The organism is Mesorhizobium sp. P170090 (assembly GCF_057786115.1).
The window spans coordinates 118091-174165 of the sequence record NZ_JBYNWH010000001.1 but is presented as its reverse complement, the minus strand read 5'-3'; the positions used below and the strand labels follow the sequence as shown (position 1 = coordinate 174165).

At 62.6% G+C, this 56075-nt stretch carries 53 protein-coding genes and 1 tRNA gene (2 of these 54 running past the window's edge); 29 read left to right on the top strand and 25 right to left on the bottom strand.

The window, feature by feature from the left end; all coding sequences use genetic code 11:
- From AC3EML_RS00845 to AC3EML_RS00835, 3 genes are all read left to right on the top strand, one after another.
- A protein-coding gene (locus tag AC3EML_RS00845) for an alpha/beta hydrolase (protein WP_023727286.1) crosses the window boundary here: on the top strand, nt 1-317 show its 3' portion. Its footprint begins 316 nt before the window's first position; 317 of the gene's 633 nt are visible here — the last part of the coding sequence; its start codon lies off the left edge, out of view; the stop codon is at nt 315-317.
- Nucleotides 310-609, top strand: coding sequence for a GNAT family N-acetyltransferase (locus AC3EML_RS00840; protein ID WP_023683956.1), 300 nt, complete (start codon nt 310-312; stop codon nt 607-609). Before AC3EML_RS00845 ends, AC3EML_RS00840 begins: the two co-directional genes overlap by 8 nt.
- Before the next feature lie 249 nt (nt 610-858).
- A complete protein-coding gene (locus AC3EML_RS00835; RefSeq protein ID WP_023715013.1) occupies nt 859-1917 on the top strand; it encodes a dipeptidase in 1059 nt (352 codons plus the stop codon).
- Between the two features lie 3 nt (nt 1918-1920).
- Here AC3EML_RS00835 and AC3EML_RS00830 read toward each other — a convergent pair whose 3' ends face one another.
- Genes AC3EML_RS00830 through AC3EML_RS00815 form a run of 4 tightly spaced genes read right to left on the bottom strand, consistent with a single transcriptional unit; the run spans nt 1921 to nt 6618 of the window.
- Complete coding sequence (locus AC3EML_RS00830; RefSeq protein WP_352521771.1) at nt 1921-2166, bottom strand: hypothetical protein; 246 nt, start codon at nt 2164-2166, stop codon at nt 1921-1923.
- A gap of 2 nt (nt 2167-2168) precedes the next feature.
- The gene (locus AC3EML_RS00825) at nt 2169-3395 is read right to left on the bottom strand and encodes an aminomethyl transferase family protein (protein ID WP_352521772.1); all 1227 of its coding nucleotides are present in this window, start codon (nt 3393-3395) and stop codon (nt 2169-2171) included.
- A 51-nt stretch (nt 3396-3446) separates the two neighbouring features.
- Nucleotides 3447-5012: a phytoene desaturase family protein gene (locus AC3EML_RS00820; RefSeq protein WP_352521773.1), complete on the bottom strand. Its 1566-nt coding sequence runs from the start codon at nt 5010-5012 to the stop codon at nt 3447-3449.
- A complete protein-coding gene (locus tag AC3EML_RS00815; RefSeq protein ID WP_352498125.1) occupies nt 4999-6618 on the bottom strand; it encodes a phytoene desaturase family protein in 1620 nt (539 codons plus the stop codon). The genes AC3EML_RS00820 and AC3EML_RS00815 overlap by 14 nt, the downstream gene beginning before the upstream one ends.
- Nucleotides 6619-6819: 201 nt before the next feature.
- Here AC3EML_RS00815 and AC3EML_RS00810 point away from each other — a divergent pair, with 201 nt between their 5' ends.
- The 5 genes from AC3EML_RS00810 to AC3EML_RS00790 all read left to right on the top strand — a co-directional run bounded on the left by AC3EML_RS00810 (nt 6820) and on the right by AC3EML_RS00790 (nt 11953).
- Nucleotides 6820-7638 carry a class I SAM-dependent methyltransferase gene (locus AC3EML_RS00810; RefSeq protein ID WP_352498126.1) on the top strand — a complete coding sequence of 273 codons (819 nt, stop codon included), beginning with the start codon at nt 6820-6822 and terminating at the stop codon, nt 7636-7638.
- A gap of 8 nt (nt 7639-7646) precedes the next feature.
- Nucleotides 7647-8327 carry a transcriptional regulator BetI gene (gene betI / locus AC3EML_RS00805; protein WP_023690120.1) on the top strand — a complete coding sequence of 227 codons (681 nt, stop codon included), beginning with the start codon at nt 7647-7649 and terminating at the stop codon, nt 8325-8327.
- A 58-nt stretch (nt 8328-8385) separates the two neighbouring features.
- A complete protein-coding gene (locus AC3EML_RS00800) occupies nt 8386-9468 on the top strand; it encodes an ABC transporter substrate-binding protein (RefSeq protein ID WP_352521774.1) in 1083 nt (360 codons plus the stop codon).
- A 116-nt stretch (nt 9469-9584) separates the two neighbouring features.
- Entirely contained in the window at nt 9585-10661 is a 1077-nt protein-coding gene (locus AC3EML_RS00795; protein WP_023690122.1) for an extracellular solute-binding protein, read from the top strand.
- Nucleotides 10658-11953 (top strand): flavin monoamine oxidase family protein, encoded by a 1296-nt coding sequence (locus AC3EML_RS00790; protein WP_352521775.1) that lies wholly within the window; start codon nt 10658-10660, stop codon nt 11951-11953. Before AC3EML_RS00795 ends, AC3EML_RS00790 begins: the two co-directional genes overlap by 4 nt.
- A gap of 40 nt (nt 11954-11993) precedes the next feature.
- Here the strand turns inward: AC3EML_RS00790 and AC3EML_RS00785 are convergent, their stop codons facing one another.
- The 3 genes from AC3EML_RS00785 to AC3EML_RS00775 form a co-directional block, all read right to left on the bottom strand.
- Entirely contained in the window at nt 11994-13067 is a 1074-nt protein-coding gene (locus tag AC3EML_RS00785) for an ABC transporter ATP-binding protein (protein WP_023690124.1), read from the bottom strand.
- Between the two features lie 91 nt (nt 13068-13158).
- Nucleotides 13159-13983, bottom strand: coding sequence for an ABC transporter permease (locus tag AC3EML_RS00780; protein ID WP_023690125.1), 825 nt, complete (start codon nt 13981-13983; stop codon nt 13159-13161).
- The gene (locus AC3EML_RS00775) at nt 13980-14897 is read right to left on the bottom strand and encodes an ABC transporter permease (RefSeq protein WP_352521776.1); all 918 of its coding nucleotides are present in this window, start codon (nt 14895-14897) and stop codon (nt 13980-13982) included. The genes AC3EML_RS00780 and AC3EML_RS00775 overlap by 4 nt, the downstream gene beginning before the upstream one ends.
- Nucleotides 14898-15188: 291 nt before the next feature.
- Here AC3EML_RS00775 and AC3EML_RS00770 point away from each other — a divergent pair, with 291 nt between their 5' ends.
- Complete coding sequence (locus tag AC3EML_RS00770) at nt 15189-16601, top strand: aminotransferase (RefSeq protein ID WP_023745794.1); 1413 nt, start codon at nt 15189-15191, stop codon at nt 16599-16601.
- A 15-nt stretch (nt 16602-16616) separates the two neighbouring features.
- Here the strand turns inward: AC3EML_RS00770 and AC3EML_RS00765 are convergent, their stop codons facing one another.
- On the bottom strand, nt 16617-17819 hold the full coding sequence (locus AC3EML_RS00765; protein WP_023696407.1) for an aromatic ring-hydroxylating oxygenase subunit alpha: 1203 nt from the start codon (nt 17817-17819) through the stop codon (nt 16617-16619).
- A 503-nt stretch (nt 17820-18322) separates the two neighbouring features.
- On the opposite strand from AC3EML_RS00765, the gene AC3EML_RS00760 reads away from it, so the two are divergent.
- The gene (locus AC3EML_RS00760; protein WP_023670066.1) at nt 18323-18703 is read left to right on the top strand and encodes a hypothetical protein; all 381 of its coding nucleotides are present in this window, start codon (nt 18323-18325) and stop codon (nt 18701-18703) included.
- A 235-nt stretch (nt 18704-18938) separates the two neighbouring features.
- On the opposite strand, the gene AC3EML_RS00755 is transcribed toward AC3EML_RS00760, so the two are convergent.
- Both AC3EML_RS00755 and AC3EML_RS00750 read right to left on the bottom strand, forming a co-directional pair.
- Entirely contained in the window at nt 18939-21029 is a 2091-nt protein-coding gene (locus AC3EML_RS00755) for a hybrid sensor histidine kinase/response regulator (protein ID WP_023670065.1), read from the bottom strand.
- Between the two features lie 221 nt (nt 21030-21250).
- Nucleotides 21251-21979: a response regulator gene (locus AC3EML_RS00750; protein WP_023670064.1), complete on the bottom strand. Its 729-nt coding sequence runs from the start codon at nt 21977-21979 to the stop codon at nt 21251-21253.
- A 94-nt stretch (nt 21980-22073) separates the two neighbouring features.
- Here AC3EML_RS00750 and AC3EML_RS00745 point away from each other — a divergent pair, with 94 nt between their 5' ends.
- Nucleotides 22074-22778: a response regulator transcription factor gene (locus AC3EML_RS00745; RefSeq protein ID WP_023670063.1), complete on the top strand. Its 705-nt coding sequence runs from the start codon at nt 22074-22076 to the stop codon at nt 22776-22778.
- Between the two features lie 71 nt (nt 22779-22849).
- Here AC3EML_RS00745 and AC3EML_RS00740 read toward each other — a convergent pair whose 3' ends face one another.
- Nucleotides 22850-23020 (bottom strand): hypothetical protein, encoded by a 171-nt coding sequence (locus AC3EML_RS00740; RefSeq protein WP_023670062.1) that lies wholly within the window; start codon nt 23018-23020, stop codon nt 22850-22852.
- 33 nt (nt 23021-23053) lie between these two features.
- Nucleotides 23054-23386 carry a hypothetical protein gene (locus tag AC3EML_RS00735; protein ID WP_023670061.1) on the bottom strand — a complete coding sequence of 111 codons (333 nt, stop codon included), beginning with the start codon at nt 23384-23386 and terminating at the stop codon, nt 23054-23056.
- 331 nt (nt 23387-23717) lie between these two features.
- On the opposite strand from AC3EML_RS00735, the gene AC3EML_RS00730 reads away from it, so the two are divergent.
- Entirely contained in the window at nt 23718-24179 is a 462-nt protein-coding gene (locus AC3EML_RS00730; protein ID WP_352498130.1) for a L,D-transpeptidase, read from the top strand.
- Between the two features lie 164 nt (nt 24180-24343).
- Here AC3EML_RS00730 and AC3EML_RS00725 read toward each other — a convergent pair whose 3' ends face one another.
- Together AC3EML_RS00725 and AC3EML_RS00720 are read right to left on the bottom strand one after the other, a co-directional pair.
- A complete protein-coding gene (locus AC3EML_RS00725; protein ID WP_023696405.1) occupies nt 24344-27427 on the bottom strand; it encodes an efflux RND transporter permease subunit in 3084 nt (1027 codons plus the stop codon).
- On the bottom strand, nt 27424-28695 hold the full coding sequence (locus tag AC3EML_RS00720) for an efflux RND transporter periplasmic adaptor subunit (protein WP_352521777.1): 1272 nt from the start codon (nt 28693-28695) through the stop codon (nt 27424-27426). Before AC3EML_RS00720 ends, AC3EML_RS00725 begins: the two co-directional genes overlap by 4 nt.
- A 149-nt stretch (nt 28696-28844) precedes the next feature.
- On the opposite strand from AC3EML_RS00720, the gene AC3EML_RS00715 reads away from it, so the two are divergent.
- The 8 genes from AC3EML_RS00715 (at nt 28845) to AC3EML_RS00680 (ending at nt 36508) form a co-directional block, all read left to right on the top strand.
- A complete protein-coding gene (locus AC3EML_RS00715; RefSeq protein ID WP_023670057.1) occupies nt 28845-29381 on the top strand; it encodes a TetR/AcrR family transcriptional regulator in 537 nt (178 codons plus the stop codon).
- 348 nt (nt 29382-29729) lie between these two features.
- Nucleotides 29730-30518 carry a 3-hydroxybutyrate dehydrogenase gene (locus tag AC3EML_RS00710; RefSeq protein ID WP_023670056.1) on the top strand — a complete coding sequence of 263 codons (789 nt, stop codon included), beginning with the start codon at nt 29730-29732 and terminating at the stop codon, nt 30516-30518.
- A 140-nt stretch (nt 30519-30658) separates the two neighbouring features.
- Nucleotides 30659-31477: a chromate resistance protein ChrB domain-containing protein gene (locus AC3EML_RS00705; RefSeq protein ID WP_023670055.1), complete on the top strand. Its 819-nt coding sequence runs from the start codon at nt 30659-30661 to the stop codon at nt 31475-31477.
- Entirely contained in the window at nt 31474-32865 is a 1392-nt protein-coding gene (gene chrA / locus AC3EML_RS00700) for a chromate efflux transporter (protein WP_023690134.1), read from the top strand. The genes AC3EML_RS00705 and chrA overlap by 4 nt, the downstream gene beginning before the upstream one ends.
- 235 nt (nt 32866-33100) lie before the next feature.
- A complete protein-coding gene (locus AC3EML_RS00695; protein WP_488505133.1) occupies nt 33101-34087 on the top strand; it encodes a methyltransferase in 987 nt (328 codons plus the stop codon).
- A 379-nt stretch (nt 34088-34466) separates the two neighbouring features.
- Nucleotides 34467-35672 carry a pilus assembly protein TadG-related protein gene (locus AC3EML_RS00690; protein ID WP_348524259.1) on the top strand — a complete coding sequence of 402 codons (1206 nt, stop codon included), beginning with the start codon at nt 34467-34469 and terminating at the stop codon, nt 35670-35672.
- A 4-nt stretch (nt 35673-35676) separates the two neighbouring features.
- Entirely contained in the window at nt 35677-36108 is a 432-nt protein-coding gene (locus tag AC3EML_RS00685) for a TadE/TadG family type IV pilus assembly protein (protein ID WP_023690708.1), read from the top strand.
- Complete coding sequence (locus AC3EML_RS00680; protein WP_023708223.1) at nt 36098-36508, top strand: TadE/TadG family type IV pilus assembly protein; 411 nt, start codon at nt 36098-36100, stop codon at nt 36506-36508. Before AC3EML_RS00685 ends, AC3EML_RS00680 begins: the two co-directional genes overlap by 11 nt.
- A gap of 278 nt (nt 36509-36786) precedes the next feature.
- Here AC3EML_RS00680 and AC3EML_RS00675 read toward each other — a convergent pair.
- Nucleotides 36787-36863 (bottom strand) — tRNA-Arg (locus AC3EML_RS00675).
- Between the two features lie 106 nt (nt 36864-36969).
- Entirely contained in the window at nt 36970-38133 is a 1164-nt protein-coding gene (locus tag AC3EML_RS00670) for a M20 aminoacylase family protein (RefSeq protein WP_352521779.1), read from the bottom strand.
- A gap of 233 nt (nt 38134-38366) precedes the next feature.
- On the opposite strand from AC3EML_RS00670, the gene AC3EML_RS00665 reads away from it, so the two are divergent.
- Complete coding sequence (locus AC3EML_RS00665) at nt 38367-39545, top strand: D-alanyl-D-alanine carboxypeptidase family protein (protein WP_352521809.1); 1179 nt, start codon at nt 38367-38369, stop codon at nt 39543-39545.
- A 3-nt stretch (nt 39546-39548) separates the two neighbouring features.
- Entirely contained in the window at nt 39549-40652 is a 1104-nt protein-coding gene (locus AC3EML_RS00660) for a CobW family GTP-binding protein (RefSeq protein WP_352521780.1), read from the top strand.
- A gap of 12 nt (nt 40653-40664) precedes the next feature.
- Here the strand turns inward: AC3EML_RS00660 and AC3EML_RS00655 are convergent, their stop codons facing one another.
- The 5 genes from AC3EML_RS00655 to AC3EML_RS00635 all read right to left on the bottom strand — a co-directional run bounded on the left by AC3EML_RS00655 (nt 40665) and on the right by AC3EML_RS00635 (nt 44626).
- A complete protein-coding gene (locus AC3EML_RS00655; RefSeq protein WP_031204348.1) occupies nt 40665-40913 on the bottom strand; it encodes a sulfurtransferase TusA family protein in 249 nt (82 codons plus the stop codon).
- Between the two features lie 58 nt (nt 40914-40971).
- Nucleotides 40972-42267: a L,D-transpeptidase family protein gene (locus tag AC3EML_RS00650; RefSeq protein WP_488505132.1), complete on the bottom strand. Its 1296-nt coding sequence runs from the start codon at nt 42265-42267 to the stop codon at nt 40972-40974.
- A 234-nt stretch (nt 42268-42501) separates the two neighbouring features.
- A complete protein-coding gene (locus AC3EML_RS00645; protein ID WP_023685389.1) occupies nt 42502-43452 on the bottom strand; it encodes an acetyl-CoA carboxylase carboxyltransferase subunit alpha in 951 nt (316 codons plus the stop codon).
- An 88-nt stretch (nt 43453-43540) separates the two neighbouring features.
- Nucleotides 43541-44452 (bottom strand): site-specific tyrosine recombinase XerD, encoded by a 912-nt coding sequence (locus AC3EML_RS00640; protein ID WP_286439652.1) that lies wholly within the window; start codon nt 44450-44452, stop codon nt 43541-43543.
- A gap of 21 nt (nt 44453-44473) precedes the next feature.
- Complete coding sequence (locus AC3EML_RS00635; RefSeq protein WP_352521781.1) at nt 44474-44626, bottom strand: histidine kinase; 153 nt, start codon at nt 44624-44626, stop codon at nt 44474-44476.
- A 172-nt stretch (nt 44627-44798) separates the two neighbouring features.
- On the opposite strand from AC3EML_RS00635, the gene AC3EML_RS00630 reads away from it, so the two are divergent.
- From AC3EML_RS00630 to AC3EML_RS00620, 3 genes are read left to right on the top strand one after another with little or no spacing between them, the layout of a single operon-like run.
- Nucleotides 44799-45410, top strand: coding sequence for a shikimate kinase (locus tag AC3EML_RS00630; protein WP_023670667.1), 612 nt, complete (start codon nt 44799-44801; stop codon nt 45408-45410).
- On the top strand, nt 45407-46540 hold the full coding sequence (gene aroB, locus AC3EML_RS00625) for a 3-dehydroquinate synthase (protein ID WP_352521782.1): 1134 nt from the start codon (nt 45407-45409) through the stop codon (nt 46538-46540). The genes AC3EML_RS00630 and aroB overlap by 4 nt, the downstream gene beginning before the upstream one ends.
- Nucleotides 46537-47433: an HlyC/CorC family transporter gene (locus AC3EML_RS00620; protein WP_023670669.1), complete on the top strand. Its 897-nt coding sequence runs from the start codon at nt 46537-46539 to the stop codon at nt 47431-47433. Before aroB ends, AC3EML_RS00620 begins: the two co-directional genes overlap by 4 nt.
- 41 nt (nt 47434-47474) lie before the next feature.
- On the opposite strand, the gene AC3EML_RS00615 is transcribed toward AC3EML_RS00620, so the two are convergent.
- From AC3EML_RS00615 to AC3EML_RS00605, 3 genes are read right to left on the bottom strand one after another with little or no spacing between them, the layout of a single operon-like run.
- A complete protein-coding gene (locus tag AC3EML_RS00615) occupies nt 47475-49025 on the bottom strand; it encodes a SpoVR family protein (RefSeq protein ID WP_023670670.1) in 1551 nt (516 codons plus the stop codon).
- A 9-nt stretch (nt 49026-49034) separates the two neighbouring features.
- Complete coding sequence (locus tag AC3EML_RS00610; protein WP_023685368.1) at nt 49035-50342, bottom strand: YeaH/YhbH family protein; 1308 nt, start codon at nt 50340-50342, stop codon at nt 49035-49037.
- 17 nt (nt 50343-50359) lie between these two features.
- Entirely contained in the window at nt 50360-52309 is a 1950-nt protein-coding gene (locus AC3EML_RS00605) for a PrkA family serine protein kinase (protein ID WP_023685367.1), read from the bottom strand.
- 173 nt (nt 52310-52482) lie between these two features.
- Here AC3EML_RS00605 and AC3EML_RS00600 point away from each other — a divergent pair, with 173 nt between their 5' ends.
- The gene (locus tag AC3EML_RS00600; RefSeq protein ID WP_245260666.1) at nt 52483-52734 is read left to right on the top strand and encodes a hypothetical protein; all 252 of its coding nucleotides are present in this window, start codon (nt 52483-52485) and stop codon (nt 52732-52734) included.
- A 112-nt stretch (nt 52735-52846) separates the two neighbouring features.
- Entirely contained in the window at nt 52847-54400 is a 1554-nt protein-coding gene (locus AC3EML_RS00595; protein ID WP_023699106.1) for an acetolactate synthase large subunit, read from the top strand.
- A gap of 12 nt (nt 54401-54412) precedes the next feature.
- On the opposite strand, the gene AC3EML_RS00590 is transcribed toward AC3EML_RS00595, so the two are convergent.
- Nucleotides 54413-54715, bottom strand: a complete 303-nt coding sequence (locus tag AC3EML_RS00590; RefSeq protein WP_023694052.1) for a BolA family protein — start codon at nt 54713-54715, stop codon at nt 54413-54415.
- 168 nt (nt 54716-54883) lie between these two features.
- Here AC3EML_RS00590 and AC3EML_RS00585 point away from each other — a divergent pair, with 168 nt between their 5' ends.
- Together AC3EML_RS00585 and cobS are read left to right on the top strand one after the other, a co-directional pair.
- The gene (locus AC3EML_RS00585) at nt 54884-55513 is read left to right on the top strand and encodes a J domain-containing protein (protein WP_032887126.1); all 630 of its coding nucleotides are present in this window, start codon (nt 54884-54886) and stop codon (nt 55511-55513) included.
- 123 nt (nt 55514-55636) lie between these two features.
- Nucleotides 55637-56075, top strand: partial view of a cobaltochelatase subunit CobS gene (cobS, locus tag AC3EML_RS00580; RefSeq protein WP_023670677.1) — the beginning only. The gene runs 548 nt beyond the window's last position; the window shows 439 of its 987 coding nt (coding positions 1-439); its start codon is at nt 55637-55639; its stop codon lies beyond the right edge, outside the window.

Below are 56075 nucleotides of genomic sequence, written 5' to 3'. Positions count from 1 at the left end.
GCGCCAACATCCTGGCGTCCGTAATGTTCGCCGCGCCCGAGCTGTTCGATGCGGCGGTGCTGATGCACCCGCTGATCCCGTTCGAACCGCAGGTGCAGGGCAGCCTTGCCGGACGCCGCATCCTGGTCACCGCCGGCAAGCGCGACCCGATCTGCCCGCCCAACCTGACATCCCGGCTGGAGGCCTATTTGCGCGCCGATGGCGCCGATGTCACAGTGGAGTGGCACGATGGCGGCCACGAAATTCGACCAAACGAGATCGAAGCGGCGAGGCGGCTTTTTGCCGATGCGCCGGTTGAAGGAGCAAGCGATGCCTGACGAATTGCCTGAGATCGAACTCGAGGACCGCGGCTCGAAGGGACGTTATGTGCTGCGCGGACCCGGCGGCGCCGAGGCGGAAATGACCTTCACCAAGGTCGGCGAGCACCAGATCATCATCGATCACACCGAAGTGCCGGACGTGTTTCGCGGCCAGGGCGCCGGCCTTCGGCTTGTCACACGCGCCGTCGAGGACGCGCGGGCAGTGGGCAAGAAGATCATCCCGCTCTGCCCCTTCGCCAACGCCCAGTTCCGCCGCCATCCGGAATGGGCGGATGTGCTGAAGCAATAGACCTTTTTCCCTTCTCCCCTTGTGGGGTGAGTTGCCGGTCGCCGAAGGCGAATTCATCGTGCCGGTGGCACGATGAAAGGCCGGCGAACGCCGGGACGCTGCGAAGCAGCGGGGACCCGGCAGGTGGTCGGAGTCGCTCAGCCACAAGAGCGAACGCCTCTCTGGCATTTGCGCAGTTCGGCCTTCTTGCCTAAGTACACAGTTCGCTGCGGTTCGTCCGCTCCTGCCAACTGACCGAATGGCTTCCTGATGACCGAATCCGATCTCGTCCCCGTCTTCGACGGCCACAACGACACGCTGCTGCGACTGTACCAGTCGAAAGACACCGACGTCGAAAAGCTGTTCATCGAGGGGACGCAGGGCGGTCATATAGATCTGCCGCGCGCCAAGAAGGGCGGCTTTGCCGGCGGCATGTTCGCGATCTTCCCGCCGCCGGTCGAGAAGAGCAAACGCTCTGCGGTGCCGCCGGCGCCGAGCGACAATGAGCCATTGCCGCCGGAACTGCCACGCGCTGATGCGCTCAATTCCACCATCGGCATGGCCTCGATCCTGTTTCGGCTGGAGCGAGCGGGGGCGCTGACCGTCTGCCGCAGTGCCGGTGACATTCGCGAGGCGATGGCGAAAGGTTCGATCGCGGCGGTGTTTCACATCGAAGGCGTCGAGGCGATCGATCCCGAACTTACCTTGCTCGACGTGCTCTACGAAGCCGGCCTGCGCTCGCTCGGCATTGTCTGGAGCCGACCCAACGCCTTCGGCCATGGCGTCCCGTTCCGCTTTCCGTCGTCGCCCGATACCGGACCGGGGCTGACCGATGCCGGCAAGGCGCTGGTCAAGGCCTGCAATCAGCTCAAGATCATGGTCGACCTGTCACATCTCAACGAAAAGGGCTTTCGCGATGTCGCCGCGCTCAGCGATGCGCCGCTGGTCGCCACTCATTCCAACGTGCATGCGCTGTGCACCCATTCGCGCAACCTGACGGACTGGCAGCTCGGCGCTATCCGCGAGACCGGCGGCATGGTCGGGCTCAACTTCGCCACCGGCTTCCTGCGCGAAGACGGACGGATGAACTCGGACACCAGCCTCGACATCATGGTGCGCCATGTCGACTCGCTGCTGCAGGCGCTGGGCGAGGACGGCGTCGGTCTCGGCTCCGATTTCGACGGCGCCATGATCCCGGCGGTCATCGGCGACGTTGCCGGTCTGCCGAAGCTGATAGATGCGCTGGCCGCGCGCGGTTTCGGACGCGCGTTGATCGAGAAGATCGCCTATCGCAACTGGCTGAGCGTTCTCGAAAGAACCATAGGCTGAGGCTTAAGCGCCCATGCGCTTCAGCCAATCCTGGCCGGCGCGATCCCTGATCATCGGCAGCGGGTTCTCCCAGTCCAGCCGCGCGCAGATGCGGTAGACTTCGAGCGTCTCGGCGCTCATTTCGCCGCGCTTGTAGAAGTACATGGCGGCGGCATAGCGGGCGCGACCCGACCATTTTTCGCCGAGCGGCGTGTTGACCAGCTGCCACTGTTCGGCGGCTTCCGCCTCATCATCCGGTTCGTTGGCCATGATCAGAAATCCGCCGGCGGATTGGCGGTGCGGCGGTCGAGCTTGATGAAGGGACGGGCCACCACCTTGGCCCGCTTCATCAGCTTCTGGTACTGCAACTCGCGCATTGCGTAGATCTCGACCCAGAGGTCTTCGACCATCCTATCACCATAGGGACGCGTCAGCGAGGCGATGGCGATATTGCGCTTGGCCATCGGCGACCACATGGCGGCGCTGACCAGCCCGACCTCCTGATGCTTCTTGTGATAGACGATGGCGTGTTCGGCCGGGATGTTGCCTTCGATCTCCAGCCCGACCAGCACATGGCGCAGCTTGCGTTTGGCGCGCGCTTCGAGCATGGCGCGGCGGCCATTGAAATGGCCTTTTCCCAGGTCGACCATAAAGCCGAGACCGATCTCGTCCGGCATGCGCAGACGGTCGGCGCGAATGGCATGGTCTGCGGTGGTGAAGTCGGCATTGGCGACGATCAGGCCGGCTTCCAGCCGGGCGCGGTTGAGGGCGGCGTAGCCGATGGCGCGGATGCCGCGCAGTTCGCCTGCCGTCATCAGGCGGTCCCAGAGGCTAAGCGCTTTTTCGGCCGGCACGAACAGTTCGTAGCCGAGATCGCCGGTGAAGCCGGTGCGTGAGACGGTGACGGTGCTACCGTCATGCGGGAACTCGGCGAGATCGAACACTTTGAGTTTTTCAACGCCGGCAAAGCCGGCCTCGTGCAGCACGGCGAAGGAGGTTGGGCCTTGCAGAGCGAGACCAGCGACGCTTTCAGTCTCTTCTTCGACGGTCACTTCGAAACCGATGGCGCTGTCGAGCAGCAAGGGCAGGTGCCGTTCCTGCGAACACAGGCGGAAGCGCGTCGGCGACAGCCGGAACAGCGTGCCGTCATCGAGGACAAAACCTTCGTCGTCGCACCATGCGGTGTAGTGGACGCGGCCCGGTTTGAGCTTGGCGACGTCGCGCAGCGTGACGCGATCGAGGAAGGCTTCGGCATCCGGCCCCTCGATGCGGTATTTGGTCATCGGCGAGATGTCGAACAAAGCCGCCTGGCTGCGGATGGCGAAATATTCGAGTTCCTCGTCCCACAGCGAATGCGGCGCGCGATAGCCGGCCCAATTGTACCAGTCCTGAGTTTTGGCCAGCGCATCGATGCGCGGCTGGAACGGCGTGCCGAGACGCAGTGTGCGGAAATGCGACTGCGCTGTGGTGCGGGCGGCGTTGTTGATCGGACTCGTCATGACGGCATTCCTTTGCCGTAGAGTGCGGCGTTGACTGGCTGAAACATCCGATCATCCCTTCATCGCGATGATGCGCCGCGCCGCATTCAAACCGGGAGCACCCGAAACGCCGCCGCCTGGATGCGAACCGGCGCCGGCCAGGAACAGCCCCTCGATCGGCGTGTCGTAGCCCGACCAGCCGGAGACCGGCCGCGACATCAACATCTGGTCGGCCTGCAATTCGCCGTGGTGCCAGTGGCCGCCCGGCATGCGGCAGTTGGCTTCGATATCGGCTGGCGTCAAAAGCTCGGCATGCAGCACGGACTTGCCGATACCGGGGGCGTAGGCTTCGAGCTGCGCCATAACAGCTCTGAGGAATTTCGGCTTGCCGGCGTCCCAACCCTCTTTCAGCGCATAAGGCGCGTATTGCACGACAGCCGACAGTACACAGGCGCCGCTTGGCGCGAGCGACGGGTCGGAGAGCGACGGCAGTGTGATCTCCATCACTGGTTCGGCTGAGAACTCGCCATATTTCGACGGGTTGAAGGCGCGCTCGACATGGTCGGGCGAGGGCGCGATAACCAGACGGCCCTTCCGATTATCGGTGTCGACGCCGGAAAATTGCGGTGGCCGATCGAGCGCCAGATGGAGCTTCGCCGCGTCGCCCCTCATGCGGATGTTTTTCACCTTGCGCACGAAGCCGGTGCCGATCTCGCGTGACCCGACCAGGCCGAGCATGGTGGTCGCCGGGTTGATGGCGGAGACGATCGTTCTGGCGTGCAGCACCTCGGCGCTGTCGAGGGTCACGCCGACGGCGCGGCCTTTCTCGACGACTATCCTGGCCACGGGCGCTGCCGTGCGGATGGTGACGCCGGCTTTCTCCGCCGCCGCGCGGATCGCGGCGACGACTGCACCCATCCCACCTTTCGGCAGCATCTGCGCGCCGGTTTTGCCGCCGGTCTCGCCGGCCAGCCGATAGTAGAGGCCGAGCAGGGAGGTCGGCGAGCGCGGACCGAGATGGCTACCAAGCGTGGCGTCGAAGGCAAGCAGGCCCTTCAGCCTGATATCGGCAAGCTGCTCGTCGAGCAGGTCGGCGACGTTCATCAGGAGAACGCGCAGGAAGTCGCGCATGTCTTCCTTGCCGAGCTTTTTCAGCGCCGCGGCCGTCTGGCCGAGCGCTGCGGTTTCAAGCAGCGACATGCCACCGAGATCGGGCGGGCGCCGCGACAGGAACGGTTTCAGGATGCCGGCATAGCGCATGAGTTGCGCGCGCAATTCCCTCCAGGCGTACTGCTCGGACGGAGTGGAACCGGTCAGCACCTCGCCGTAGGCGCCGTGCAGGACAAGCGGCGGGCCGTCCTTCGCCAAGGCGACCGACGGCATGAAGTCTGTACGGGTGACCTGCAGCCCGTGTTTCTCCAGCTCCAATGTCTTCACCACGTCGGGGTGCAGGCGGTTCAGCACATGCGCGATCGAGGAGACCCGAAAACCCGGCGCAAACTCTTCGGTGCGCGCCGCGCCGCCGACATCGCCGGCCGCTTCCAGCACCAGCACCTTGCGGCCGGCCTTGGCCAGAGTGGCGGCAGCGACAAGGCCGTTATGGCCGCCGCCTATGATGATGGCATCAAATGACGTCATGGGCCGCGCTCATATGGGAGGTCGATTTGGCGAGGTCGCGCAGGATCTCGGCTGCCGCATTGCGGCCGGGTGCGCCCATGACGCCGCCGCCGGGATGTGTCGAGGAGCCGCACATATAGAGCCCGCCGACCGGCGAGCGGTATTGTGCGTAGCCCGGCACCGGCCGGTTGAACAGCAGCTGGTCGAAGGTCAGCTCGCCCTGGAAAATATTGCCTTCGGTCAGCCCAACCTCGGCCTCGATCTCGCGTGGCGTGCGCACCTCCATATGGACGATGCGGTCGCGGAAGCCTGGCGAGTATTCGGCGATCTGCGCAACTACGCTTTCGGCGAAACCGTCGCGGTCGGCATCGGTCCAGTCCTGGCCCTTCACCTTGGGCGGTGCGTACTGCACGAAGCAGCTCATGAAATGCTTGCCCGGCGGCGCCATGGTCGGGTCGAGCGTCGTTGGGATGACCATGTCGAGGAATGGGTCGGCCGACCAGCGACCGACCTTCCAGTCGTCATAGGCGCGCTCCATGCGCTCCATGGAATCGGTGAAATGCATGTCGCCGCGATAAACGGGTGAATCCTTCGGCAGTGCCGGGAATTCCGGCAGAGAATCCAGCGCGATGTTGACCTTGCCGGAGGAGCCGCGGATCTTGAAGTTCCTGACCCGCCGCAGGAAAATGTCGGGCAGTTCCTTCTCCTCGACCAGTTTCAGGAATGTGCGTTTGACGTCGGCGTTGGAGACGACGAGCTTGCCGTAGACCTCCTCGCCGCCGGCCAGCACCACGCCCTTGGCCTTGCCTCGGCTCACCAGCACATGGTCGACCTCGGCGCCGGTGCGGATAGCGCCGCCGGACGCCTTGAAGGAAGCGGCGAGCGCCTTCGTGACGGCGCCCATGCCGCCGCGCGCATAGCCCCAGGCGCCGACCGAGCCGTCGACCTCACCCATATAATGGTGCAGCAGCACGTAGGCTGTGCCGGGCGACATCGGCCCGAGCGCGGTACCGATAATGCCGGACAAAGCGAAGTTCGCCTTGATGACATCGGTCTCAAAATATTCGTCGAGGAATTCCGAGATCGACATGGTCCAGAAGCGCAGCGTCAGCGCCATTTCTTCTGATGACAGGCCGACGAATTTCTTGCCGAGATAGAGAAGCTCTCCGAGGTCGCGCGGCTTGAGACTGGCCGGGTCCGGTGCGGTGCGCATCAGCAGCGGCTGGATGAAACGGCACTGCCGCGTCACGTCGCGCGAATAGCGGTCATAGGCCTCCGCGTCGCGCCTGGAGAAGCGGGCGAATTCGCGCCGGTGCGCATCGTGGTCACGGTAGTTGGCGAGGTAGTCGCCGTCGCGGGTGAACACGGCGCCGCCTTCATAGGAAATAACCTGCAAGCCGAGACGCGGCAGTTCGAGGTCGCGCATGATCTCGGGGCGAAACAGCGAGCAGACATAGGAGCAGTTGGAGTAGAGGAAGCCCGGCGTCAGCTCGCGGCTGGTGGCGGCGCCGCCGACCCAGTCGTTCTTTTCCACCACCAGCACGTCGAGCCCGGCGCGTTGCAAATAGCAGGCGTTGACCAGGCCGTTGTGTCCGCCGCCGATGACGATCGCATCCCAAGCTTTCATTCGCGCCCAGCCTTCATGGTGCTCGACCCTTCATTTTCGCGTGATTTGTCGCCGAATGCGCGGAATTTGGCACGGCAGCGGCTATTCTGTCCAGCCATTCTGAATGAATGTTCAACAAATGATATTGCGTTTTCCTGTTAATACGCTACGCTTTGCCGGCATTCGAACCTGCGCAATTCGGCTGACGGGACTTAAGGTCTGATGATCGAAACGGCAGATGGCGAGCCGGAATATGACGACGCCGCGATCCGCTTCCTCGAGGCGCTGTGGGGCGAGGGCTATCTGTCGCCGGGCGGACCAGACGAGGTCGACCGGGTGGTCGAAGGGCTGTCGCTCAGGGGCAAGACGATCCTCGACATCGGCTGCGGCTCCGGCGGCATCGCGCTGCATCTGGTGGAGCGCCACGGTGCTGCTCATGCCACCGGCTTCGACATCGAGCGGCCGGTGATCGAGGCGGCCAGAAAGCATGCCGCTGCACGAGGGCTTTCAGACCGCGCCAGCTTCGTCCAGGCGCCGCCGGGGCCGCTGCCTTTTGCCGACGCTTCGTTCGATGTCGTCTTCTCCAAGGATGCGCTGGTGCACGTGTCCGACAAGGACGCGCTGTTTGCGGAAATCTTCCGCGTGCTGAAGCCGGGCGGCGTCCTTGCCGCCTCCGACTGGCTGATCGGCCATGACGGCGAGCCGTCATCTGAGATGAAGGCCTATGTCGCGGCCGAAGGCCTGTCCTTCGCCATGGCCTCGCCGGCACGCTATGCGCAAGCGATGCGCAGCGCCGGCTTTGCCGATGTCACTGTGAAGGACCGCAATTCTTGGTACCGCGAGGTCGCACGCGGCGAGCTGGAAAGGCTGAAGGCCCGCTCTACGAGACGGCGGCAGTCGCGGTCGGAGCGGCCTATGTCGACAAGAACATCAAGACCTGGGAAGCCATGCAGAAGGTGCTTGACAGTGGCGAGCACCGTCCCACTCATCTTCGCGGGTGGAAGCCGGCTGTGGTGGGATAGCCGGCAATGTGGAGCATGACGGCACCGATGAAAGCTGCAGCGCGCGAAGAGCGATCCTCCGACACGTCTGGAAAAACCGAGCCGGAAAAACGCGGCCGCAAGGCGTCGAAGGAGGTCAGGCAACAGCAGCTGATCGAAGCGACCATCGATTCGCTGGCCAAGCGCGGTTATTCGGAAACGACGATGGCCGATGTCGCTGACGGCGCCGGCCTGTCGCGCGGCATCGTCAACTTCCATTTCGAGAGCAAGGAGAAGCTGCTCGTCGCCACGCTGGCCTATATGGCCGACGAATATGCGGCGCATTGGCGCGTCGCGCTGACCAAGGCCGGCGAGGATCCAGCCCGGCAGCTGCGGGCGCTGGTCGCCGCCGATTTCGACCGTTCGATCTGCAACAAGCGCAAGCTCGCGGCGTGGTGCGCGTTCTGGGGCGAGGCCAAGTCGCGGCCGACCTACCAGGCGCTGTGCGGCGCGCGCGACGCGGCCTACCAGAAGATCTTCATCGACCTCTGTGCCACGCTCAAGCAGGGCGGTGGTTATGGCTATGAGCCGCAGGTCATGGCGCTGGCGCTCAGCGCCATGCTGGAGGGCTTGTGGCTGCGGCTGATGATGGGGACCGAGGACGTCACCCGTGAGAGCGCGCTACAGGCGGCAAACGAATTCCTGTCGGCCGCCTTTCCGAAGCACTACCCGCCGGACAGCGGACGTTGACAACAACCGGCGGATCCAAGCCGGAGCGAACAATCAGAAACAAAGAGGATGGAACAGCATGAAAAGAATAGCCCGACGCCTGACACTGACATTGGCGCTGACGGCGACGCTGGCTGGTTCGGCCGCGGCGATTGCGGTCCCCGCCGACAAGGACCTGATCGTGTTCGACTGGTCCGGCTATGAGGACCCGAGCTTCCACCCCAAATATGTCGAGAAGAACGGCGACTCGCCGACCTTCGCCTTCTTCGGCGACGAGGACGAAGCCTTCGAAAAAGTGCGCTCCGGCTTCAAGGCCGATCTTGGTCATCCCTGCTCGCAGAGCGTGACAAAGTGGCGCGAGGCGGGGCTGCTGCAGCCGCTCGACACCTCGAAGATCACCGGCTGGAAGGATCTCAATCCCGGCATCATGGCGATGAAGGATCTGGCCACCACTTCGGACGGCAAGGCCTGGTTCATGCCGTGGGACTGGGGCAACACCCAGCTCACCTACAACTCCGACAAGATCGACGCGAAGGATGTGCAGTCGCTGAAGGCCTTCGCCGATCCCAAGTTCAAGGGGCGGGTCTCGATCGGCGACAATGTCGACGACGCCTATGCGCTGGCCAGCCTTGCCATGGGGCTCAAGGACTGGACCAAGATGACGGACGACCAGTTCAAGCAGGCGTCCGACTTCCTGCGCCAGGTGCACAAGAATGTCCGCTCCTACTGGACCGATACCACGGACGTCGTCCAGTTGCTGAGCGGCGGCGAGGTCGATCTCGCCTGGGCATGGAACGATGCCACGGTACAATCCGTCGCTGCCGGTGTGCCGATCAAGTCCAAGAAGGATACGGACGAAGGCATCTCGACCTGGGTCTGCGGCTACGTGCTGTTCAAGGACGCACCCGGCAATGTCGACAAGGCCTATGACTACCTCAACGCGATCAACGATCCCGAGACCGCCAAGGTGCTGGTCAAGGACTGGGGTTATGGCCAGGTCAACGCCAAGGGCATGGCCGGCGTCGACCCGGCGATCCTGAAAGAAAAGGGCTATGACGATGTGCAGAGATTCGTCGACAAGACCCTGTTCCAATCGCCCGTGCCGTCGTCGCTCAAGCTCAAGATGATCGCCGAATTCGAGAAGATCAAGGCGGGGTACTAAAGCTCTGTCCGGCTTCCTCCGTCTGCCTGTCAGTGCGCCGGGCAGACGGTCTCGCCAAGGCCGCTGAAATTCCGTAACGTCGCCCGGCCGCTTTTCGCGATGAGGAGTTTCGCGCCATGAATTCCATGCTTCGCCGCCTTGCTCTTGCTGCCGCCCTTACGGTCGGCGCAGGCGCCGTGCTTGCTTATGCCGAAGGCGGCGGAGACCTCGTCGTGTTCGACTGGTCGGGTTATGAAGATCCGTTGCTGCACCCCGACTACACCGCCAAATACGGCGCCGAGCCGACCTTTGCTTTCTTCGGCGACGAGGAGGAAGCGTTCCAGAAGATGCGCGCCGGCTTCAAGGCCGACATCGCCCACCCCTGCTCGCAAAGCGTGACCAAGTGGCGCGCGGCCGGCATTCTGCAGCCGCTCGACACCTCCCGGATCGCCGGCTGGCAGGATCTCAATCCCGGCATCATGGCGATGAAGGATCTCGCCGTCACCGCCGACGGCAAGGCCTGGTTCATGCCGTTCGACTGGGGCAACACTTCGCTGCTCTACCGCACCGACAAGGTCACGGCGGAGGAAGCGCAGTCGCTGAAGATTTTCGCCGATCCCAAATTCAAGGGCCGCGTCACCATCGGCGACAATGTCGATGACGCCTATGCGCTGGCCAGCCTGGTCATCGGCCTCAAGGACTGGACCAAGATGACCGACGCGCAGTTCCAGGAGGCGTCCGCCTTCCTGCGTGACGTCCACAAGAACGTCCGCTTTTACTGGACCGACGACACCGACCTCAACCAGGCCTTTACCGGCAATGAGGTCGACCTCGTCTGGGGCTGGAATGAGACCTTCGTGACGCTCAAGGGCCAAGGCATGCCGATCGCCATGAACCGCGACACGAGGGAAGGCATATCCACCTGGGTGTGCGGCTATGTGCTGATGAAGGATGCGCCGGGCAAGCTCGATCAGGCCTATGATTTCCTCAGTGCGGTCAACGCGCATGCCGTGTCCGATTACTTGGTCAAGACCTTCGGCTACGGCCACGGCAACAGCGCCGGGATGGCCGCGATCGACCATCAGGTGCTGAGCGACCGTGGCTTCGACAATCTCGACAAGTTCTTGGACAAGACGCTGTTCCAGCAGCCGGTGCCGCCTGAGCTCAAGCAGCGCATGGTCACGGAATTCGAGAAGATCAAGGCCGGCTATTGAGCGACAGGACTGAAAGAACCGATGTCGTCATCGTCGGCGCCGGTTTCACGGGCCTGTCGGCTGCGCTTGAGCTGAGAAAGGCCGGCATCGATGTCGTGCTGCTCGAAGCACGCGACCGCGTCGGCGGCAGGGTCGAGGCTATTCGCAACGGGCTTGGCGAGCGCATCGACAGCGGCGGCCAGTTTTTCTGCGAAGACATGCCGGAGGTGACGGCGCTGGCCGCGTCCCGTGGCAAGGCCTTCGTCGAAACCTATGTGAATGGCGATTTCATCACCCATCCATCGCTGTCGGTCGAAGAGGCCGAACGGACCTATCATGGCGCGATGGCAATCCGCGAGCGGATGAATGCGATCGAGCCGGACGATCCCTCGATCGCCGGCATGAGCGCTGCCGCCTGGCTCGAACGCCAGCATGATCCCACTGACGCCAAGACGGCTTTCCGCTCGATGATCGAAGGCCTGTGGTGCCTGGCGATGGACAAGGTGCCGCTGTGGTACCTCATCGACAATGACCGCCGCATCACCAACGAGGTGCCTGAGCTGCAATATTCGCTGCTCGAAACCATGCAGTCGCTGGCCGAGGATATGGCCGGAGATCTCGGCGACAGGGTTTGGCTGAACGAGCCGGTTACGCGCATCGAGCACGGCCCGCAAGGGGTTCGTGCCGTCTCGGCAGGCAGCTCCATCGAAGCGCGAAAAGTGCTGGTCGCGCTGCCGCCGGCGACGGCCGCGAAGCTGGATTTCGCGCCCGCTCTGCCGCCGGCTCTCGCAAAGGCGCTCGGCGTCTGGGAAAGCGGTGCGGTGATCAAGATCCTGGTGCGCTATCCCACGCCGTTCTGGCGCGAGCGCGACCTGTGCGGCATGGTGATGTGGCGCGACCTGCCGGGCCTGTTCGCCTGTGACGCCAGCAAGGATGCGCAACATGCCGCGCTGGTCGTCTTCGTCGGCGGACCACTGGCGTTGCGTTGGCGTCCGCTCGCGGACGCGGCGCTGCGTGCGGAGGTCACGGCAAGGCTCGTTGATGCCCTTGGCCCGGAGGCGGCCGGCATTATCGATTTCAGCCAGCGCGACTGGATCGATGACCGCTGGAGCGGCGGCGCCTACAGCGACCTAATTGTCGATGTGACGGCACGGGATGCCGAGCGCACGATCCGTGCCGGCGCTGCCCCGGTTCATTTAGCATCGTCGGAACTGTCGCCGTCATTCCCGGGCTATGTCGAAGGCGCCATCGTGATGGGGCGGATCGCAGCCAAACAGATCGCGACGGAACTTAAAATTCTTAGTGGAGCATGATCTTATTCCGAAAATCGGTTCCCACTTTTCGGGATCATGCTCAGTCCGCCATCGCCACCAGGGCCTCGGGATCGTAGCCGAGGCGGACCGACGTGCCGACGGGGATATCGTCGGCGCCGAAGTCGTTGGTCTCGGTGACCGACAGTGGCTTTTCCAATCCGGGTATCTCGACGATCAGGTGGGTGATCTCGCCAAAATAGTGGCGTTCGACCACCTTGCCGGCCACTTCGAATTTCGCCGTCGCATTGTCCCACAGCACGCGCAATCGCTCCGGCCTGATGCCCAGAGTGGCGCCGCCGCCATTGCGCATGAAGGCCTTCGGCTTGTCGGTCCTGACGCGGCCGAAGCCCAGCGTGTCGACGACCAGCGAGGCGGCATTCTCCTCTATGATCTGCGCTTTTACGAAATTCATGCCGCCGAGGAAATCGGCGACCTGGCGGTTGACCGGCCGCTGGTAGATTTCCTTGGGCGAGGCGACCTGGGCGATCTTGCCGCCGAACATTACGGCGATGCGGTCGGACATAGCGAGCGCCTCATACTGGTCATGGGTGACCAGCACGAAGGTGATGCCGACCGCCTGCTGCAGGCGGCGCAGTTCGACCTGCATCTGCTCGCGCAATTTCTTGTCGAGAGCCGACAGCGGCTCGTCGAGCAGCAGCACCTTGGGCCGCATCACCAAGGCGCGGGCGAGCGCCACGCGCTGGCGCTGGCCGCCGGAAAGCTCGGTGGCGAGGCGTTTGCCGAGGCCGGTGAGCGACACCTGCGCCAGCGCTTCCTCGACGCGGCGCTTTTCTTCCGTTCCTCCCAGCCTGAGCCGTTTCAGCCCATAGGCGACATTCTGCTCGACATTGAGATGCGGGAAGATGGCATAACTCTGGAATACCATGTTGGTCGGCCGGCGGTTGGCGGGGATGCCTTCCATCGACTGGCCGCCGACCGAGATCGAGCCGCTGGTCGGGTTGTCGAAACCGGCAATCATGCGCAGCAGCGTGGTCTTGCCGCAGCCGGAAGGGCCGAGCAGCGAAAAGAATTCGCCCTCCTTGATGGTCAGCGAGGCGTCGTCGAGCGCCTTGAACGCCCCATAGCTGCGGGTAACGCTGCGGATTTCGATCATTGCTCGGTCGGTTTGGGGTCGATCAGATTGGGCCCGCTCGGACTTATCTTGCTTGGATGGCTCATCCTGAGGCCGTTCGGCCCGGGACTGCTCAGGCATAGAGGCCTCCCTCGCTCTGGGTGCGTCTGGCCGCATGACGGCGCAGGATCTCGGCAACGGTCATCAAAACGAAAGAGGCAACCAGCAGCAGCGTGCCCAGCGCCAACACACCCGGCAGCTTGGCGGCAAAGCGCAACTGGCCCCAGATATAGATCGGCAGCGTCGTCTCGGTGCCGGTCAGGAAGAAAGCGATGACGAACTCGTCGAGCGAGATGGTGAAGCAGACCAGGAGGCTGGAAATGATCGCCGGCGCCACCATCGGCAGCGTCACCCGCCGGAAGGTGCCGAAGGCACTCTCGCCGAGATCGGCGGAGGCTTCTTCGAGGCTGCGGTCGAAGCCCTCGAAACCGGCGGTCAGCACCGTCATCGAATAGGGAATGCAGATCAGGACATGGCCGAGCACGACGGTGAACAGCGACAGGCTCAGGCCTAACTGCAGCATGACCAGCAGCATGGAGATGGCGAGGATGATTTCCGGCAGCACCAGCGGCGCCATGATCAGGCCATTGATTGTGCGGCGGCCGGGATAGCGGTAGCGGGTGATCGAGCGGGCGGCGAGGATGCCGAGCAGCGTCGACAGCACCGATGCCGAGATACCGACGATCAGGCTGTTCCAGGCGGCGTCAAGCAGCGCCGGCGTCTTCGGCAGGTCTTGGTACCATTTCAGCGTATAGCCGGTGAGAGGAAATTTTGGCGTCGGCGCGGTGTTGATCGAGAAGATCGGCAGGAAGATCACCGGCAGATAGAGAAAGACGACGTAGAGGAGGGCGTAGGCGGACAGCCAGCCGCCGGGGAAAAGGCGCCGCCTCGCCGTCATTGCGCCAGCCTCTGCAGCGCGCGGATGATGAGCACGGTGGCGCCCGCCATCAGCGTCACGACCAGCATGGTGGTCACGGACAGTGCCGCGCCGAGTGGCCAGTTGGAGGCCTTGTGAAACTGCGACTCGATGGCATTGGCGATCATCACGCCATCCTTGCCGCCGACCAGCCTTGCGGTGACGTAGTCGCCGACGGTGGGGATCATGACGATGAGAGCGGCCGAGATGACGCCGGGCGCCGACAGCGGCAGCGTCACGCGCAGGAAGGAGCGCAGCGGGCCGTCGCCAAGATCGGTGGCAGCCTCGACCAAGGTGCGGTCGACCTTCTCGAGCGAAACGAAGATCGGCAGGATGGCAAAGGCCGCCCAGGCGTGTGTGAGCGTGATGATGACGGCGCTGGAATTGTAGAGTAGCGCGGTCGATGGTTCGTCGATGATGCCGAGGCCCATCAGGCCGGAATTCAGCACGCCATTATAGCCGAGGATGACTTTCCATGACATCACGCGCAGGAGATAGCTGGTCCAGAACGGGATGGTGATCAGGAACAGCCACAGGCTCTTGTGGCGACCGCCATGGAACGAGATGAAATAGGCGATCGGATAGGCGAGGATGACGGTGAAAAAGCTCACCGTCAGCGAAATGTAGAGCGAGCGCCAGAGCAGATCGCGGTAGATCGGCTCGGTCAGCGCGATGCGATAATTCTCCAGCGTGAATGTATGGTCGATGGTGAGGTAGTTCTGCGTCCAGAAGGAGTGGGCGAAGACCACCAGGATCGGCACCAGCAGCAGGATCAAAGCGTAGACCAAGGTCGGGCTGATCAGGGCAAGGCCCTGGACGGACTCGGACTGCAGAAGGGCGTTTCGCCTTGCTCGCGTCATGCGCCGCGTGGGCACCCCTTCGGCAGCTACCGTCATTGCAGCGACCCGGGCGTGATCTCGGTTGCTGGCTCGAACTGTTCCGCCATGATGCTCCCATCGACCGGGCCGGCTGCCTGTTCCCAATTTTTGCGGAGCGCGCTTTGCTGGTTGCGCTCAAGCTTGCCGGCTTTCTTTCATCATGAGCGCATCCGTGCATTGAAATCAAGCGCTATTTCTGTAATATTGATTGAACGGACATTCAAAATGAAGTGAAGAAAGCCGGCTTTCCTGCCCTTGGCGCTTCGCTTTCTGTCCGGTGAAATTACGCTCAGACGATGCGAGGCAATGATGGCGGCTGCAAGAGACCTAAGAGCGATGGAAATGGCTGACGGTGGCGATGCGGTCGAGCTGGCCAAGCGCCATCTCATCCAGCCCTGGCCTTATGCCGGCTCGGTCGGCAATGAAGCGCGTGCGCTGATCGGCGAGGGCGATGGCATCTACATCACCGATGTAACAGGCAAGCGACTGATCGACGGGCCGGCCGGCATGTGGTGCATCAATGTCGGCCACCGCCGCGAGGAGCTGGCCAGGGTGATGTACGACCAGGCGATGATGCTGTCCTACAACACGCCCTGGTATACGATGAATGCGCCGTCGGCCGAGCTCGCCAAGCGCCTCGCCGATCATGCGCCGGGCGATCTCAGCCATACCTTCTTCACCACCGGCGGATCGTCGGCTGTCGAGACGGCACTGCGCTTCATGCAGTTCTACAACAATGTGCGCGGGCGGCCGGAAAAGAAGCTGATCCTCAGCCGCGGCGGCGCCTATCACGGCTCGACCTATCTGTCGGCCTCGCTCAACGGCCGGCCGCGCGACCGCGACTGGATGGACGGCGCCGACGATCTGGTCGTCAAACTGTCCTCGCCAGACCCGTTCCGGCGGCCGAAAGGCATTGACATCGCCGCCTTCTGCGATTTCCTGGTCGATCAGTTTCGCGATACGGTCGCCCGCGTCGGCGCAGAGAAGATCGGTGCTTTCGTCGGCGAACCGGTGCAGGCATCCGGCGGCGTCGTCGTGCCGCCGGATGGCTATCTCCAGCGCATTCGCGAAATCTGCAGGGACAACGATATCCTCTATATCTCCGATGAGGTGGTGACCGGCTTCGGGCGGCTCGGCCATGTCTTTGCCTCCGGCGATGGCTTCGGCATCGACCCCGACATGATCACCTTCGCCAAGGGCGTTACATCAGGCTATTTCCCGCTTGGCGGCGTCATCATCTCGGAGCGGCTGCTTCAGGAAATGCGCCGTTCCAACCATCCCGATGCGATGTTCGGCCATGGCCTGACCTATACCAGTCATCCCATCGGCTGCGCGGTGGCGCTGAAGAACCTCGATATCCTGGAAGACAGCGTGCTGGCCCACACGCGCGATGTCGCGCCCTATTTCCAGGCGCAGTTGAAGACGCTGGAGGAACTGCCGCTGGTTGGCGAAGTCCGCGGCATGGGCCTGATGGGCTGCGTCGAGTGCGTAGCCGACCGCGAAAGCAAGGATCCGCTGCAGCTCGACAAGGATGTCGGCAAGCGCATCGACGCGCATTGCCACGAACTCGGCCTCCTGGTCCGGCCGCTGATCAACATGTGCGTGATGTCGCCGCCGCTGATCATCACGCGAGAGCAGATCGACGACATGGTGGCGATCCTGCGCGAAGGCATTTCGCGGACCATGGATGATCTGCGCAAAGAGGGCGTGTGGCAGGGGTGACTGGCAGTTCCGCCCCTACACCTGCGAGCGCATAGCCTCATTGAGGTTCCACATGTCCTTCTCCTCCGGCGCCGTCTCCAGGCCCAGCACCGGGATCTGCTTGCGCAGATGGTCGTGGTGGGTGCGCACACCGTATTCGAGGTCGGAGAGATAAAAACCCTCGAAGGCCTCCGAGATCATGGACTCGTTTGACCAGACGGAAAGCTGCACGTCCTCGTTCATGGTATCGCGGTCGATGCGGTAGGCGAGATAGCGGGCGGCCGCCTGTTCCCGGGTCTCGTCGGGGTAGCGGTAGATGGCGCCGCGCAGCAGCGTCTCGCCGGTCGACAGCGGGAACTCCTGATAGAACTGCACCGATTCCGGCATGATCGACAGCGCGTTGTTGGGGAAGATGCCGTAATAGATCCAGGCCCTGCGCAGATGCTCCGGCAGGTGTGAGGCATCGGGCGTGAGCTTGATGTATTCGCGCACGCTCCAGCGCCGGCCGGCATGCGGATTGTAGGTGGCAAACGAGCGCGACACGCCGTTGATGAACGGCTCGTCGAAATAGGTCGAGCCGTAGAGATCCTGCAGCGCCGGATGCGCCATGGCGACGTGGTAGCCTTCATTGTCGACGTCGCGCACCGACTTCCAGTTGACCGGCGTTTTCTGTGTCCAGATGCCCCAGGACGGCACCATCTCGGCCACGTTGTAGTGTGCCATCTCGGCCTCGATCGGCTTCAACAGTTCGGCCACCGAAGGCTGCGGGCCGCCCTTGCGAAAGCGGACAAAGATGAAGCCCATCCATATCTCAAGGTCGAGCGGCATCAGGCCGAATTCGGTCTTGTCGAGCTCGGGGAAGGAGCGCGGCCGGGCGGCGCCGCGCAGCGTGCCGTCGAGATTGTAGACCCAGCCATGGAACGGGCAGACCAGCGCGTTCTTGCAGGTGCCCTGGCTGTCGGCGACGACGCGGCTGCCGCGATGCCGGCACATGTTGTTGAAGGCGCGCACGACGCCGTCCTTGCCGCGCACGATGAGCGCCCGCTCGCCGACCACGTCCATAGTCAGATAGTCGCCGGCATTCGGCACGTCGCAGACATGGCCGGCGATCTGCCAATGGTTGCGGAAGACGTATTCCTTCTCAAGTTCGAGAAGCGCGTCGGAGTGATAACTCCAGCCCGGCAGACCCCGCCGGTCCCAATCATTGGGGATCGCCACGTCACGGAGATGCGGGTTCATAAAAAAGCTCTTCTTTTATTGAATACTCATTCAATAAAACCATATTTTACATTGAAATGCAATGGCTTGTAGAAATCACAACTTTTCAAGTCGGCACAACAGGACCAGCTGAAAGCCAGAAAATCCCGGAATATCCGGGCGTTAACCGGGGGCGTGAAATAGCTGTCCGGCATGCGGATTTGGCCGTGCCGAGCTTGCAAACACGGCCCGCTCCGAGACGAAAATACCTGGCGTCCGCAAATTCGATCCGCAGTGTGAGCTTGTTCATAGTGCGGCCGACAGGAAGCGGGCTTGGTGCGTTCGCGGCCCGCCTGTCGTCAACATTTGATTGCCCGGATGAAACAGCTTCGCAAACGCATCTTGCCGTCGGCACATGACCGGATCTGTCCGGATATGCCCGAATTTCTTGTTTCAAACCTGTTACGCGGGCAAGCCAAGCGCATCATTCGCCCGTTACCAGGCGCGCTTAGGTTCGTTTCATAAGAAAACGAAGGGGAGCAGCAATGCATACGAAAGTCGAGATCACTAGCAACGAACGACGCGCCAAACTGGCACTGCGTCAGCGCGCCAGCGACCATCCGGTTGCGATGTTCTCCATGCTGGGCGCCTGCGCTCTGGCCGTCATGTTCCTGACACCGGCTTCCGGTCCGGCTTTTGCTTCGCTCAACCCGCCGGCCAATGTTGTCCAGGGCGCGCCGACCACCATCAAGACCGCCCGGCTGCCGGAGCCGGAAATCGATTTTGCCTGCCAGGGTCAGGCCTGGGGCGCCGAGAGCGCGGAGTGCCTGCGCGTCATCGCCGCCCAGTCCGGCGTGCACAAGGCGCGTTCCGTCCGCATGATCGCCAACGCAGCGCCGCTGACCACGACACCCAACGTTTTCTGAACCTCCCGAGCGCTTCCTCCCGCGCTCGTTCTTGGCTCCCGCCGCTTCCCTCGGTCGGGAGCCTCTTTTTTAGGGCCTATCGATATTCGGGTGAGGCCGGCCTGCGCATGGAGGTTCCCTGCGCTTCCGGTGCTCGCGTACTTCAAGTACGCTCCGCTCCGGTTCTCGGGAACCACCATTCTCGACTCGGCCTGACCCGAATCTCGATAGACCCTACATGGGTGCTTCCGAAAACTTAGCCGGCGGCGGCGACCTGGTCGGCTATTGCCGAGAGTACGCCGCGGACGTCCAGCGTCGAGAACGGCTTTTCCAGGATTTGCGGGCGCTGCGGCGCCGGCAAGGCTTCGATCTCGGCCTTGGCGCCGATCAGGTCGCCGGTGACCAGCACGAAGCGTTTGGCCAGCGCCAGGTTGTCGGCGAGCAATTCGCGGTAGATGGCAATGCCGCTGGTGCCGGGCATGCGCAAGTCGGAAAAGACGATGTCTGGCGGCATGTGGCCGGTCAAGGTCGCCGCCGCCGACGTCCAGGCCGGCACGACCCGCGACTTGATACCCATCAGTTCCAGGATGTCGGAGAGGGAGCCGGCGACGTCGGGTTCGTCGTCGATGATCAGCGCATGGCGCAAGCCGCTGGAACGAGCCGGGCTGTCGCCGGCTGCTGCCGCGCCGCCGGTGATTACCGGCAGCTGGACGACGAAGCGCGCGCCACGCGGCAGCACCTCCTCGAACCAGATATTGCCGTTGTGGCGCTCGACGATCGATTTCGAGATCGACAGGCCGATGCCGGTGCCGACGCCGACCGGCTTGGTGGTGAAATAGGATTCGAAGATGCGGCTGCGGATCGCCTCGGGAATGCCCGGTCCGTTGTCCTCGACCGAAAACCCGGGGTTGCCGCGATCGCTGCGGAATGTCCGCACCTTGATCAGGCGGTCGCCGCCGATACCGGCCAGAGCGTGTTGGCTGTTGATCAGGAAATTGGCGGCCACCTGCGTGACGTGGTCGGCATCGGCCATCGCCAGCAGCGGGCCGGGCGCGAAATCGGTGTCGATGATGATGCCGCTCGAGCGTGCGCCATAGGCGGTTACTTCGAGTGCGGCGCGGATCACCTGGTTGAGATCGGTCTCGGCCTGCGCCGCCGGATGCAGGCGCACCATCGACAGGAAGCTTTTGACGATGCGGCCGCAGCGCTCGGCAGCGGCGCGCACTTTCTCGGCGCGAACCTTGGTCTGCGGGTCGGTGGCGAATTCATGCAGCAGCGTCGACTGCGCAACGACCACGGCGAGCGGGTTGTTGAGCTCGTGCGAAACACCGGCCAGCAGTGAACCCATCGCCGCCATCTTCTCGTTCTGGTGCAGTTTTTCGCGCTGGCGGTTGATCTCTTCTTCGGCGCGCAGCTTATCGCGCAGATCGCGGATCGAACCGAAGATGAGCTGACGGTCAGCCACCCGCATCTCGGTCGCCGTCAATTCGATGGGAAACACCTCGCCGGCCGCATTCTGTGTCACGGTCTCAAGCCGTTGGCCAACCATCGGCGCGCCGCGGCCAGACATGTATTCGGCGCCCGAGACATAGCCCTTGCGGTAATATTCCGGCACCACGGTATCGAGCAGGTCCTTGCCGAGGATGTCGCTGCGCTGATAGCCGAACATCTTTTCGGCGGCCGGATTGAATTCGATGATCGAGCCGGTCTCGTCGATGACGATGATGGCGTCGAGCGACGCCTGCAGCATGGTGCGGCGGATGACTTCGCTGGCATGGGCGTCGGACGGCGAGTGCTCGATGGCGTCGCCGATGGCGAGCGCGATGATGTGCATCGTCGCCTCTTCCTCTTCGGTCCATTCGCGCTCGTTTAGGCAGTCATTGACCGCGAACGTGCCCCACAGATGACCGTGCGCGAACACCGATACCGACAGGAACGACTTGATGTGCTGCTTTTCGAAATCGGCCCTGAGGAACCCGTCGAGATCGCGCGTATGGCCGGCGAAGATCTTGCCTTGCCGCTCGTCCTCTCCAATCCGCTCCAGCAGCGGATCGGTATCGACGATCGACTGCATGATCACCGTCGGCGAAGCCAGTTCGCCGCCGAAGCGAGGATCGATCCAGTAGGCGGCGACCGATTGGGCGAAGCCCTGGCCGGGCAATTCGCGCAGCCTGAACAGGATGCCGCGCTGGCAATTCATGGCGCTGCAGAGCGTTTCGAGGATGGTTTCCATCTCGCGCTGCCAGTCGCCGGCATCGCGCAACCGGCGGACGACGCGCACAGCCGCCATCGCGGCGCTCTGGCGAGCGCCTTGCGGGTCCATACGTGGTGCTGGTTCAGCGGTCATGTCAGCCATCAGTAAAGGGCCGTCGAATTAGGCAGCTATGGAGCATTTCACGAAAAAGGTGAAACGCTCCATGTTTCAATGCAATCCCGAACGGAAATCGCTACGCACTGTTCCTGGATTGCTAGAGCGTTTCACCGTTTCACGGAAACGGAGAAGCCTCTATCTCTTTGTTTTTACGCAATTCCGGGCGGAAAACCGCGTACACTTTTCCTGTAATTGCTCTAGTGCCCGTCACCGGTCGGCAGCGAGAAGATATAGCCTTCGCCGCGCACTGTGCGCAAAAATTTCGGATTGGCCGGATCGGTTTCGATCTTCTTGCGCAGCCGCATGATGCGAATGTCGACGGCGCGCGACGATTCAGGATCCTCAACAAAACCAATCGCCTCGGAGATCGCCGATCGCGTCAACAGCCGGTTGGCGCGGGTCAGGAAAACCTCCAGCACATCGAACTCGCTCTTGGCCATGTCGATGACGGCGCCGTTGGCGCCGGTGACAAGCCTGCCGTCGAGGTCGGCCTGGAACGGGCCGAAGGTCAGGCGGCGGCCGCCATCGGCTTGTGTCTTCGCCGCCTGGGGCGGGCTCGGCTGCGGAACGCGGCGCAGCACGCTGCGCACACGAGCCAGCACCTCACGCAACTCGTAGGGCTTGACGATGTAGTCGTCGGCGCCAAGCTCCAGCCCGACAATGCGGTCGAGTGCGGTGCCGGCAGCCGTGGCATAGATGATGCCGACCGGTATTTTCGAGCGCAGCCAGCGGCCGAGCGACAGTCCGTCCTCGCCCGGCATGGCGATGTCGAGAATGGCCAAATGAAACGATTCCGTCTCCAGCAAGGCGCGCGCCTCGGCCGCGCTTCCGGCCTGGGTCACATCGTAGCCGTTGGCGCCGAGATACTCGGCGACCGCGTCCCGGAGATCGGGCTCGTCCTCGACGATGACAATCCGTGCCCGCACTATGGCCTCGCTCCCGCTTTCAGCGGAAAGTAGATTGGGTATAAACATGATGTCCAGCACTCATATCCGGTTGCGGGGGAACGGGAAGAAAAACATGGCTGCACGATCCGTCATCGCGCTGGTTTCCGTCGCCGATGTGGTGGCCGGCGATCTTGCCGATCATCTCGACCGGCGCGGCCATGACGTGCGCGAGGCGCGGCAGCCCTGGGAAGCTGAATCCCTGCTTTCGGCCGGAGGCATCGATATCGTCATCGTCGGCGACAGCCTCAGCCAGGCGGAAGGGCGGGACCTGCTCAGGCGTTATGGCGGCGGCCAGAGCGCGGACGGGAAGGCGGGGCCGGATTTCATCCTGATCTGCCGGCCGGCCGATCTGGTCGACAAGGTGCTGGCGCTCGAGCTTGGCGCCGCAGATGTCGTCGAAAGTCCGCTCAATGTCAGGGAGCTTGCCGCGCGCATCGGCGGCCTGCTGACGCGGCGCGGCAGGTCCGCCCAGGAACTGATCGTGCTGGAAAATGCCACCGTCGATTTGCGGTCGGCCATCGTCATGCACCGTTCGGGTACGGAAGAACAGCTGTCGCCGGGCCAGGTGGCGCTGCTCAGGCTGTTTCTGGCCAGCCCGCGCAAGGTGCTGACGCGCGACGACATCATTGCGGCGGCGCCCGCCGAAAATGCCGATGCCTTCGACCGCTCGATCGATTCGCGCATCGTGCGGCTGCGCCGCAAGCTCGACACCGAAACCATCACAACTATACGCGGCGCAGGCTACCGGTTCGACCCGCCGACGCAGCGCGCCGACTGAGGGTCGGGAGGCTGGATTGTTCCTCGGCTCGCCCAAAAAAGCTGCGCAATCTCGGGCGCCATGCATAGGCGTCAGCGCACCACCAGAAGCGATGGTCCCGACGGCAATTCGCTGGCGACTACGATTTCGCTGGCGGCATGCGCGCGGTCCTTCAGGAGAACCGTGGCGAGACCGGCAAAGCCGAGCAGGCCTTGTGCATAGAGCAGTACCGAAAGCACGGAGGCTGCAGATTTCGTCTTCATCGGTTGTCCCCAAAAATCAGAACCGCGGGTGCTTCAGGATAAACCCGAAGTGCCCGCGTCGCCCACGGAGCCCCCCGTTGCGACGCGGGCCTTCGGTCCTCTCGGCAGCAAGTTGCCGGAGGGGCCGCGCATCCACTTCAACCCGAGGCCGACCCGCCAGAGGGCCCTGAGACGGTTGATGCGCAGACTGGAGACAATCCAGACCAAGGCTATGAACAGCGCGGCATGCAGCGTCGAAATCTCACCCGAATTCATCACCGCCAGTTTCGTCATCGGGGTGCCGGCTACTGTGCCGATGCCGCCGACGACAAATGCGGCGATGCTTATCCTGAAGAGCCAGGACAGGGTGGTCGATTTGATGCTCATTTTCGTTGGCGCCGGCTGTTCTCGTTGGGATGACTGTGCCGCGAGCCTGTAACCAGATCATGCCGCCCAGGCCGCGCTTTGTTGCAAGTCGGTTTCGAGCGAAGCCAATCTTCTTTCATATAAGGACATCAGCACTTTCGTTTGGGGGCGCGGTGCGTGATCGGGAGTGCGCAGCGAAGGCGGAGCACGCTTCCCTTGTCCACCTTGCTTGTTAACCAGAGGAAACAGATTCGAAACACAAACGAGCCTCAGCGAAGTCAGTCTGAAACATGGCGCGGGGATAAGGCGGCCACCGAATTGACGCCGGCAGGACCGGCAAAGAGGAGCCATCATGTACAAAGCCATTTCCGCCAAACTCATCAACGTCACCGCCGCAGCCGGCGGCGCCGCGCTTCTGCTTGGCACCGCCAACAGCACCGCCCATGCCGCGGCAAACCAGATCGTGGCGCGTGTTTCGCTGTCGCAGCAGACCATGGAAGTGCTGGTCGATGGCCGGCCGACTTTCGCCTGGAAGGTCTCGACCGGCGACAGTGGGCATGTCACGCCGACCGGCTCGTTCAAGCCGACCCGCATGCACGAGATGTGGCATTCGAAGAAATACGACAACGCGCCGATGCCGCATTCGGTCTTCTTCAGCGGCGGCTACGCCGTGCATGCGACCAACGCCATCAAGCGGCTGGGACGGCCGGCGTCGCATGGCTGCGTGCGGCTGCATCCCGACAATGCCGCCGACTTCTACCAGTTGGTCGAAACCTTCGGCCCGACCAACACCAGCATCGTCATCGTCAAGTAGCAGACTGCGTTTGGAGCGATGGTGCAGCGCAGCCGGCCAGGTCATGCCGCACCGCAAGTTCCCGCCTGAAGCTCCATCAGAGCTTCGCGGTAAATCAATCCAGTCAAAAAAGAGGCCGGAAATTTCCGGCCTCTTTTCGTTTGTTCGCTAACGCCGTTCGCAGCTCAGTCCGCGTGCACCGGCATCAGCTTCGGGTCTGGCTTTTCGGCGTGGTGCGGCAGGTCCTTGCTGGCGATGAAGGTGTAGAACATCGGCACCACGAACAGGGTGAACATGGTTCCGACCAGGATGCCGGTGAAGATCACGAGGCCCATCGAATAGCGCGCCGCCGCACCAGCACCACTGGACACGATCAGCGGCACGACGCCGAGCGCCATCGCCGCTGTCGTCATCAGGATCGGCCGCAAGCGCACCTTGGCCGAGGCGACGATCGCATCGCGCCGCCTCATGCCATGCAGCTCGCGCTGCTGGTTGGCGAACTCGACCAGAAGAATGCCATGCTTGGTGATCAGACCTATCAGTGTGATCAGGCCGACCTGCGTGTAGATATTGAGCGTTCCAAGCCCCAGATTGAGCGGCACGATGGCGCCAAAGATCGACAGTGGCACCGCCATCATGATGATCAGCGGGTCGCGGAAGCTTTCGAACTGCGCCGCCAGCACCAGATAGATGACGATTACGGCGGCTGCGAACGCGATAAGGATCGTGTTGCCCTGCTCCTTCTCCTGCCGGGACTGGCCGGAATAATCGATGAAGAAGGTATCGGGCAGGCTCTCCTTGGCAAGGTTCTCCAGGGTCTGCAGCCCGTCGCCCGTGGTGACGCCGGGAAGCGGCAGCGCTGATATCGTCGCCGAGTTCAGCTGGTTGAACTGCTCGATCGCGGCCGGCGCGGCGTTGGTCGAAATCTTCACTACCGCTGAAAGCGGCACCATTTCGCCGGTCACGCTACGCACGAAATATTCGCCGAGCTTCTCGGGATTGTCGCGGAATTCCTTCGGCACCTGCGGGATGATGTCGTAGCTGTTGGAGTCGCGGTCGAACTGAGCCACTTCGGCGCCGCCGACCAGCAGCGTCAGCGTCTGGCCGATGTCGGCGATCGGCAGGTTGAGAGCCGCCGCGCGGTCGCGGTCGATGGTCACCGTCACCTGCGGAGCGTCAAAGGACATCGAGTTTTGCACGACGATGAAGCGGCCGGAGGCCTGCGCCTTGTTCTTAATCTGCTCGGCCGCCTCGTAGACCTCGGCGGAACCACCGGTCGAGCGCACCACCATGGAGATCGGCAGGCCGCCGCCGGAGCCCGGCAGCGTCGGCGGCGCGAAGACGAAGGCCTCGACGCCGGCCACCTTGCCGAGGCGTCCCTGGATATCGGCTTGAAGCTCCTTTGAGTTGCGCTGGCGCTCGGCCCAATCCTTGAAGGCGAAGCCGACAAAGGCGCCGTTGGTGGCGCCGCCAAAGGCAACGGCAGAGAATTGCGCCCTGGTTTCGGGAATGTCCTTCACCAGGCCGAGGATCTGGTTGACGTAGGTCTCGGTGTAGTCCGAGGTCGCGTAGCGCGGTGCCGTCACGATCGACAACAGGAAGCCCTGGTCCTCTTCCGGCGCCAGTTCGCTCGAGGTCTTGGTGAACATGAAGCCGGTGAGCGCAACCAGCGCCACGACCATCAGCAGTGTCACCGGTCGATTTCTCAAGGAGGCGGTGACCGCCCGCTCATAGACATGCTCGACACGGCTGAAGGTTCCGTCGACGACGCGCTGGAAGCGACTGTGCGATCCCGCCTTGAGCAGACGCGCCGCCATCATCGGCGTGATGGTGACGGCTATGAGGCCGGACAGCACCACCGAACCGGCGAGCGTCACCGCGAACTCGCGGAACAGCGCGCCGGTCAGGCCGCCGGTGAAGGCCAGCGGCGCGAACACGGCGGCGAGCGTGATGGTCATGGCCACGATGGCGGAGAAAATCTCGCGCATGCCGTTGAAGGCCGCCTGCATCGGCGACATGTGGTCCTCCTCCATGTGGCGATGAATGTTCTCCACCACCACGATAGCGTCGTCGACGACAAGGCCGATGGCCAGCACCATGGCCAGCAGCGACAGAAGGTTGATCGAATAGCCGACCGCAAACAAAAGAAAGCAGACGCCGACCAGCGACAGCGGGATGGTCACGATCGGCATCATCACCGAGCGGAATGAGCCGAGGAACAACAGGATGACCACGACGACGATGGCGACGGCTTCGGCGATGGTCTTGAACACTTCATCGATCGAGGCGCTGATCTGTTCGGTGGAATCGTAGACGATTTCGATGGTCATGCCTTTCGGCAGCGTCTCTTGAATCAAAGGCACGATCTTGTGGATCGCCTCCGCCGTTGTCAGCGGGTTGGCGGCCGGCGTCGGGAAGATGGCGAGGAAGGTGCCGGGCTTGCCATTGAAGCTCACCCTCGTGTCGGTGCTCTCGGCGGCAAGCTCGACTCGCGCCACGTCGCGCAAGCGCACCACCTGGCCGTCCGTCGAGCGCAGCGGAAGCTCGGCAAAGGCCTCAGGCGTCTGCAGCGTCGAGCGAACCGTGATCGAGGAGACGACATATTCGTTCTCGGTGTTGCCGGGCGCCGACAGGAAGTTGGAGTTGTTGATCGCCGCCAGCACTTCGGCGGCGGTGACGCCACGCGCAGCAAGCTTGACCGGGTCGATCCAGACCCGCATCGAATATTCCTCGGCGCCGAAGATCTGCACGTCGGCGACACCTTCGACCGTCGACATGCGGGGCCGCACGACGCGCTCGATATATTCGGTGAGCTGCTCCTTGCTCATGTTCGGATTCTGCATCGAGATGTACATCATCGCGAACTCTTGGCCGGTGCCCTTGACGATGACCGGGTCCTTGGATGCATCCGGCAAGGTGCCGCGTACGCCCTGCACCTTCGACAGGACCTCGGTGAGCGCGACATCCGGATTGGAGCCGAGCTTCATCTGGACGACCACAGTGCTCGAAGACGGCCGGCTGGACGAGGTGACGTAGTCGATGTTCTCGGTCGAGGCGACGGCCCGCGCGATCGGGGCGGAGATAAAGCCCTGGATCAGGTCGGCGCTGGCGCCGGGATAGGCGGTGGTGATGGTGATCGCCGTCTCGTCAACCTTGGGATACTGCCGGATCGACAGGTTGAAGATGCCCTGGAAACCCAGGAGCAGGATCATGCAGGCGAGGACGGTGGAGAGGACCGGCCGGCGAATGAAGATGTCGGAAAAGTTCATTGCTGAGCCTGCTGGTTAGCCGACTTGCTGGGGTCAATGGTGTTGTCGACAGCGACGGACATGCCGTTGAAGAGACGGTTCTGACCGGCGGTGACGACCTCGTCACCGGCCTTGATGCCCTCGATGATCTCGACCATGCCGTCGTTGCGGCGGCCGGGCTTCACGAACACCTGCGACAGCACGAGCGCCGGCTTTTCCGGTTCTGCCGCGGGCTTCGCCGCGGCGTCTTCGGCAGCCGGTTTCGCGTCTGCCGGCTTTGCATCTGCCGCCGGCTTTGCTGCGTCGGCCCCCGCGGCAGGCTTTTCCTCGGGTTTCGCGGCTGGGGCGCCTTCCGCCGGCTTCGCCGGAACGACGACGAAGACGAAGTCGCCATAGAGGCTCGACGTCAATGCCGTCTGCGGCAAGGACAGAATGTTTTTCTCCTGCGGCAGCTCGACGCGAACCTGGACGAACTGGCCGGGCGTCAGCTTGCCGTCAGGGTTGGCGACCTCGCCGCGGACGGACACCAGGCGGCTTGAAGCGTCGATCTTGGGATCGATGCCGCGAATGGAGCCGGCAAACGGCATGTCGGCGCCGCCGCCGGTGCCGCCGAGGCCGAGCCGCACCGCCTGGCCTATCTTGAGCAGCGGCAGCTGCTGTTCGGGTACCGAGAAATCGACCCGCATGGTGTCCAGATCCTGCAAGGTCACCACTGCGTTGCCGGGCGAGAGATATTGGCCGAGGTCGATCTTGGGGATGCCCACGGTGCCGGCGAACGGCGCCGTCAGCTGCTTCTGATCGAGCACGGCCTGCAGCTTGTTGACCTGCGCGGCGGAGGCCGATGCAGCGGCTTGAGCGGTGTCGAGCGTGGCATCCGTTCCGACGCCGCGCCGCTGCAGCTCCAGCGCGCGTTCGAGCGCCGTCTTGTCGGACACGGACTGCGCCTTGGCCGCGACCAGATCCGCGCGTTCGACGGCATCGTCGAGCTGCAGCAGGACCGAATCGACCGGCACCTTCTGGTTGGCATGGAAAAGGATGTCCTTGACGATGCCGCTGGTCTCGACGGTAAGGTCGACACCGCGCACGGCGCGTACCGTGCCGATCGCCTCGACGCCCGGCGTCCAGTCGGAAGGCTTGACGACAACCGTCGATACGGTCGTCGCCGGCGGCTTCATGGTGGCGAAATACTGTTTGATAGCGTTGTCGCGGAACAGGTTGAAGCCGACAACGCCGACGCACACCAGAGCGAGCAGAAGCAGAATTGCGGTGATAGAGATGAAGCGCTTCACGAACTGTCCCCTCGGCCGGTGTCCGGCAAAATAGCCGAATAGCGGGACACTTATCGACGCCAGGTCCCGATTACAAATGACGGCGAACTTACTGTACCGTCTGGACGGTCTTGTCAATTCCGCCTAGGCTGGTGCGGGGGAAGGGATCGATGAAGACCCAAAGGGCAAATTCGCGCGACAAGATACTCGCCGCCGCCGCCGATGTCGCACGCGAGACCGGTCCCGGCAGCCTGTCGCTTGACGCCGTCGCCAGCCGCGCCGGCGTGTCGAAAGGCGGCCTGTTATATAACTTTCCGACCAAGGCCAAACTGATGCAGGGCCTGGTGGAGAATTACCTGCGCGCGTTCGAGCTGGCGCTGGAATCGGGCCGTGTCGCCGGCGCCAGCGGCGAGAGCCTGCTCGCCACCTATATCCGGCTCTCGGCGGATGATTGTGAGGAGCCGAAGCCGACGGCTTCGTGGATATTCTCGGCGATCGCCGAGGATCCGGATTTCCTGACGCCGATAAAAGCCTTCAAGTCACAGCTGCTGCAGCGGCTGAAGAGCGAGACGCCGGACCTCAAGACGCTGCTGGTCTGCTTTCTGGCCATCGAAGGGCTGCGCAGCATGAACCTCTTCGATTCCGACGTGCTGTCCGCCGACGAACGCCACTTGCTGGTATCGGCCCTACTGGAGATTGCGGGATAGCTTAGGGCGTCGCGGTCGAAGAAGCGATACGGGCCGGGCGGAAAGGACGGTTAGTGAGCGGCATGGCATAGGCACGCATCACGACATCGGCGATTTCAAGCTACAGCCCCCCTGATTCGTTGGATCGATGCTTCAGGAATGACTGCGCGAATGCGCGGCCGACTATGTTGCGCCGCACCATAACACTGCCGTGCCAGCCTTGACGTGTCAGCCTTGAGACGGCGCTCGGCGAGGCCGGCAAAGCGCGTTTTAGGGCTGTGATGGCGCCGGCATATGGTTATGGCATTGTCATGTTGCGGCGCACAAACTATGTGCCTTTGTAGTCCTCCTAACAGTCGCGAGATCTCCATGGGTTCCCTTTCTTCGAAGAATGCGCTCGTCACCGGATCGACCAGCGGCATTGGCCTGGCCATTGCCCGCGCCCTTGCCGCCGAGGGCTCCAACGTCACGATCAACGGCCTTGGCGAAGCCGCGGCGATCGAACAGGAGCGCGCCGGCATCGAGAAGGATTTCGGCGTCCAGTGCCGCTACTCCGGCGCCAACATGATGGACGGCGCAGCGGTGACCGCCATGGTGCGCGAAGCCGAGCAGGCCTTAGGCAGCCTCGACATTCTGGTCAACAATGCCGGGATACAGCATGTCGCGCCAATCGAGGAGTTTCCCGACGACAAGTGGGAAGCCATCATCCGCATCAATCTGCTTGCCGCCTTTTACGCGATCAAGGCCGTGGTGCCCGGCATGAAGGCGCGCAAATGGGGCCGCATCATCAACACCGCGTCGGCGCATGCACTGGTCGCCTCGCCGTTCAAGTCGGCTTACGTCTCGGCCAAGCACGGCATAGCGGGTCTGACCAAGACGGTAGCGCTGGAAGTCGCGCAGGACGGCATCACCGTCAACGCCATCGCGCCCGGCTATGTCTGGACGTCACTGGTCGAAAGGCAGATCCCCGACACGATGAAGGCGCGCGGCATGACCGAGGAACAGGTCAAGCGCGACGTGCTCCTGGCGGCACAGCCGACGAAGCAATTCGTCACCGTGGAGGAGCTCGCCGCGCTGACGCTGTTTCTGTGCTCGGACTCGGCCAGGCAGATTACCGGCACGACTTTGCCGATGGATGGCGGCTGGACGGCGCAGTAGGCGCGGTCCCCCGGCGCCGCTCTTTCCTTGACAAAGACGAAGGATCAATCCAGCATTGTGGCAAGGGGTTCCTTCGCGACGACCCCGTGAGGCGTCAGCCCAATGATCGCGTCCAAACTCTCACTCTGGAGGTGGACGCCATGCCGTCAACAACCGCAATCACCGTAGCGCAGCTTTCCCGCCTTGTCGGTCTGTCCGACGCGCCTGTTCTTGTCGATGTCCGCATCGACGAAGACTACGACGCCGATCCGCGGCTGCTTCCGGCCTCGTGCCGGCGCGACTTCAAGTCTGTTTCGAGCTGGGCGGCCGAGTTCACGGGGGCTCATGCTGTCGTCATCTGCCAGAAGGGGCTGAAGCTCTCGCAAGGCGTTGCCGCATGGCTGCGCCATGAGGGCATTGCTGCCGAATCCCTTGAAGGCGGCTTCGAGGCGTGGCAGGCGGCCAAGGGACTTCTGGTCAAGGCCGACAAGATACCGCCCCGCGACGACAAGGGCCGCACGGTCTGGGTGACGCGTGCCCGCCCCAAGGTCGACCGCATCGCCTGTCCCTGGCTGATCCGCCGCTTCGTCGATCCCTCGGCGGTGTTCCTGTTTGTCGAGCCGTCTGAAGTGCTGGCGGCCGCCGATCGGTTTGGGGCGGTTGCCTTCGACATCGACGACGTGTTCTGGAGCCATCGCGGCGAGCGCTGCACCTTCGACACGATGATCGAAGAGTTCGGGTTGCGGTCCGAAGCGCTCGATCGCCTTGCGCTGATCGTGCGTGCAGCCGATACGGCGCGCCTCGATCTCGTACCGCAGGCGGCCGGGTTCCTCGCTGCATCGCTCGGGCTGTCGCGCATGTTCCGCGACGATCTCGAACAGCTTGATGCCGGCATGCTGCTCTACGATGCGTTCTTCAGATGGTGCCGCGATGCCACTGACGAAACCCACAATTGGCCCAGCGCGGGCAAAGCGCCATGAGCGCCCTCGCCGCGGACGACGATGCACAGGCTACCGAGGCTCCGGTCGTCCCGACCTTCCGCCAAGCCGCGAAACTGTGGGCAAGGATCGGCCTGCTCTCCTTCGGCGGGCCGGCCGGACAGATCGCGCTGATGCACAAGGAATTGGTCGAGGATCGCCGCTGGATCGGCGAGCAGCGGTTCCTGCATGCGCTCAACTACTGCATGCTTCTGCCAGGCCCCGAGGCACAGCAGCTCGCCATCTATATCGGCTGGCTGCTGCACCGGACCGCCGGCGGCCTCGTCGCCGGCATCCTGTTCGTGCTGCCCGGTGCGTTTGTCATGCTGGGCCTCAGCATCTTCTACGTGCTTTACAATGATGCGCCTGTCATCGAGGCGCTGTTTTTCGGCATCAAGGCGGCGGTGCTGGCCGTCGTCGTCGAGGCGGTCCTCCGCATCGGCAAACGGGCGCTCAAGAACCGGGTGATGGTGGCGATCGCGGTGGCCGCGTTCCTTGCCATTTATGTCATCAGGCTGCCGTTTCCGCTGATCATCCTGGTTGCAGGGCTGACCGGCTGGATCGGCAACCGCTTGGCACCGGCGCGTTTTTCCGGAGCCGCACGCGGCAAGGACAATTTGCCCGATGTCAGGGGCGCCGTCGACGTCATGTTCGAACGCGGCGACCTCGCTCACACCAAGCCGACGAAATGGCACGCGCCGCGCACCATCGCGATCTGGCTGCCGATCTGGCTCGGGCCGGTCGTACTGATCCTGGCGCTGACCGGCCCTGCCAGTGTTTGGGCACAGCTTGGCGGCTTCTTCAGCCTGATGGCGGTGGTCACATTCGGCGGCGCCTACGCTGCGCTCTCCTATGTCGCGCAGGCAGCGGTGACCTCGTTCGGCTGGCTGGCGCCGGGTGAAATGGTCGATGGGCTTGGTCTGGCCGAGACGACGCCGGGACCATTGATCCTGGTGCTGCAGTTCGTCGGCTTCGTCGCCGCCTATCGTCACGCCGGTGCGATGGGACCGCTTGTGGCCGGATCGCTCGGCGCATTGCTGACGCTCTGGGTGACGTTCGTGCCGTGCTTCTTCTGGATCTTTCTGGGTGCCCCCTACATCGAGGCGCTGCGCGGCAACAAGGCGCTGTCGGCGGCGCTGAGTGCGATCACGGCGGCTGTGGTCGGCGTGGTGATGAACCTTGCGCTGTGGTTCGCACTGCATGTCGTCTTCGGCGCGTTGCACCGTTTTGGTCTTGGGATGGAGCTACCGGTGCTGTCGTCGCTGGATTGGCGCGCCGCGCTGCTGGCGGCGGCCGCCATGGTCGCCATGCTGAAACTGAGGATCGGCATGCTGCCGACATTGGCCGGCTCGGCGCTGGCCGGACTGGCGCTGCTGGCCTTGCCTGCGTAGCGTCCGAAGGCGCGACCAGCCATTATCACAGCCGGATTTTTGAGGTATGCCGGGCCGGCGCACAACGGTCGCGGGCGCTGGTAGGATCAGCGCTGGCCCCGGAGATACGCTTTACGTCGAACCCGATACCGCCAAGCTGAACCTGCTCGACGGAGAGCGGCGCGCTGGCGAACTGATTTGACGAGGTTGGCCGAGCTGTTCAAAGTCGATCCTGGATCGCACAACGGGATATGACATGGTGGATTCCGATCGGATCGACAAGCTGATCGCAGGGGTGCCCCCCGCCTTGGCGCTTCGTGCCGGGCTGGACCTTGGCATCTTCACCTGGCTCGGCGGCGATGCTGCGACTGCCGACAGCCTTGGGGCAGCGCTCAAAGTCGAGCCCGCTCGTCTGTCGCGGCTCCTCTACGCGCTCGCCAGCATCGGTCTCCTCGACGTCGAGGATGGTCAGTTTCGCAACGGAGCCGAAGCGTCGGAGTTTCTTGACGCGTCCAAGCCGACCTATCGCGGCGGCGATCATGTGCTGCTGCGCGAACTCTGGGGAGCCGACCTTTTGACCGCAGAGTCGCTGCGGCAGAATTGGCCGGCCGCGCTGCACGACTTTTCCGAAGCGGGGCCAGAATCCGCAGCGGCCTTCAGCCGCATGCTCGCACCGGGAGGGGTGATTTTCGGCCGAAATCTCGCCCGTGAACTGGACTTCTCGGCGGTCGGTTCGGTGATCGACATCGGCGGCGGCGCCGGGACCATTCTGGTCGGTCTTCGCGAGCGATGGCCGCATATTGCGGCGACTTTGATGGAACTCCCGACGGTCGCGGCGGTCGCACCAGCGATCCTGTCGGAATACGGTGCCGGCGATGTGGTTGTCGAAGAAGGCGACATAACGGTCGCGCCATCGACCGGCCGGCATGACTTGGCAATCCTGAAGGCTGTCGTCCAGGTCCTGCCGCCGGACCAGGCGCGCAGTTCGATCCTGAACGCGGCGCGTTGCCTCACCCAAGGAGGCGAGATCGCAATTGCGGGGTGGGGTGTCGTCGATGACGACCGTCTCGGCCCGCCTGAGGGTGTCTTTCTCAATCTCACCTTCCTGAACCTTTACCGCACAGGCGAATCGTACACGGAAGGTCAGTATCGCGGGTGGATGGCCGGGGCTGGGTTCCGGGATATCTCCAGGTCGCAGCTGACCGACGGCACCACGTTGTTTCGTGGGCGCCTCACGGACTGATCGTGGCTGGAGTGGTTGGTTTCGGGCGTGTGTGGCCCTCAGAGCCAGCCCCGGACGGATTGCACAAAGTTCCTGAGGCGGCGTGAGCCGATCTTTCCCCTTACCGGCAGCGCGGTGTCCCCTGTCTTCTCGATAGCTTCTTCGCAGAGGGGGCATTTAAATGTCACTTGGTCGACAACAAAGTTCGGGATAGCGGCATATTTCGCATTCGTCGATTGGGGCGGAACCTCCGACAGGATGTTGCGCGGTCGCTGCAACTTGCGCCTAGCTAGCCCGTTCGACTACGTCGAATCGGAATGGAGTTTTTAGACATTCGTTTATCTATTCGTGGTTTCTAATACATATGGCATCCAACGCGTTCACCCGGATTTGGTTTGCTTTGAGCCGCCTAAGGCGCGCCACGAACGGTAACGTTGCCGTCATCGTTGCCTTCACCTTGCCGGTCGTGGTTGGCGGCGCCGGCCTCGGTGTGGAGACATCCTTTTGGTATTACAGCAGCCTTAAGCTGCAGGCCGTTGCCGATGCCGCGGCCTATGCCGGCGCGCTCGAGAAAGTCGCGGGTTCCGATAACCCGACCATCATCGCCGCCGCCACGCAGTCCGCGACCTCGAACAATTTTGCCACGCCGGGCACCATCCAGGTCAACACGCCGCCATTGTCCGGCCCGAACACCGCGAAGAAGGCAGTGGAGGTCATCGTCAAGCAGAACCTCGACCGCTACTTCACGGCGATTTTCAACCAGGCGCCCGTTGCCGAACAGGCAAGGGCGGTGGCGCTGATCAATGACGCCTCCAAAGCTTGCGTGCTGGCGCTCAGTCCGTCGGCCTCCCAGGCTGCGCTCTTTTCCGGCAACACCACCGTCAACCTCACCGGCTGTTCGGTCATGTCGGACTCGATTGCCTCGGACGCGATAAAGACGCAGGGCTCGGCGGTGCTCAAGGCCGACTGCCTGATCACGGTCGGCGGCATGGTGCTGAACAATCCAGCGACCACAGTCTGCAAGTCCAACATCACCCGAGCCTTGCCGGCAGCCGATCCTTTCTCCGGCTTGGCGACGCCGACAGCCGGCAACCCTTGCAAGAATGTCAACGGCAACAAGACGTCGCAAACACTCCAGCCTGGCACCTACTGTAGCGGCATGAGCCTCAGCGGCAACGTCACCCTGCAGCCCGGCGTCTACGTCGTGCAGGGCGGTATGAAGGTCAACGCCAACGCGGTCGTCGCCGGCAGCGGGGTAACCATCTTCATGGCAGGCAGCAACACCGTCAGCATGAACGGCAACGCCAAGGTGACGCTGAGCGCGCCTACCTCCGGAGCCTATTCCGGCGTGCTGTTCTACGGCGACAGGACCGGGACTGCGGCACAGAGCACCTTCAACGGCACAGCGGACTCGCTTTTGACCGGCGCCATCTATTTTCCCAGGCAGCAGGTCAACTACCTTGGCAACTTCTCGGGGAACGGTGGCTGCACTCAGGTCGTCGCCGACACTATCCAGTGGTCAGGCAGTACGACGATCAAGCAGAACTGCAAAGGCCTCGGGATGGACGACATTCCGGCGGCACTGTCCGTTCAGCTTGTCGAGTAGCGGGATGGGTGGGCGGACCTTGCGCATTGTCCGGGACAAATCCGGGATAGCCGCCGTGGAGTTTGCCATGTTGCTGCCCGTCCTGTGCTTGGTCTGCCTCGGCATCGCCGATGGCTGGTCCTACGTGACGAGTTACCTGCAGATGCGCGCGGGCGTCAAAACCGCGGCCAATCTCGTGATGGCCGGCGCGTCCAATGACACCGGGACGCAGGCGGTCGCGCTTTCGAGCTGGAACGACAAGCCCGAGGACGCCGCGGTCGTGCTGGTCCGCTCCTATTTGTGCGGCGCCACGGTCGTGGATGAGACCACCATCTGCGGCGGAAAGAAAATCTTCGTCCAGATAACGGCGACGGGCACCTGGGTGCCCCCGTTTAACTTCGGTGTCTTCCCGGACCCGCGCGCGATCAGTCATCAGCAGGTGATCCGTGTCCGCTGAAAGGATCGGATCCAGGTGGCGCCGTGACTGCTCCGGCGCAGCCGGGCTGGAATTCGCCTTGATCGCGCCTTTCCTGGTGATGCTTTTGTTCGGAATCTTCGCCTTCGGCTGGGCCATGAATGCCGTGTCGACCGTCCGCTATACACTGGAAACCTCTTCCCGGGCGCTGCAGCTGAACAACACGCTTTCGCAGAGCGACATCCAGGCCATCGCCACGCAGAAATTGGTGAACCTGGGTCTGAAGAACGTCATTGTGACGATCGCGACCGACCCTGCCAGCGGCGGTTTCAAGATGGCGCATCTGACCGCCAGCTATGCCTTCGTCATCGCTTTCCCGTATTTCGACCAGTATCCGATAAATTACGCCACGACCGTCACGGTGCCCCTGGTTGCCAGCTAGGATACGGCCGGCTTGGTTGAGTTGGCGGCGCCGAACTCAGACCGTAACGGATCGACTGGGAACCATCGCTCGATCTGGAATTGTACTTGCAAGAGGTCGATTCTCTTCGCGGCTGTAGATGCTTAAACCTCGCTCCTGAGACCTCAGGGATGGACTTTTTCTATGGAACTAAAGTCAGGCTGCTTGCTTGGTCGCGTCCGTGAAAATCACCTAAGACCAGTCCATCAGTGCTGCAACATGCGGACAGGCTATCTCAGTCACCAAGCCTTTGATCTTGCTGGTGATCCCGACAGGAATCGAACCTGTGACCTACAGATTAGGAATCTGCCGCTCTATCCTACTGAGCTACGGGACCACGCGGCCCGACACATAGCCGCTTCCGATCGTTTCGCCAAGAGGCTCGCCGAAGGCAATGAAGAGGCCGGCCGAAGGCTAATCGGCCGGCCTTTCGTCGGGGCAGGTCAGGCTGCCAGCGCCGCTTCGGCCAGTTTCACCCAGTAGCTCATGCCGTGCGGTATGACTTCGTCGTTGAAGTCGTAGGCCGGATGATGGAGGCCGGCGGTCTCGCCATTGCCGATGAAGATGAAGGCGCCAGGTCGGGCTTCCAGCATGTAGGAGAAGTCTTCGCCGCCCATCACCGGCTGGATGGCGCGGTGGACCTGGGTGTCGCCGGCGACATTTGCCGCGACATCGCCGGCAAAGACCGTTTCTTCCGGATGATTGAAGGTCACGGGATAGTTGGCGTCATAGTCGACGGTGATCGTCGCGCCGAAGGCGGTGGCTATTCCTTCGCAGATGGTGCGGATGCGCTCTTCCGATTTCTTGGCGATCTCTTTCTTCAGTGTGCGCACCGTGCCGGCAATCTCGGCGGTCTCGGGAATGACGTTATAGGCGTCGCCGGCGTGGAATTTCGTCACCGAAACCACCACCGCCTCGACCGGATCGGTGCTGCGCGAAGCGACCGTCTGCAGGGCGCCGACCAGCTGGCTGGTGATGACGATCGGGTCGATCGTGCCGTGCGGCATCGCCGCATGGCCGCCGCGGCCCTTCACGGTGATGGTGAACTCGGCGGTCGCCGCCATGATCGGACCCGGCCGGATGGCGAACTGGCCCACCGGCAGGCCCGGCATGTTGTGCATGCCAAAGACGCGCGAAATATTGAAACGCTCCATCATGCCGTCCTTGACCATCTCGTTGCCGCCGCCGCCGCCCTCTTCGGCCGGCTGGAAGATAACCGCGACCGAACCGGCGAAATTGCGCGTTTCGGTCAGATATTTGGCGGCGCCCAAAAGCATCGCCGTATGGCCGTCATGGCCGCAGGCGTGCATTTTGCCGGGAACGGTCGAGGCATAGGGCTTGCCGGTGATCTCGTTGATCGGCAGCGCGTCCATGTCGGCGCGCAAGCCGATGGTCGCGCCTTGCCCCTTGCGGCCATGGATGATGCCGACGACGCCGGTCTTGCCGAGGCCCGTCACCACGTCGTCGCAGCCGAATTCCTTCAGCTTCTCGGTGACGAAGGCGGCGGTCTTGAAGACATCGAAATTCAGTTCTGGCGTCTGGTGCAGATGGCGTCGCCAGCCGGCAACTTCATCCTGCATCTCGGCGGCGCGGTTGAGAATCGGCATAATGGTTCCATCTCGCTGTTGGAGCAGACGATCTGGCCTGCTTGATTGCAATTGTGATTGCCATGCTTGTTGCCATCTTGGCACTTTGCCATCTTGGCGTCACATAGGGTAAATAGCACCCCAGACAATGTGATCCGGAAATTGAGGGCCGGATCAGGTCATGCTGGCCATCGCGTAACGAAATCTTACGGAGCCAGGGGCGACTACGGCAAGAGGCGATTTCGGATTCCATGATGCGGCACAGCCATATCCTCAAATTACTGCTAACGGGCGGCTTGGCGCTACCCATGCTGGCTGGGCCAGCTTTGGCCAATCCGGTGATCCTGTTCGACCTCAACAGCGGCAAGGTTCTGCAGCACCAGGACGCATTCAAGCGCTGGTATCCCGCTTCGCTGAGCAAGCTGATGACCGCCTATGTCACCTTCCGGGCGATTGCCGCCGGCGAGGTCCAGCTCGATTCACCGATCAGGGTGACCAAGCATTCGGCGGGCGAACCGCCGAGCAAGATGGGCTTCAAGCCGGGCTCGGTTATGCGGCTCGACAATGCGTTGAAGATGATGCTGGTCAAATCGGCCAACGATATCGCCATGGCCATCGGCGAAAACATAGGCGGCTCGCAGGCCGGATTCGCCGTTCGCATGAATGCGGAGGCGGCGCGGCTTGGCATGACCGGAACGCATTTCGTCAATCCGAACGGACTGTTTTCGCCGGAGCAGTATACGACGGCGCGCGATCTTGCCCTGCTGGTGATGGCGATCCGCAAGGAATTCCCGCAATACGCCCCCTGGTTCTCGATCGAAGGCCTTGCCGTCGGCAAGAAGGCGATCTCCAACTACAATCTCTTGATCGGGCGCTATCCCGGCGCCGACGGCATGAAAACCGGGTTCGTCTGTCCCTCGGGCTTCAACATGATCGGCTCGGCGACACGCAATGGCCGCACGCTGGTCGCGGTCGTGCTCGGCGAAAGATCGGCGATCAGCCGTGCCGAGACCGCCGCCAGGCTGCTCGACCAGGGCTTTGCCACGCCCGACCCGAACTGGCTCACGGTCGCGGCCATGCCTTCCTATGGCGATACAATGTCACCCAACGACATGCATGATGAGATCTGCAGGAAGAAAGCGCCGCACGAGCAGTCCGAGGCGGCTCCGCCGGTGGCCGCGAAGGGTGCCGACGTGCCGAAATCGCCCTATCAGGAAAAGCTCGACCACGTGCCGACGCTGGTTGCCGTGGGCCTCGGCGGCGCCACCGGGCCGGCGCCGAAGGCGATGCTCGACCAGGGCGGCCAGGAATACGCCGATGTGCCGCTGCCGAGCTGGCGGCCAGACATTCCGGCGCCAAAGGGGGCCGAACCGGCCGTGGTGGGCCAGGCAACCGCGGTGCAGGGCGACCAGCTGGTCAAAGCCGCGAACTAGGCGATGGCTGGCTTTCCGATACCCGTCACGGTGGTCACCGGCTTCCTCGGCGCCGGCAAGACGACATTGCTCAACCGGCTGCTCAAAGATCCGGCACTGGTCGACACGGCCGTCATCATCAACGAATTCGGTGAGGTGGCGATCGACCATCTGCTGGTCGAGCAGGCCTCGGACGGCATCATCCAGTTGTCCGACGGCTGTCTGTGCTGCACGGTGCGCGGCGAACTGGTCGATACGCTGGCTGACCTCGTCGACCGGCTGCAGACCGGCCGTATCGCCCGCCTTGCCCGCGTCGTCGTCGAAACCACCGGGCTCGCCGATCCGGCGCCGGTGCTGCAGTCGATCATGGCGCATCCCGCCCTTGTGCAGGCCTTCCGACTTGATGGCGTCATCACGCTGGTCGACGCGGTCAACGGCAATGCGACGCTCGACGGCCATGTCGAGGCGGTCAAGCAGGTGGCGGTCGCCGATCGCATCGTGCTGACCAAGGTCGATCTGGCCAGCGATCCCGCCGACGTCGATGCTTTGCGAACGCGACTCCATCAGCTCAATCCAGGCGCCGTGGTGCTGGAGGCCGGCGACGGCCGAACCGGCGTCGCGGCGCTGTTCGACTGCGGCCTCTACAATCCGGCGACCAAATCCGCCGATGTCCGGCGCTGGCTCGGCGAAGAAGCCGCCCATGAGCACCACCATCATTATGATCATGACCACGGCGAACATGAGCACCACCACCGCCACGATTCCCGCGTGCGCTCCTACTCGCTGGTCCATGATGGGCCGGTGCCGTTCTCTGCGATCGAGATGTTCCTCGACCTGCTGCGTTCTGCGCATGGCGACAAGCTTTTGCGGATGAAGGGCGTCATCGAGCTTGCGGAGGACCCGTCGCGGCCGCTTGTCGTCCACGGGGTGCAGAAGATCCTGCACCCGCCGGCGCGGCTGCTGGCCTGGCCGGACGGCCAGCGCGGCACCAGGCTGGTGCTGATCACGCTCGATATGCCGGAAGACTATGTGCGCCGGCTGTTTTCCGCCTTCACCAACCGGCCGTCAATCGACACGCCGGATCGCGCGGCGCTGGAGAGCAATCCGCTGGCGATAGCCGGGGGCTGATTCTCAGGCTCGCTATGCGCCGCGTTCGACCAGGAAGCGGTGGCCGCCGCTGACGGCTGACGTTTCAACCAGTTGGTGACCAGCGTCGGCGCAAAAGGCGGGGATGTCGATGACCGCCAGCGGATCGGTGGTCTCCAGCCAAAGCCGGCTGCCCGGCTGCATTGCCGCCAGGCGTTTTTTCGCCTTGAGAACGGGCAGGGGGCAGTTCAGGCCCTTGAGGTCATAGATTGCGGTGTGATTTGTTTGTTTGTTTTCATGCATGTCTTTGTCCAAAACCGCTGCGCACTTTTGGGCGGCATGCATCGGCAAGGCGAAAACCTCAGCCGCCGAACATGCCTAGCAGCTTGTTCTTGATCTTCGACATCCGGCTTTCGTCCGCCGGCGGTTCCGCAGGCGCCGCCTCGACGCTCGCAGTGGCGACCGGCTGCTGGGCGGCCTGCTTGGCTGCTTCCTTTTCGGCCAGCGCTTGGGCCTTTGCCGCTTGCTTTTCAGCCAGTGCCTGGGCCTTGGCGGCTTTCGCAGCCTCGATGGCAGCAACCCGCTGTTCCTCGGCCTTGCGCTTGGCTTCCTTCTCTGCGTCCAGCGCCGCCATCTTGCGGCCGGCGGGCGAATTGATGCGGCCCATACGCGCCGTCTCGGTCAGCGTGCCGTCGGAATTCAGCGACGGCGGTTCGATCGGCACGCGCTCGCCCCGGGCGCGGCGCTTCGACCAGTCGGAAACGATGCTGGCTTCCTTGATGCCGGCAATGGTCGGCTTGGGCGCCGGAACACTGGCCTTGACCGCGCCGGTGAAGGCCGCGTCATAGCTGCTTTGATAGGCGTTGAGTGCGCTCTTCAGCGAATCCGGCTGCGTGGTCGCGGGGCAGGCGCCAGTCGGATCGAATGTCGTGCCCTCAGGCGCCACCTGGTTGAAGACATAGCGCTTGTCGCAGACATCGACCTTCGGCGGCACCTTGGTGATCTCGAAGTTGTCGTAACCGACCTTCAGCATCTTCCAGAACTCATAGTTCGGGTCGTTGCGGTAGCGCGCCATGTTGGCGGCGGTCATGCGGAACGGGAAGGCCTGGATCTGGAACTCGGTCTGGCCGCCCTGAAAGGCATCCCGACCAAAAGCGTAGATCTGCTCGATCTGCGGGTCGGTCATCGAATAACAGCCCGACGACGAGCAGGCGCCGTGCACCATCAGATTGGCACCGGTGCGGCCATTGGCACGGTCATAGGCGTTGGGATAGCCGATGTTGAAGGACAGGTGATAGTTCGAGCGCGGATTCATCTGCGACGGGCGGACCGTATAGAAACCTTCCGGCGCCTGGCGGTCGCCCTCGGTGTATTTCGGGCCGAGCTTGCCCGACCATTTGCAGATGTCGTAGCTGGCGACCATCTCGTAGCGGCCGGTGGTCTTGGCCTTCCAGATTTCGAGCTTGCCTTCTTCCTTGAAGATGCGAGCCATCACCGACGAGGTGCGGATCATGCCCTTGGCCTTCATGTCGGCCAGGATCTTGTCCGGCAGCGGCTTGCTGGCTTCCGGCGCAAAATTCTTCATCGAGGAATTGTTGCAGCCGGCAACGCCAAGCGCGGCGATCAGAAGTCCAGTGCGGGCAAGCTTGGTAAACATGGATACGGCTATGTCTTTTTCTCGCGGCACGGCCGGATAGCGCCCGGGCCTGCATGCTGAACACTGACGGACCCTAAGCCCGTTAACCTTGAAAATTCCTTACCGCAAGCGTCGGACGGCGCCCCCCACGGCAATTCGCCCGGTGTCACGGATTTTTTATTGAGCCGAATGCGGCGGCATTTTTGTGGCGAAATTGCTCCTTGACGCCACATTGCGGTGCGCTGCCGGCCAAAATCAGAGGCTGCGGCCCATCGCCAGATATTTTTCGCGGCGCTGTTCGCGAAAATCGGTGTTGGCGCCGGCAAAATCCTTCATCGTCTTGGCGATGAGGTCGCCGGTGGCGGCGATCACCGTTTCGGGCGCGCGCTGGGCGCCGCCGAGCGGCTCGGCAATGATGGCGTCGATGATCTTCATTTCCAGAAGGTCCTGGGCGGTGATCTTCATGTTGGTCGCCGCATCCTTCGAGCGCGTGGTGTCGCGCCACAGGATCGAGGCAGCGCCTTCCGGCGAGATCACCGAATAGATGGCGTGTTCCAGCATGTAGACGCGGTTGGCGGTGGCGATCGCAATGGCGCCGCCCGAACCGCCTTCGCCGATGACAACCGAAATCGATGGCACTTTGAGGCCGAGGCAGGCCGAGGTTGAGCGGGCGATGGCTTCAGCCTGGCCGCGTTCCTCGGCGCCAACGCCGGGGTAGGCGCCGGCGGTGTCAACCAGCGTCAGAAGTGGGATCTGGAAACGGTCGGCAAGTTCCATCAGCCGCACGGCCTTGCGGTAGCCTTCAGGGCGCACCGAGCCGAAATTGTGCTTGAGCCGGCTCGCCGTGTCGGAGCCCTTTTCCTGGCCGATGACGGCCACCGGTTCGCCGCGGAAGCGGGCGAAGCCGCCGATGATCGCCTGGTCCTCGCCGAAATTGCGGTCGCCGGCGAGCGGCGTGAAATCGCTGAACAGACCCTTGATGTAGTCGAGGCAATGCGGCCTGTCGGTGTGGCGCGCGACCTGCACCTTCTGCCACGGCGTCAGCGCCTTGTAGATGTCGCGCAGCGCGTCGCGCACGCGCTTCTCGAGCCGGCTGATTTCGTCGCCGACGTCGACCGCCTCGCCATTCTCGGCAAGCTTCTTCAGCTCGAGAATCTTGAGTTCAAGGTCCTGCACCGGCTTTTCGAAATCGAGGTAATTGTACATTCTTGAGCGGACCGATGCGTCGGAAGGCAAACATCGCGCAGATGTAGGCTCCGCGCGGGCACGTTGCCCTCACATAGCGATATGAGGCCTAGTCGGCAAGCGGATGATGATCGTTGACCAGCCGCACCAACCGCTCTTCCAGCACATGCGTGTAAATCTGCGTGGTCGAGATATCGGCGTGGCCGAGCAGCTGCTGCACCGCCCTGAGATCAGCGCCGTTCTGCAGGAGATGGCTGGCAAAAGCATGGCGCAGCACATGCGGCGAAATTTTGGCCGCCGATATGCCGGCCCGCGCGGCAAGGCCTTTGAGGTCGCGGGCAAAGACCTGCCGGGAGAGAAAGCCGCTGTCGCCGGCGGCCGGGAACAGAAACGGGCTGTCGGCGAAAGCCGGCACCGACGCCCGGGCCGTGAGCCATGCCCGCATCGCCATGCGGGCCTTGGCCGACAGCGGCACCATGCGCTCCTTGTCGCCCTTGCCGCGCACCATGAAGAAGCGGTCGTCGCGCTGGGCGACGGTCACCGGCAGGCCGACAAGTTCGGAGACGCGCAGGCCGGTGGCATAGAGCACCTCGACCAAAGCGTGCAGGCGAAGTGCCGCCACCCGGTCGCCATTGACGCCATCGCCTGTCTCAAGCGCCGCACGGTCGAGCAGCCGACCGGTATCGGCCTCGCTCATCGTCTTGGGCAGCGGCCGGCCCTTTTTCGGACTGTCCAGCGTGCCGGTCGGGTCGTCGCCGCGCAAGCCCTCGGCGTAGAGAAACTTGAAGAACTGGCGGATCGCCGACAGTTTGCGCGCCTGCGACGTCGACGCAAAGCCGCGCGCCGCGATATCGTCGAGATAGGCGCGGATGTCGGCTGCGGCGGCAGCGGCAAGCCCGCCGGCAATCTGCTGCGAAGCGTCTTCGAGATCACGGCGGTAGGAAGACAGCGTGTTTGCAGCGGCACCGCGTTCGGCGCTCATCATCTCGAGAAAGGCTTCGATGCGAGCCGCGCTGTTCATGTTCCAGGGGTCAGTTTTGGGTCAGTTTTTCTTGGGGTTCAGCTTTTCCGGTGGAATGCGCACGGTGATTTCGGCTTTTTTCGGCTCGACGAACATCGCCAACGCCACCATCGTACCATAGGCAATGCCGGCAAGAATCGTCATCGTCACGACAAAGCGGAACAGTGTCGGCATCAATCTTCGCCCGTCTTCTTACTCTGCGATTCCAAGCCCTGTGTCCTTATGGGACGCTAATTCCGTCAATTCAAGGACGAAGGGCTCTGCGTGCGAAAGGCGCTATGCTTGACGCAAACGGGCTTTTGATGTCGATACGCCGGCAAAGACGGCTTAGAAACAGCATGGTCTCATGAACGCGTTACCAGCAAATCCTCCCGGCGATAGCCATGCCGCGCTGCTCGACAGGCTGGGCAGCCGCTCGATCGTCTTTGTCGGCCTGATGGGCGCCGGCAAGACGGCGATCGGCCGCAAGGTGGCGACGATGCTGTCGCTGCCCTTCGTCGACAGCGACCAGGAGATCGAAACCGTGTCGCGCATGACGGTGCCGGAACTGTTCGAACGCTATGGCGAGACCGAATTCCGGGCATTGGAGCAGCGCGTCATCCTGCGCGTGCTGGAGAGTGGGCCGCAGGTGCTGTCGACCGGCGGCGGCGCGTTCATGAATGCGCAGACGCGGGAAGCGATCGCCGGGCATGGCGTGTCGGTGTGGCTGAAGGCCGAGATCGACCTATTGATGGAACGCGTGTCCAAGAAGCAGAACCGGCCGTTGCTCAAAAGCGCCGATCCGCGCGCCGTGCTCGAGCGACTGATGGGCGAGCGCTACCCGGTCTATGCCACGTCCAACATCACCGTGCCGACACGCGACGACCGCAAGGAGGTCATTGCGACGGAGGTTGTCGACGCGCTGTGCGGGCATTTCGGCATTCCGGCTCCGACTGCGCCAGGCGAGGTGCGGCTGTGAGCGAACCGGTCACTGTCGAGGTCGGCCTTGGCGAGCGTGCCTATGACATCCTGATCGGCCCTGGCCTTTTGGCGCGCGCCGGCGCCGAGATTTCGCGCCGCCTGCCCGGCGCGAGGGCGGCGGTGGTCACCGACGACAATGTCGCGGCGGCACATCTCGACGCGCTGAAGGCCGGTCTGGAAACAGGCGGCATCCAGCCTGCCGTCATCACTTTGCCGGCCGGCGAAAAGACCAAGAGCTTTGCCCATCTCGAAGAGGTGGTCGACGGCGTGCTCGCCGCCAAGCTGGAGCGCGGCGATGTCGTCATTGCGCTCGGCGGTGGCGTCATCGGCGACCTCACCGGCTTTGCCGCCGGCATCGTGCGCCGCGGCATGAATTTCGTCCAGATTCCAACCTCGCTGCTGGCGCAGGTCGATTCCTCGGTCGGTGGGAAGACCGGCATCAACAGCCCGCGCGGCAAGAATCTGGTCGGCGTCTTCCATCAGCCGAAGCTGGTGCTGGCCGACACCGAAGTGCTCGACACGCTGCCGATCCGCGAATTTCGCGCCGGCTATGCCGAGCTTGCCAAATACGGGTTGATCGACCGACCGGCGTTTTTCGCCTGGCTGGAAGCGAACTGGGAAAAGGTGTTCGCCGGTGGTGCGGAACGGGCGGAGGCGATCGCCGGGGCCTGCCGCGCCAAGGCCGATGTCGTCGCCCGCGACGAGTTCGAAACCGGCGACCGCGCACTGCTCAATCTTGGCCACACGTTCGGCCATGCGCTGGAAGGCGCCACACAGTATGATGGCGCCCGCCTCGTCCATGGCGAAGGCGTCGCCATCGGCATGGCGCTGGCGCACCGCTTTTCCGCAAGGCTCAATCTGGCCAGCCCGGACGACGCGGCGCGGGTCGAGGCGCATCTTCGCGCCGTCGGTCTACCCTGGCGGATGGCCGACATCCCTGGTGAGTTGCCCGATGCTGAGGCGCTGCTTGGCTTCATCACCCAGGACAAGAAAGTGTCGCGCGGCGCGCTGACATTCATCCTGACGCGCGGCGTTGGCCAAGCTTTTATTGCCAAGGATGTACCGGCGTCGGAAGTGCTTTCGTTCCTCAGGGAGAACCACCCGGGCCAGGAAAGCCGGCAGCGATGATCAACGAGCCCGGCTGGACCGTCGTCGCCGTCCTTGCCATCCTCATCCTGCTGGTCCTGGCCGTGCGCACGCGCCTGCTTGCCATGTTCGGCTATGAGCTGTCGCGCATCGAGCCGCAGCGCTCGACACAGGACGAGTTGCGCGGCGCGGTCGACGATTTCCGCCGCGACGGCCAGATGGTGCGTGAGGACCGCGACCGCGTCGGCGGGCTGTTCGATCTCGCCGAGCTCGAAGTCTCCGACATCATGGTCCACCGCACCAATATGCGCTCGGTCAATGCCGACAATGGGCCGGAAGCGGTGGTGCGCGAGATCCTGCAAAGCCCGCACACCCGCATGCCGTTGTGGAAAGGCTCTCTCGACAACATTGTCGGCGTGCTGCACGCCAAGGACCTGCTGCGAGCGCTGAACGAGGTCGGCAACGACTTTTCCCGGATCGACGTGATGAAGATCGCTTCGAAGCCTTGGTTCGTGCCCGACACCACGACGCTGCAGGAACAGCTCAACGCCTTCCTGCGCGCCAAGGCGCATTTCGCTATCGTCGTCGACGAATATGGCGAGGTCGAAGGGCTGGTGACGCTGGAGGACATTATCGAGGAGATCGTTGGCGAGATCGCCGACGAGCACGATGTAGACATTCAGGGCGTGAAGCAGGAGGCGGACGGTTCCGTGGTCGTCGACGGCACCGTGCCGATCCGCGATCTCAACCGGGCGCTCGACTGGAACCTGCCTGACGAGGAAGCGACCACCATTGCCGGCCTGGTCATCCACGAGACGCAATCGATCCCCGAGGAAAAGCAGGCTTTCACCTTCCACGGCAAGCGCTTCGTGGTGATGAAGCGCGACAAAAACCGGATCGCCAGAATCAGGATCAGGCCGGCGGGCGAATCTTAAAGGTACCGAGCAGGCCCGCCACATGACGCTCTTTGCCGAGCTTATGCCGCGATCTGGCTCGTAGACCGTTCGTGGATGGTCGCACCGGTTTGAGCGTCAACTGCGACCAGGCTGACCTCGTAGCCCCAGAGGCTGCGGACATGGCGTAGCGTCGCGTCACGGCTGGCCCCTTCGAGCACAACACCATCCTTTACCCTGTGTTGCAGCCGCAACTGCCGGTCGCCGAGCAGGTCGACATCAATCACCTGGATGTCCGGCCGATTCGCTCCAAGGTCGTAACTGTGGGCTAGCTGGGCGCGTATCTTGTGATAGCCACGTTCGTTGTGGATCGACGCGACTTCGAAATGCGGTTTGTCGGCTCCATCGCCAAGCACGAAGAACCGCCATTTTCGGATCAAGCTCGGGCTGAGATACTGGCGGATAAAGGATTCGTCGCGGTGGTTGGCCCAGGCCTCAAGCAGGACCTCGCGCCAGTTGCCATGTCCTGCAATGTCCGGGAACCAGTCGCGGTCCTCCGCCGTCGGCTCGGTCGAAATGCGCTGTATGTCCTGCATCATGTCGAGGCCGAGGGCATAGGGATTGATGCCTGAAAACCGGGGATCGTCAAAGGCCGGCTGGAAGATCACGTTCGAATGGTTGCGCAGGATTTCGAGCATGGCACCTTCGCCGATCCGGCCACGATCGAATAGCATGTTCATGAGGGTATAATGCACGAAGGTGGCGCAGCCTTCATTCATGACTTGAGTCTGTCGCTGCGGGTAGAAATATTGCGCGATGACGCGGACGATCCTGATGATCTCGCGCTGCCAGGGTTCCAGGATCAGGCTGTTCTTCTCGAGGAAATAAAGGAGGTTTTCCTCGGGAAGGTTGAGCGATCTCTTGCGCTCCGCCATCCCTTGATCCTCATTGCCGGACTTGTTTTTGTTCTGCGACGGCGGCAGCGTGCGCCACAGATCGTTGTAGGAGCGCTCTTCGTATTCGAGGCGCTCGCGAAGCCCTTCGCGCTGTCGCTCCGACGAGAGCTTTGGCGGCCGGTGGTAGCGGAACACCCCTTGTTCCATCAGCGCATGGGCGGAATCGAGAATGGCCTCCACTGCTGCAAGGCCGTGCCGCTCCTCGCACCGGGCGATGTAGCCCTTGGCGAAGTCCAGATAACCCAGGATTGCCCCGGCGTCGGTCCATTGCTGAAACAGATGATTGTTCTTGAAGAAATGATTGTGGCCAAGCGCCGCGTGGGCCGTCACAAGGGCCTGCAACGCCATGGTGTTTTCCTCCATGAGGTAGACGATGCAGGGATTGGAGTTGATGACCAGTTCATAGGCCAGCCCCCGACCACCCTTACGGTAAAGAAGCTCCTGGTGAAGGAAATGTTTGCCGAACGACCAATGCCGATACATCAGTGGCATGCCGATAGATGAGTAGGCGTCGAGCATCTGCTGGGAGGAGATTATCTCCATCTGGACCGGGTAAGTATCGAGATGCAACTCGTCGACCGCGATCGCCTCGATCTCTTCAAAAGCCCGCGATAATTTCTCGAAATTCCAGTCGGAACCGGAAAACAACAAATTCGTTTCGTTGGCTCGCCTGACCATCTCTCTCTCTCAAGCGCTCTTGATGGCCACCGGCTGCCTGGCGAAGAGCCGGTGGAAGACCGGGTAAATATCCGCGGGAGCAGCGATGCGGCTCATCTGGAAGTTGGGCCATTTCAGCTCGATCGTACTGTAGGCGCGCCAAAGCGACGTCCCGTTTTCGGTAGCACCGAATATGTGGCTCTCGCGTTCGTCGATGATCTCGACATAGGCAAAATACTGGCACAGGCGCATGAGCTTGCCGTTCATGAGCTCTATGCATCGCTCGGAATCGGTGGTGAAATTGTCCCCGTCAGAGGCCTGCGCGGCGTAAATGTTCCACTCGCTGGCAGGATAGCGCTGGCCGATAATGCGGTGCATTTCGTCGAGCGCGGTGGAGACGATCGTACCGCCGCTCTGCGTGTTGTAGAAGAACGTGTCCTCATCCACTTCGTGCGCCTCATGGGTATGGCGGATGAAGACGATCTCCGTGCGTTCGTAGCGCCGTTTCAAGAACAGGTGCAGCAGCACGAAGAAGCGTTTGGCCAAGTCCTTTTCGCGTTGGCCCATCGATCCGGACACGTCCATAAGGCAGAACATGACGGCATTGGCATTCGGCACCGGCCGGGCGTCGAAGCGGTTGAATCGGATATCGACCGGATCGACAAAGGCAATTCGCCTGCGCCGTCGCTCCAGCCGGTCAAGCTCGTCGCGTAATTCCGCGATGCGCTGGCGCACCGCCGCGCCGGCCGGGGCCGACTCAAGCGTGACGATTTCCCGGAGGATCGCCTCCAGTTCCTGCTGCGTGGGGCGCCTCAGCGCAATGCGCCGGCCTAGGCTGTTGCGCATGGTGCGGCCGGCATTGATGTTGGTCGGGGAACCGGTTGCCGCGAAGCCGGCCCGGCGCGGCTTGAAGGCAAGGATTTCCTTGAGATTGAGCTTAACCAGGTCGGGCAGTTCGAGATCCTCAAAAAAGAGTTCGAGCACCTCCTCGCGTGACAGCACGAAACGAAAATCGTCTTCCGACGCCGTGTTTCCTGGCGACGACGCCGCGCCGCCCCCATGCGGCTTCGGGAGCAGGTCTCCAGGGGAAAAATGCCTGTTGCCCGGAAGGATGTGTCGGCGCCGTCCGCTGGCCCTGTCATCGTTGAAGCTCGGCTCGGCCGTTTTCCTTTCAGGCATGGGCACGGCGTGCTCGGTATCCACGTCGGCGATCCTGCCAGTGCGGATTTGATCGCGAATGCTCCGCTTCAACTCCTCGCGAGCACGCCTGAGGAAGCGCTGTCGATTGCCAAGGCTCTTGTCCTTGGGGTTCAGGCGACGGTCGATGAAGATCGGCATGGAACCATCCGGCTCTGTCAACCCGCCTTGTTCACCCGCATGTACCAGTCCACCAGCCGGCGTACCTGCCGTTCTGTGTAGCCACGCTCGATCATGCGCTGTACGAATTCGTTATGGCGCTTTTCCGTAACGCTGTCTTGCTTGGAGCCGAAGCTGATCACCGGCAAGAGGTCCTCGACCTGTCCGAACATCCGCTTCTCGATGACCTCGCGCAGTTTTTCATAGCTGGTCCATGACGGGTTGCGGCCGTGGTTTCTTGCGCGAGCGCGCAGAGTGAACTTCACCACCTCGTTACGGAAGTCCTTGGGATTGGCGATGCCTGCCGGTTTCTCGACCTGCGAAAGTTCGTTGTCCAGGATCTCCCGGTTGAGGATCTGGCCGGTGTCGGGGTCCTTGTAGTCCTGGTCCTCAATCCAGGCATCCGCATAGGCGATGTAGCGGTCGAAGAGGTTCTGGCCGTATTCGCTATAGGACTCCAGATAGGCCTTCTGGATTTCGTGGCCGATGAACTCGGCGTAGCGCGCCGCAAGCTCCGACTTGATGAATTCAAGATAGGCCGCTTCCGTTTCCTTCGGGAACTGCTCCCGCTTGATCGCCTCCTCCAGAATGTACATCAGATGCACAGGATCGGCGGCCACCTCCTCATTATCGAAGTTGAATGTCTGCGAAAGGATCTTAAAGGCAAAGCGCGTGCTGACGCCCGTCATGCCTTCATCGACGCCGGCGGCGTCGCGATACTCTTGGACCGACTTTGCCCTGGGATCGACTTCCTTCAGATTTTCGCCGTCATAGGCGCGCATCTTGGTGTAGAGCGGCGAGTTGTCGTGCTCGGCCAAGCGCGTCGAAACTGCAAAGCGGCTGAGGATGTCCAAAACTTCAGGGGCACAGGGGCTGGCGGCCAACTCGCTCTCACGCAGCAATTTCTCATAGATCTGCCTCTCTTCGGTGATCCGCAGGCAATAGGGTACCTTGACCACCAGGATGCGATCGAGAAACGCCTCATTGTTCTTGTTGCTCTTGAACTGTTGCCATTCCGACTCGTTGGAATGGGCGACGATGATCCCCTGGTAGGGAAAGGCGCCGAAATTTTCAGTGCCGTTGTAGCTGCCTTCCTGTGTCGCGGTCAGCAGCGGATGCAGAACCTTGATGGGTGCCTTGAACATCTCGACGAATTCAAGCAGACCTTGCGTGGTCCGGTTCAGGCCACCGCTATAGGAATAGGCATCGGGGTCGGACTGGCTAAAATTTTCCAATTGCCTGATGTCGACCTTGCCGACCAGGGCCGAGACATCCTGATTGTTCTCATCGCCAGGTTCGGTCTTGGCAATGCCGATCTGGCGCAGCCGCGAAGGCATCAGCTTGACGACGCTGAATTTGGAAATGTCGCCAGACAATTCGTCGAGGCGCTTGGCCGCCCATGGCGAAATCAATCCGTTCAGCCGGCGCCGGGCTATGCCGTATTTATCCTCTAGCAGATCACCCATGTGATCGGGATGGAACAGCCCAAGCGGCGACTCGAAAACCGGGCTGATCTGGTTGCCGACCTTCAGCGTGTAGATCGGGCGCTGCTCCATCAGTTTCTTCAGGCGCTCGGCCAGAGAGGATTTGCCGCCGCCGACCGGGCCGAGGAGATAGAGGATCTGCTTGCGTTCTTCGAGCCCCTGCGAGGCATAGCGGAAATACCCGGCTATGCGCTCGATCGTATCCTCCATTCCATAGAAGTCGGAAAAATGAGGGTAGACCTTGAGGGTCCGATTCGCGAAAATGCGGCCGAGCCGCTCGTCTTTGCTGGTGTCAACCAGTTTTGGTTCGCCGATTGCGTCGACCATCCTTTCGGGAGCCGAAGCGTACATCGATTTGTCTTCCCGACAGGCAAGAAGATACTGTTGGATGCTGACCTCTTCGTCCGCCGCATTGGCATAAATTTCCGAAAAAAGATCGAAGACGTCGGATTGGGTTGCACGCATGATGTTCTGCCCTCGGAGCCGATCTGGATTCCAATCGCCTCATCACCTTCAACTGTCGGAAAGCATTGTTGGTTCCCTTCACATGAAGGAGAGTGGCTGCAATCCGGGTAGAAGGCTTGGGAGGAAACATTCGGAGTGGCTGGAATGGCGGGTTGCCCGGTGCTGCGGCGCTGATGGGCGGCGTTGTCGCCGGCCAGCTATCTCGATGGACACAAGCATCCGCCGACCTTCATCGCCTATTCGCGCGCCGAAGGCTGCGACGACCAATCGAAGGCTTTGCCAAGCGCCTGCGCGCCACCGGCACTGAAGTGACGCTGTTCGACGGCAACGCCTACACGCATATGTCGATCAATCACGACTTCGGCGAGGACGTCGACGCGTTGACCGCCGCGATGCTGGCCTTCCTGAATGCGACCGTCGGTTGATCCCGGATCCCCGCGAGGCGTCCTGGATCAGACCAAAAGCCCCGGCGGGACATTGCCGACCCGGCGCCTACAGGTGCAATTGTTCCTGAATTGTCGATTGGGAAAGAAAATCATGAATGGCGCCGATCTGCTGTGCGACGTGCTCCTGGCCAATGACGTCACGGTCTGCTTCGCCAATCCTGGCACATCCGAAATGCATTTCGTTGCCGCACTGGACCGCAAACCTCAGATGCGCTGCGTGCTCGGCCTGTTCGAGGGCGTGGTGACCGGCGCCGCCGACGGCTATGCGCGCATGACCGACCGCCCGGCAGCAACGTTGCTGCATACCGGACCGGGTCTCGCCAACGGTTTGGCCAACATGCACAACGCAAGGCGTGCGCGCAGCCCGATGATCAACATTGTCGGCGACCATGCTTCTTACCATCTGCCGCTCGATGCCCCGCTGACCAGCGACATAGAAGGCCTAGCGTCGCCGATGTCGAACTGGGTTGGCCGCGTCAAGGGGCCGGCCGATATTGTGCCGGCCGCAGAGGCGGCTTTCCGCGCTTCACTCACGCCGCCTGGCGTCACGACCTTGATCCTGCCTGCGGATGCCGCCTGGGGCGAAGTTGCTGCGATTTCGCCTGGCAAGGTGAAGCTGGAGCCGCCGCCCGCCGTCGACATGGATGTTGTGCGCACGATCGCCGAAGCAATCCGCGCCGCGCCGGGCCGTGTCGGCATGGTGGTGCGTGGGCAGGCGGCGCGCGCCGATGGACTTGAAATCGCAGGGAGAATCTCATCGGGAAGCGATGTCAGGCTGTTCAGTGAGGTTCTGATCGCCCGCATGCAGCGCGGCCGCGGGCGGTTCGCCCCGACCCGCATTCCCTATCCGGTCGATGCGGCGACGGCCACGCTCCGGGATATCGATTTGCTGGTGCTGGTCGGCGCCAAGGAGCCGGTTGCCTTCTTCGCTTATCCCGGCAAGCCCGGGCGGCTGGTTCGGGACGATTGCAAGGTGCTTTCGCTGGCGGCGCATGGCCAGGATCTGAAAGCGGCGCTGGAGGCGCTGGCCGACGAACTCGGCATCAAGCCGACGCAGCAATTCACCGCGGCAACCGCCTTTCCAGACGAAACGACGCTGAGCGGGAGACTGACGGACGATGCCATCGCGCTGTCGATAGCGCGCAAACTTCCGGCCAATGCCATCGTCTGCGACGAAGCAGTCACCTCGGCGAGACGGTTCTTCGCGCTATCCGCCTTTGCGGCGCCGCACGACTACATGATGGGTACGGGCGGATCGATCGGCGGCGGCATTCCCATGGCTACCGGCGCAGCGATCGCCTGCCCGGACCGCAAGGTGATCAATCTCGAAGCCGACGGCAGCGGTATGTACACGGTGCAGGGACTGTGGACCCAGGCCAGGGAAAAGCTTGACGTGCTGACCATCATCTTTTCCAACCGGACCTACGCCATCCTGCATGGCGAAATGAAGAATGTCGGGGTCAATGAAATCGGCGAGAACGCCAAGCGCATGCTCGATCTCGACCATCCTGCGCTGGACTGGGTTGCGCTGGCCAAAGGCATGGGCGTCGAGGCGGCCCGCGCCGACACGTGCGAACGGTTCGACGCGCTGCTCGACAGTGCGCTGTCGCGTCCGGGACCGTTTCTCATCGAAGCGGTGATCTGAGGCGGAAGAGACTTACCAGCGGGTCTTTTCGCCGGGTGCAGCCGGTTCGATTGCCAGCGCATGGACGCCGCCTTGCAGCTCCGCTGCCAGCAATTCGTTGACGGCGCGGTGGCGGTCGATGCGGCTCATGCCGGCAAAGACGGATGAGACGATGCGGACGCGAAAATGCGTCTCGCCAGTGCCGTCATAGGCACCGTGATGGTCGGAGCCGTGGTGGTGATGACCGGCATGGAGATGGCTTTCATTGACGATCGCCAGCCGCTCCGGCGAAAACGCCTTGTTCAGCTTGTCTTCCATCGTCGCCTGTATGGACATCGCCATCTCCCTTCACCATATCTGCAAGGCGTGATCGGGAAATCGGGATCGATCCCGCTGGGCCGCCTCAAAAATCGCCATTCGCCCTGCTTTATGCCGCGATTCAGCGGTTAGGGCGATGATCGCGAAAATGTCAATTCTTGTTTCGCACGTGCGAACAGCCCATAAATGGGTGAGATGAAACCGTACCCCAAATATTTCGAGAAAATTCGGGTCCGTCCCGACAAGGATGCGGAGCTGAAGTCGCACTCGCCGATCTGCCAGTGGGACGGCTGCAAGGAGGCCGGTACCCACCGGGCGCCGGTCGGACGCATGAAGGAAGGCGAGTATTTTCAGTTCTGCTTCGATCATGTGCGCGAATACAACAAGGGTTTCAACTACTTCTCCGGCGTGCCGGACACCGAGATAGCCCGCTTCCAGAAGGAAGCGATGACCGGCCACCGGCCGACATGGAAGATGGGCGTCGCCGGCGCCTCGACGCGCTCCTCGCCCGATTTCGCCCAGCAGCGTTCCGGTCGCGCCGGCTATTACAACCGCATGCGCGATCCCTTCGATCTGTTCAAAGGGCCGAAGGACCCGCGCGAGGCGCGCGAACGCAAGGCCAAGCCGCTTGAGGCCAAGGCGCTGGAAACGCTTGGCCTTGATACAAAGGCGACTGGCAAGGACATCAAGGCGCGCTATAAGGAACTTGTGAAGCGCCACCATCCGGATGCGAATGGCGGCGATAGAGGTTCGGAAGACCGGTTCCGCGATGTGCTGCAGGCCTATCGCGTGCTCAAGCAGGCGGGTTTGTGCTGAGCAACCTAACGGTTCGTGTCGTTTTCCAACTTTCATAAGGGTGGAAAAGGCTCTAAGACCGCCCCCGGACAAAATCGATTGCCGGCGAAATCAGGCATTTCGCCAGTGGAGACTTGGATAGAGATGAACAAGGTCGATCGCGACATCGCCAATTTGCCCGACACGACGGTGTCGGTGAAAGACAAATTCGGCTTCGAGTCCAAGATGGTGGTGCCGGCCTATTCGGTGACCTCGGAACATGTGCCGGACATCGATCCGGACTATCTGTTCGACAAGGCGACGACGCTGGCGATCCTTGCCGGCTTTGCCTACAATCGCCGCGTCATGGTGTCTGGCTATCACGGCACCGGCAAATCGACCCATATCGAACAGGTCGCCGCCCGCCTTAACTGGCCCTGCGTGCGCGTCAACCTCGACAGCCATGTCAGCCGTATCGACCTCGTCGGCAAGGACGCCATCGTCGTCAAGGATGGCCTGCAGATCACCGAATTCCGCGACGGCATCCTGCCCTGGGCCTACCAGCACAATGTCGCGCTCTGCTTCGACGAGTACGATGCAGGCC

Bases quoted from the DNA above. Each gene is read 5' to 3' on its own strand.
- AC3EML_RS00840 (WP_023683956.1), top strand. From the start codon at position 310: ATGCCTGACGAATTGCCTGAGATCGAACTCGAGGACCGCGGCTCGAAG.
- AC3EML_RS00835 (WP_023715013.1), top strand. From the start codon at position 859: ATGACCGAATCCGATCTCGTCCCCGTCTTCGACGGCCACAACGACACG.
- AC3EML_RS00830 (WP_352521771.1), bottom strand. From the start codon at position 2,166: ATGGCCAACGAACCGGATGATGAGGCGGAAGCCGCCGAACAGTGGCAG.
- AC3EML_RS00825 (WP_352521772.1), bottom strand. From the start codon at position 3,395: ATGACGAGTCCGATCAACAACGCCGCCCGCACCACAGCGCAGTCGCAT.
- AC3EML_RS00820 (WP_352521773.1), bottom strand. From the start codon at position 5,012: ATGACGTCATTTGATGCCATCATCATAGGCGGCGGCCATAACGGCCTT.
- AC3EML_RS00815 (WP_352498125.1), bottom strand. From the start codon at position 6,618: ATGAAAGCTTGGGATGCGATCGTCATCGGCGGCGGACACAACGGCCTG.
- AC3EML_RS00810 (WP_352498126.1), top strand. From the start codon at position 6,820: ATGATCGAAACGGCAGATGGCGAGCCGGAATATGACGACGCCGCGATC.
- betI (WP_023690120.1), top strand. From the start codon at position 7,647: ATGAAAGCTGCAGCGCGCGAAGAGCGATCCTCCGACACGTCTGGAAAA.
- AC3EML_RS00800 (WP_352521774.1), top strand. From the start codon at position 8,386: ATGAAAAGAATAGCCCGACGCCTGACACTGACATTGGCGCTGACGGCG.
- AC3EML_RS00795 (WP_023690122.1), top strand. From the start codon at position 9,585: ATGAATTCCATGCTTCGCCGCCTTGCTCTTGCTGCCGCCCTTACGGTC.
- AC3EML_RS00785 (WP_023690124.1), bottom strand. From the start codon at position 13,067: ATGATCGAAATCCGCAGCGTTACCCGCAGCTATGGGGCGTTCAAGGCG.
- AC3EML_RS00780 (WP_023690125.1), bottom strand. From the start codon at position 13,983: ATGACGGCGAGGCGGCGCCTTTTCCCCGGCGGCTGGCTGTCCGCCTAC.
- AC3EML_RS00775 (WP_352521776.1), bottom strand. From the start codon at position 14,897: ATGACGGTAGCTGCCGAAGGGGTGCCCACGCGGCGCATGACGCGAGCA.
- AC3EML_RS00770 (WP_023745794.1), top strand. From the start codon at position 15,189: ATGGCGGCTGCAAGAGACCTAAGAGCGATGGAAATGGCTGACGGTGGC.
- AC3EML_RS00765 (WP_023696407.1), bottom strand. From the start codon at position 17,819: ATGAACCCGCATCTCCGTGACGTGGCGATCCCCAATGATTGGGACCGG.
- AC3EML_RS00760 (WP_023670066.1), top strand. From the start codon at position 18,323: ATGCATACGAAAGTCGAGATCACTAGCAACGAACGACGCGCCAAACTG.
- AC3EML_RS00755 (WP_023670065.1), bottom strand. From the start codon at position 21,029: ATGACCGCTGAACCAGCACCACGTATGGACCCGCAAGGCGCTCGCCAG.
- AC3EML_RS00745 (WP_023670063.1), top strand. From the start codon at position 22,074: ATGGCTGCACGATCCGTCATCGCGCTGGTTTCCGTCGCCGATGTGGTG.
- AC3EML_RS00740 (WP_023670062.1), bottom strand. From the start codon at position 23,020: ATGAAGACGAAATCTGCAGCCTCCGTGCTTTCGGTACTGCTCTATGCA.
- AC3EML_RS00735 (WP_023670061.1), bottom strand. From the start codon at position 23,386: ATGAGCATCAAATCGACCACCCTGTCCTGGCTCTTCAGGATAAGCATC.
- AC3EML_RS00730 (WP_352498130.1), top strand. From the start codon at position 23,718: ATGTACAAAGCCATTTCCGCCAAACTCATCAACGTCACCGCCGCAGCC.
- AC3EML_RS00725 (WP_023696405.1), bottom strand. From the start codon at position 27,427: ATGAACTTTTCCGACATCTTCATTCGCCGGCCGGTCCTCTCCACCGTC.
- AC3EML_RS00715 (WP_023670057.1), top strand. From the start codon at position 28,845: ATGAAGACCCAAAGGGCAAATTCGCGCGACAAGATACTCGCCGCCGCC.
- AC3EML_RS00710 (WP_023670056.1), top strand. From the start codon at position 29,730: ATGGGTTCCCTTTCTTCGAAGAATGCGCTCGTCACCGGATCGACCAGC.
- AC3EML_RS00705 (WP_023670055.1), top strand. From the start codon at position 30,659: ATGCCGTCAACAACCGCAATCACCGTAGCGCAGCTTTCCCGCCTTGTC.
- chrA (WP_023690134.1), top strand. From the start codon at position 31,474: ATGAGCGCCCTCGCCGCGGACGACGATGCACAGGCTACCGAGGCTCCG.
- AC3EML_RS00695 (WP_488505133.1), top strand. From the start codon at position 33,101: ATGGTGGATTCCGATCGGATCGACAAGCTGATCGCAGGGGTGCCCCCC.
- AC3EML_RS00685 (WP_023690708.1), top strand. From the start codon at position 35,677: ATGGGTGGGCGGACCTTGCGCATTGTCCGGGACAAATCCGGGATAGCC.
- AC3EML_RS00670 (WP_352521779.1), bottom strand. From the start codon at position 38,133: ATGCCGATTCTCAACCGCGCCGCCGAGATGCAGGATGAAGTTGCCGGC.
- AC3EML_RS00665 (WP_352521809.1), top strand. From the start codon at position 38,367: ATGCGGCACAGCCATATCCTCAAATTACTGCTAACGGGCGGCTTGGCG.
- AC3EML_RS00660 (WP_352521780.1), top strand. From the start codon at position 39,549: ATGGCTGGCTTTCCGATACCCGTCACGGTGGTCACCGGCTTCCTCGGC.
- AC3EML_RS00655 (WP_031204348.1), bottom strand. From the start codon at position 40,913: ATGCATGAAAACAAACAAACAAATCACACCGCAATCTATGACCTCAAG.
- AC3EML_RS00650 (WP_488505132.1), bottom strand. From the start codon at position 42,267: ATGTTTACCAAGCTTGCCCGCACTGGACTTCTGATCGCCGCGCTTGGC.
- AC3EML_RS00645 (WP_023685389.1), bottom strand. From the start codon at position 43,452: ATGTACAATTACCTCGATTTCGAAAAGCCGGTGCAGGACCTTGAACTC.
- AC3EML_RS00640 (WP_286439652.1), bottom strand. From the start codon at position 44,452: ATGAACAGCGCGGCTCGCATCGAAGCCTTTCTCGAGATGATGAGCGCC.
- AC3EML_RS00635 (WP_352521781.1), bottom strand. From the start codon at position 44,626: ATGCCGACACTGTTCCGCTTTGTCGTGACGATGACGATTCTTGCCGGC.
- AC3EML_RS00630 (WP_023670667.1), top strand. From the start codon at position 44,799: ATGAACGCGTTACCAGCAAATCCTCCCGGCGATAGCCATGCCGCGCTG.
- AC3EML_RS00620 (WP_023670669.1), top strand. From the start codon at position 46,537: ATGATCAACGAGCCCGGCTGGACCGTCGTCGCCGTCCTTGCCATCCTC.
- AC3EML_RS00615 (WP_023670670.1), bottom strand. From the start codon at position 49,025: ATGGTCAGGCGAGCCAACGAAACGAATTTGTTGTTTTCCGGTTCCGAC.
- AC3EML_RS00610 (WP_023685368.1), bottom strand. From the start codon at position 50,342: ATGCCGATCTTCATCGACCGTCGCCTGAACCCCAAGGACAAGAGCCTT.
- AC3EML_RS00605 (WP_023685367.1), bottom strand. From the start codon at position 52,309: ATGCGTGCAACCCAATCCGACGTCTTCGATCTTTTTTCGGAAATTTAT.
- AC3EML_RS00600 (WP_245260666.1), top strand. From the start codon at position 52,483: ATGGGCGGCGTTGTCGCCGGCCAGCTATCTCGATGGACACAAGCATCC.
- AC3EML_RS00595 (WP_023699106.1), top strand. From the start codon at position 52,847: ATGAATGGCGCCGATCTGCTGTGCGACGTGCTCCTGGCCAATGACGTC.
- AC3EML_RS00590 (WP_023694052.1), bottom strand. From the start codon at position 54,715: ATGTCCATACAGGCGACGATGGAAGACAAGCTGAACAAGGCGTTTTCG.
- AC3EML_RS00585 (WP_032887126.1), top strand. From the start codon at position 54,884: ATGGGTGAGATGAAACCGTACCCCAAATATTTCGAGAAAATTCGGGTC.